General features: G+C 51.3%; 45 protein-coding genes and 2 pseudogenes. 22 read left to right on the plus strand and 25 right to left on the minus strand.

Annotated elements, in window-relative coordinates:
- Nucleotides 1-286: 286 nt before the first annotated feature.
- From INT19_RS09710 to INT19_RS09730, 5 genes and pseudogenes are all read right to left on the minus strand, one after another.
- A complete protein-coding gene (locus INT19_RS09710) occupies nt 287-1,279 on the minus strand; it encodes an adenosine deaminase (RefSeq protein WP_193060598.1) in 993 nt (330 codons plus the stop codon).
- Nucleotides 1,280-1,294: 15 nt separating this feature from the next.
- Entirely contained in the window at nt 1,295-3,022 is a 1,728-nt protein-coding gene (cydC, locus tag INT19_RS09715; RefSeq protein ID WP_193060599.1) for a thiol reductant ABC exporter subunit CydC, read from the minus strand.
- On the minus strand, nt 3,019-4,698 hold the full coding sequence (gene cydD / locus INT19_RS09720) for a thiol reductant ABC exporter subunit CydD (RefSeq protein WP_193060600.1): 1,680 nt from the start codon (nt 4,696-4,698) through the stop codon (nt 3,019-3,021). The genes cydC and cydD overlap by 4 nt, the downstream gene beginning before the upstream one ends.
- Nucleotides 4,699-4,747: 49 nt before the next feature.
- Nucleotides 4,748-4,951: pseudogene (locus INT19_RS09725) on the minus strand (cytochrome ubiquinol oxidase subunit I); the annotation flags it as partial.
- Nucleotides 4,952-5,166: 215 nt separating this feature from the next.
- Nucleotides 5,167-6,141 carry a calcium/sodium antiporter gene (locus tag INT19_RS09730; protein ID WP_089038219.1) on the minus strand — a complete coding sequence of 325 codons (975 nt, stop codon included), beginning with the start codon at nt 6,139-6,141 and terminating at the stop codon, nt 5,167-5,169.
- A 200-nt stretch (nt 6,142-6,341) separates the two neighbouring features.
- Here INT19_RS09730 and INT19_RS09735 point away from each other — a divergent pair, with 200 nt between their 5' ends.
- From INT19_RS09735 to INT19_RS09770, 8 genes are all read left to right on the plus strand, one after another.
- Nucleotides 6,342-7,688, plus strand: coding sequence for a PqiA/YebS family transporter subunit (locus INT19_RS09735; RefSeq protein ID WP_443602021.1), 1,347 nt, complete (start codon nt 6,342-6,344; stop codon nt 7,686-7,688).
- Entirely contained in the window at nt 7,681-9,363 is a 1,683-nt protein-coding gene (gene pqiB / locus INT19_RS09740) for an intermembrane transport protein PqiB (protein ID WP_193060602.1), read from the plus strand. The genes INT19_RS09735 and pqiB overlap by 8 nt, the downstream gene beginning before the upstream one ends.
- A 13-nt stretch (nt 9,364-9,376) precedes the next feature.
- Nucleotides 9,377-9,970 (plus strand): PqiC family protein, encoded by a 594-nt coding sequence (locus INT19_RS09745; protein WP_193060603.1) that lies wholly within the window; start codon nt 9,377-9,379, stop codon nt 9,968-9,970.
- A gap of 272 nt (nt 9,971-10,242) precedes the next feature.
- Complete coding sequence (locus tag INT19_RS09750) at nt 10,243-11,499, plus strand: DEAD/DEAH box helicase (protein WP_089038216.1); 1,257 nt, start codon at nt 10,243-10,245, stop codon at nt 11,497-11,499.
- Nucleotides 11,500-11,576: 77 nt separating this feature from the next.
- Entirely contained in the window at nt 11,577-12,080 is a 504-nt protein-coding gene (locus INT19_RS09755; protein ID WP_038483828.1) for a hypothetical protein, read from the plus strand.
- An 8-nt stretch (nt 12,081-12,088) separates the two neighbouring features.
- Complete coding sequence (locus tag INT19_RS09760) at nt 12,089-13,288, plus strand: MFS transporter (protein ID WP_193060604.1); 1,200 nt, start codon at nt 12,089-12,091, stop codon at nt 13,286-13,288.
- Between the two features lie 181 nt (nt 13,289-13,469).
- Nucleotides 13,470-14,540, plus strand: a complete 1,071-nt coding sequence (locus INT19_RS09765) for an asparaginase (protein ID WP_193060605.1) — start codon at nt 13,470-13,472, stop codon at nt 14,538-14,540.
- Between the two features lie 88 nt (nt 14,541-14,628).
- Nucleotides 14,629-14,868: a DUF2789 domain-containing protein gene (locus tag INT19_RS09770; protein WP_193060606.1), complete on the plus strand. Its 240-nt coding sequence runs from the start codon at nt 14,629-14,631 to the stop codon at nt 14,866-14,868.
- Between the two features lie 53 nt (nt 14,869-14,921).
- Here the strand turns inward: INT19_RS09770 and INT19_RS09775 are convergent, their stop codons facing one another.
- Complete coding sequence (locus INT19_RS09775) at nt 14,922-15,338, minus strand: SRPBCC family protein (protein WP_125747528.1); 417 nt, start codon at nt 15,336-15,338, stop codon at nt 14,922-14,924.
- A 203-nt stretch (nt 15,339-15,541) separates the two neighbouring features.
- On the opposite strand from INT19_RS09775, the gene queC reads away from it, so the two are divergent.
- The 4 genes and pseudogenes from queC (at nt 15,542) to INT19_RS09795 (ending at nt 18,003) form a co-directional block, all read left to right on the plus strand.
- Nucleotides 15,542-16,252: a 7-cyano-7-deazaguanine synthase QueC gene (gene queC / locus INT19_RS09780; RefSeq protein ID WP_193060607.1), complete on the plus strand. Its 711-nt coding sequence runs from the start codon at nt 15,542-15,544 to the stop codon at nt 16,250-16,252.
- Complete coding sequence (queE, locus tag INT19_RS09785; protein ID WP_193060608.1) at nt 16,252-16,896, plus strand: 7-carboxy-7-deazaguanine synthase; 645 nt, start codon at nt 16,252-16,254, stop codon at nt 16,894-16,896. Before queC ends, queE begins: the two co-directional genes overlap by 1 nt.
- Nucleotides 16,896-17,725: pseudogene (locus INT19_RS09790) on the plus strand (6-pyruvoyl trahydropterin synthase family protein). The gene queE and the pseudogene INT19_RS09790 overlap by 1 nt, the downstream one beginning before the upstream one ends.
- Complete coding sequence (locus INT19_RS09795; protein ID WP_193060609.1) at nt 17,722-18,003, plus strand: YkgJ family cysteine cluster protein; 282 nt, start codon at nt 17,722-17,724, stop codon at nt 18,001-18,003. The pseudogene INT19_RS09790 and the gene INT19_RS09795 overlap by 4 nt, the downstream one beginning before the upstream one ends.
- A gap of 8 nt (nt 18,004-18,011) precedes the next feature.
- Here INT19_RS09795 and INT19_RS09800 read toward each other — a convergent pair whose 3' ends face one another.
- Nucleotides 18,012-21,917, minus strand: coding sequence for an AAA family ATPase (locus INT19_RS09800; protein ID WP_193060610.1), 3,906 nt, complete (start codon nt 21,915-21,917; stop codon nt 18,012-18,014).
- A gap of 30 nt (nt 21,918-21,947) precedes the next feature.
- Nucleotides 21,948-22,604 (minus strand): tRNA-(ms[2]io[6]A)-hydroxylase, encoded by a 657-nt coding sequence (gene miaE / locus INT19_RS09805; RefSeq protein ID WP_038483807.1) that lies wholly within the window; start codon nt 22,602-22,604, stop codon nt 21,948-21,950.
- Between the two features lie 521 nt (nt 22,605-23,125).
- On the opposite strand from miaE, the gene acnB reads away from it, so the two are divergent.
- The 3 genes from acnB to INT19_RS09820 all read left to right on the plus strand — a co-directional run bounded on the left by acnB (nt 23,126) and on the right by INT19_RS09820 (nt 28,372).
- On the plus strand, nt 23,126-25,729 hold the full coding sequence (acnB, locus tag INT19_RS09810) for a bifunctional aconitate hydratase 2/2-methylisocitrate dehydratase (protein ID WP_193060611.1): 2,604 nt from the start codon (nt 23,126-23,128) through the stop codon (nt 25,727-25,729).
- A gap of 194 nt (nt 25,730-25,923) precedes the next feature.
- Nucleotides 25,924-26,418, plus strand: a complete 495-nt coding sequence (gene rraA, locus INT19_RS09815; RefSeq protein ID WP_038483805.1) for a ribonuclease E activity regulator RraA — start codon at nt 25,924-25,926, stop codon at nt 26,416-26,418.
- 67 nt (nt 26,419-26,485) lie between these two features.
- Complete coding sequence (locus INT19_RS09820; RefSeq protein WP_193060612.1) at nt 26,486-28,372, plus strand: glycerophosphodiester phosphodiesterase family protein; 1,887 nt, start codon at nt 26,486-26,488, stop codon at nt 28,370-28,372.
- A gap of 100 nt (nt 28,373-28,472) precedes the next feature.
- Here INT19_RS09820 and ppsA read toward each other — a convergent pair whose 3' ends face one another.
- Nucleotides 28,473-30,857: a phosphoenolpyruvate synthase gene (ppsA, locus tag INT19_RS09825; protein WP_193060613.1), complete on the minus strand. Its 2,385-nt coding sequence runs from the start codon at nt 30,855-30,857 to the stop codon at nt 28,473-28,475.
- A 455-nt stretch (nt 30,858-31,312) separates the two neighbouring features.
- Here ppsA and ppsR point away from each other — a divergent pair, with 455 nt between their 5' ends.
- Nucleotides 31,313-32,146: a posphoenolpyruvate synthetase regulatory kinase/phosphorylase PpsR gene (gene ppsR, locus INT19_RS09830; protein ID WP_193060614.1), complete on the plus strand. Its 834-nt coding sequence runs from the start codon at nt 31,313-31,315 to the stop codon at nt 32,144-32,146.
- Nucleotides 32,147-32,155: 9 nt separating this feature from the next.
- On the opposite strand, the gene INT19_RS09835 is transcribed toward ppsR, so the two are convergent.
- The 4 genes from INT19_RS09835 to INT19_RS09850 all read right to left on the minus strand — a co-directional run bounded on the left by INT19_RS09835 (nt 32,156) and on the right by INT19_RS09850 (nt 35,071).
- Nucleotides 32,156-32,734, minus strand: coding sequence for a hypoxanthine-guanine phosphoribosyltransferase (locus INT19_RS09835; RefSeq protein WP_089038203.1), 579 nt, complete (start codon nt 32,732-32,734; stop codon nt 32,156-32,158).
- Nucleotides 32,735-32,802: 68 nt separating this feature from the next.
- Nucleotides 32,803-33,813 carry a beta-N-acetylhexosaminidase gene (nagZ, locus tag INT19_RS09840; RefSeq protein ID WP_089038202.1) on the minus strand — a complete coding sequence of 337 codons (1,011 nt, stop codon included), beginning with the start codon at nt 33,811-33,813 and terminating at the stop codon, nt 32,803-32,805.
- An 81-nt stretch (nt 33,814-33,894) separates the two neighbouring features.
- Nucleotides 33,895-34,416, minus strand: a complete 522-nt coding sequence (locus INT19_RS09845) for a L,D-transpeptidase family protein (protein ID WP_193060615.1) — start codon at nt 34,414-34,416, stop codon at nt 33,895-33,897.
- Nucleotides 34,394-35,071 carry a TetR/AcrR family transcriptional regulator gene (locus INT19_RS09850; protein ID WP_038483793.1) on the minus strand — a complete coding sequence of 226 codons (678 nt, stop codon included), beginning with the start codon at nt 35,069-35,071 and terminating at the stop codon, nt 34,394-34,396. The genes INT19_RS09845 and INT19_RS09850 overlap by 23 nt, the downstream gene beginning before the upstream one ends.
- A gap of 334 nt (nt 35,072-35,405) precedes the next feature.
- Here INT19_RS09850 and lexA point away from each other — a divergent pair, with 334 nt between their 5' ends.
- Nucleotides 35,406-36,083 (plus strand): transcriptional repressor LexA, encoded by a 678-nt coding sequence (gene lexA, locus INT19_RS09855; protein ID WP_193060616.1) that lies wholly within the window; start codon nt 35,406-35,408, stop codon nt 36,081-36,083.
- A 57-nt stretch (nt 36,084-36,140) separates the two neighbouring features.
- On the opposite strand, the gene INT19_RS09860 is transcribed toward lexA, so the two are convergent.
- Both INT19_RS09860 and purU read right to left on the minus strand, forming a co-directional pair.
- A complete protein-coding gene (locus INT19_RS09860) occupies nt 36,141-36,812 on the minus strand; it encodes an energy-coupling factor ABC transporter permease (protein WP_193060617.1) in 672 nt (223 codons plus the stop codon).
- A gap of 85 nt (nt 36,813-36,897) precedes the next feature.
- On the minus strand, nt 36,898-37,752 hold the full coding sequence (gene purU, locus INT19_RS09865) for a formyltetrahydrofolate deformylase (protein ID WP_089038198.1): 855 nt from the start codon (nt 37,750-37,752) through the stop codon (nt 36,898-36,900).
- A gap of 276 nt (nt 37,753-38,028) precedes the next feature.
- Here purU and INT19_RS09870 point away from each other — a divergent pair, with 276 nt between their 5' ends.
- Nucleotides 38,029-39,627, plus strand: coding sequence for a ribonuclease J (locus tag INT19_RS09870; protein ID WP_089038197.1), 1,599 nt, complete (start codon nt 38,029-38,031; stop codon nt 39,625-39,627).
- 36 nt (nt 39,628-39,663) lie between these two features.
- On the opposite strand, the gene moaE is transcribed toward INT19_RS09870, so the two are convergent.
- The 10 genes from moaE to INT19_RS09920 form a co-directional block, all read right to left on the minus strand.
- Nucleotides 39,664-40,140 carry a molybdopterin synthase catalytic subunit MoaE gene (moaE, locus tag INT19_RS09875; protein WP_089038196.1) on the minus strand — a complete coding sequence of 159 codons (477 nt, stop codon included), beginning with the start codon at nt 40,138-40,140 and terminating at the stop codon, nt 39,664-39,666.
- Between the two features lie 4 nt (nt 40,141-40,144).
- Nucleotides 40,145-40,939, minus strand: a complete 795-nt coding sequence (gene moaC / locus INT19_RS09880) for a cyclic pyranopterin monophosphate synthase MoaC (protein WP_193060618.1) — start codon at nt 40,937-40,939, stop codon at nt 40,145-40,147.
- Between the two features lie 60 nt (nt 40,940-40,999).
- Nucleotides 41,000-41,551, minus strand: coding sequence for a molybdopterin-guanine dinucleotide biosynthesis protein B (gene mobB / locus INT19_RS09885; RefSeq protein ID WP_193060619.1), 552 nt, complete (start codon nt 41,549-41,551; stop codon nt 41,000-41,002).
- Between the two features lie 41 nt (nt 41,552-41,592).
- The gene (locus tag INT19_RS09890) at nt 41,593-42,822 is read right to left on the minus strand and encodes a uracil-xanthine permease family protein (RefSeq protein ID WP_193060620.1); all 1,230 of its coding nucleotides are present in this window, start codon (nt 42,820-42,822) and stop codon (nt 41,593-41,595) included.
- Nucleotides 42,823-42,910: 88 nt separating this feature from the next.
- The gene (upp, locus tag INT19_RS09895; protein WP_038483772.1) at nt 42,911-43,540 is read right to left on the minus strand and encodes a uracil phosphoribosyltransferase; all 630 of its coding nucleotides are present in this window, start codon (nt 43,538-43,540) and stop codon (nt 42,911-42,913) included.
- A 97-nt stretch (nt 43,541-43,637) separates the two neighbouring features.
- On the minus strand, nt 43,638-44,321 hold the full coding sequence (gene ung / locus INT19_RS09900) for a uracil-DNA glycosylase (RefSeq protein ID WP_193060621.1): 684 nt from the start codon (nt 44,319-44,321) through the stop codon (nt 43,638-43,640).
- A 1-nt stretch (nt 44,322) separates the two neighbouring features.
- Nucleotides 44,323-44,802 carry a xanthine phosphoribosyltransferase gene (gene gpt, locus INT19_RS09905; RefSeq protein WP_009723428.1) on the minus strand — a complete coding sequence of 160 codons (480 nt, stop codon included), beginning with the start codon at nt 44,800-44,802 and terminating at the stop codon, nt 44,323-44,325.
- 8 nt (nt 44,803-44,810) lie between these two features.
- A complete protein-coding gene (locus INT19_RS09910; RefSeq protein ID WP_089038192.1) occupies nt 44,811-45,356 on the minus strand; it encodes an adenine phosphoribosyltransferase in 546 nt (181 codons plus the stop codon).
- Nucleotides 45,357-45,390: 34 nt separating this feature from the next.
- Nucleotides 45,391-46,689, minus strand: coding sequence for an NCS2 family permease (locus tag INT19_RS09915; protein ID WP_089038191.1), 1,299 nt, complete (start codon nt 46,687-46,689; stop codon nt 45,391-45,393).
- Between the two features lie 199 nt (nt 46,690-46,888).
- Nucleotides 46,889-47,515 carry a riboflavin synthase subunit alpha gene (locus INT19_RS09920; protein WP_193060622.1) on the minus strand — a complete coding sequence of 209 codons (627 nt, stop codon included), beginning with the start codon at nt 47,513-47,515 and terminating at the stop codon, nt 46,889-46,891.
- A 460-nt stretch (nt 47,516-47,975) separates the two neighbouring features.
- Here INT19_RS09920 and INT19_RS09925 point away from each other — a divergent pair, with 460 nt between their 5' ends.
- The 4 genes from INT19_RS09925 (at nt 47,976) to INT19_RS09940 (ending at nt 51,112) form a co-directional block, all read left to right on the plus strand.
- Complete coding sequence (locus INT19_RS09925; RefSeq protein ID WP_089038189.1) at nt 47,976-49,019, plus strand: methionine ABC transporter ATP-binding protein; 1,044 nt, start codon at nt 47,976-47,978, stop codon at nt 49,017-49,019.
- Nucleotides 49,000-49,653, plus strand: a complete 654-nt coding sequence (locus INT19_RS09930) for a methionine ABC transporter permease (protein ID WP_089038188.1) — start codon at nt 49,000-49,002, stop codon at nt 49,651-49,653. Before INT19_RS09925 ends, INT19_RS09930 begins: the two co-directional genes overlap by 20 nt.
- A gap of 114 nt (nt 49,654-49,767) precedes the next feature.
- A complete protein-coding gene (locus INT19_RS09935; protein ID WP_193060623.1) occupies nt 49,768-50,559 on the plus strand; it encodes a MetQ/NlpA family ABC transporter substrate-binding protein in 792 nt (263 codons plus the stop codon).
- 79 nt (nt 50,560-50,638) lie between these two features.
- The gene (locus INT19_RS09940) at nt 50,639-51,112 is read left to right on the plus strand and encodes a GAF domain-containing protein (RefSeq protein WP_193060624.1); all 474 of its coding nucleotides are present in this window, start codon (nt 50,639-50,641) and stop codon (nt 51,110-51,112) included.
- Nucleotides 51,113-51,231: the final 119 nt, after the last annotated feature.

Consider the following 51,231-nt stretch of genomic DNA (forward strand, 5'->3'; position numbering starts at 1 on the left):
TCACCCTCATCGGCAAGCGCCCACATGAATTACCTGATCAAATTATTAAAGAGCTACCGAAGGGCGTTGCCGTTCGATGTGGGGCGTATTCTACCCATTTCTATTTATTCGTCAACACTTTTTTATCTTGTTTGATAGCCACCTAGAAAGAAGATAGGCGACTACTTAAGAAGATAGTTTGTCTAGTAGGAACGTCATTACGGGTAGCAACCAACCCTATGCTGGCCGACGGTGAGATGGGAAGCGATTTACATAAGCCACCATCAACACGAGGTCGGCGGTTCTTTCATACCAACTCAAGACGTTGCAAAAGCTCTTGGCGACGTGGCTCATCAACAAAAGCTTCTTCAATTGCATTACGGTTCAGCATACGGAACACCTCCGCATCCCAGCCAAATGCTTCAGCACAGGCAACATGATTTGTCAGCAACCCACCGCCAAAATAAGCCGGGTCGTCTGAGCTAATTGTCACCTTGAGGTTTTCTTTCAACAACTGGGGAAGAGGGTGATCTCGAAGATCATCAACTACTTTCAAACTGACATTAGACAGCGGGCAAACCGTTAGTACGATTTGACGCTCTCTGAGTCGCTTAACCACCGTGCCACTTTCGAGGCAGCGAACCCCATGGTCAATTCGCTGAACATCGAGGAGATCCATCGCTTCAGCAATATATTCGGCGGGTCCTTCTTCTCCTGCATGGGCAACACGCACCAAGCCAAGTTCTTTAGCTCGCGCAAACAGTGCCTGGAATTTTACCGGGGGATTATCACGCTCTGCGCTGTCTAAACCAATCGCATCTAAAAACTTCCAGTATGGAGCAGCGTTTTCGAGCACGCTGAGCGCTTCTTCAGCCGGACGATCACGCAAAAAAGCCATAATCATACCAACAGACAGATCAAGCGTAGCCTCTGCCTCTTCTTTCGCACGAAGCAATCCCGCCATCACAACCTCAAGAGGAATGCCACGCTGGAGATGGGCCTGAGGGTCAAAATGCATATCAATGTGCACCACCCCTTCACCACGAGCACGCTGAAAATAATCCATCGCCAAGTCATAAAAATCCTGCTCTGTGCGCAGCACATTCATGCCTTGGTAATAAAGATTTAGGAACCCTTGTAGGTCATCGAACTCGTAAGCCGCTTTTGCCTCTTTAGCCGTAGCGTAAGGAAGCTCAATACCATTTCGCTTGGCAAGTTCAAACATTAACTCAGGCTCTAGTGAGCCTTCGATATGCAAATGAAGCTCTACCTTAGGGAGTTGAAGAAGAAATTCATGCATACGAAACTCCTGTCATTAGGATAAATTATTTCCAACATTATCAAGAGTATCCGTATTTAACTTCCCCCCAGCAAGTCGCCAGTGGTAGTTAACGCCAGGCAGCAACGACGGGCATTCTACTTGGTGAATAAAATAGATCGCTGTTCGACCAGTGAGCCAATGGTCAAGAGATTTAGCAATATGCATAGCGGTGAAGGCATCCACACCGGCAAAGGGTTCGTCTAAAAGCACGACTGCTGGATCCCGCAAAAAAACACGAGCCAATGCCACTCTTCGCGCTTGCCCACCTGAGAGCTGCTGCCCCATTTCGCCGACTTGAGTCATAAGCTGATTGGGTTGCTGCTTTACCCAATCTTTTAGGGCGACTTGAGAGAGAGCTTCCCACAGTTGATCATCGCTTGCCTCAGGGTTCGCGATACGCAGATTCGCCGCTAACGATCCATCAAAAAGATCAACCTGCTGCGTGAGCAAAGCAAAATGCTTGGCACGGCTTTCCACAGTAACGTTAGAAGGCGCACAGCTGGCAACGTAAACCTGCCCCTCTGAAGGCGATATTCTACCCATAACAAGGTTAGCCAACGTTGACTTGCCTGCCCCAGAGATACCCGTCACCACTGTTCGCTTCCCGGCAGGCAAGGTAAATGTAGTCTCAGACAGCACCGAATAGACTGTATCGGGATAGCGAAACGAAACATTATAAAACGCCACTGAATGCCCACGAGAAGCATTAGGCAAGGCCAACGACGGCGCCTCAGTCATTATGCTGCTCAGTGCATTTAATCGTCGAGCAGCGCCATAGCTAGCACCGACTTTTAGAAAGGCGTTAGGCAGCGTAGTGAATACTTCATTTATACCCAGCACGGCGATAACCGCCATAACAATGATAGGCCCCGCCACGTGGCCGGCCTCTACAATGAAGCTGCCCAGCCATAATACGCCCACCAACAATACGCCGGTCACCGCTAATACTAGCGCGTTGCCAATGGCCGACTTATAAGCAAGCTGACGCTGATTACTTAGCGCTTGGTCTTCGTGCTGATTAATCCGCGTACGGTACCAAGGATTAGTTTGGTAACTCATTAGCTCAGCCGACGCTTGTACTTGATCAAGCACTAGACGGCGTAACTCTTCTTGGTCGCTAACTTGCTGGTGGCTATTACCAAACCCCAACCACGCATAGCCAAGCGTCACTACAAGCCATAGCACGCTCAACACAGCGGCTATCAAACCACCCAACACTGGCACCCAAATAGCGATAAAGCCAGATACCACCAGGATGCTTAACAGCCCAACTAACGGAGGGATAAGCAAGCGCAGATACAGGTTGTCAAGCGTATCAATATCCGACGTTAAGCGACTTAGCCATTCACTCGCGCGGCGGCGCTTAAGGGTTGCCTCATCCAACCTGGTTAAATCGCCAAATACGCGGTAGCGCAAATCAGCTAATAATGTCAGTACGGTATTGTGGTTATAAAGACGCTCCGCGTAACGTGCCACCGTTCGCAGCAGTGCAAAAAAACGAATACCGCCACCGGGAACATAAATATCCAAAGTAACGGGCAATCCAGCTGCCAACGCGATGCCAGCCAACGCACACGCGGCAATAAACCAACCCGAAAGCCCTAACAGTGCAAGACCTGCCAGGAGCGTCACCAACGCTAACAATGCCCCCATAAAGAAACGCTGACGACGACGCAGCATTATGAGCAGCCATGGTTTCATATCGCGATAAAACTGCTTCATACCGTCGCCTCAATAAGCTGACCGGCTTCACAGGTAAAATGACGATTAGCAACGGCTACCAGCGCAGGGTGGTGCGTTGCAATAACTAGCGTACGGCCTTCCTTTGCCCAATCTAGCAGTGCCTGAATGACAACCTTCTCAGTGATAGCGTCTAGGCTTGCCGTCGGTTCGTCTAATAAAACCAGTTGCGCCTCGCTAAGGTAGACACGCGCCAGCGTAAGACGCTGTGCTTGGCCACCAGACAGTCCGACACCACGCTCGCCTACCAGGCTTTCCAGACCATTTGGTAGCTGGGATAACAACTCACCCAGCCCTGCCCGTTGCAGTGCTCGTACCATTGACACCTGATCAGCTTCAGGGGCCGCTAAGCGCAGGTTATCGGCAAGAGTTCCCTGAATAATGCAAGGCGTTTGATCCAGCCAAGCAACCTGACCACTGTGACGATAGCGGCACTCACCGCTGCTAGGCATCATAAAACCAGCCATTAAGGCTAGGATGGATGATTTACCACTACCTGATTCACCAGTGATAGCAACCACGTCACCACGTCGGATGGTAGCGTTCAGGTTGGACAAGACCGTGGCACGCCCCTCATATCCAACACCAACCCCGCAAAACTCAATAACTGTATTCTCTGAATGAGGCACTGACGTGGCTGAAGGAACCAGATCTGGCTCATTAAGTATTGCCACGATACTTTCAGCCGCCCCTAATGCTGCTGCACGGTCATGATAGTGCTGGGATAGCGTTCGTAGAGGCTGAAAAAACTCGGGTGCCAGCAATAAAACGGCTAGCCCAGTGAAGAGGGTTAGAGCGGAGGATGGCCCATAGTCGATATAACCAAGTAGACCAAAACCGACATACATGGCCACAACCGCAATCGCCACGGATGCAAAAAACTCAAGCACCGCGGATGACAGGAACGCTAGACGCAGCGTGCGCATACTTAGTCGTCGATAGTCATCGGTGGCATACCAAACATCTTTTTGTGCTGACTTGGTATGGCCAAACAGCTGGAGCGTCGTCATCCCTCTGACTCGATCTACAAAGTGGGCCGACAAACGCGACACGGCCATAAATTGATCACGATTCAAACGCTCAGCGCCCATACCTACCAACGCCATAAAAAGCGGGATAAGTGGCGCAGAAAGCAACAAAAAGATGGCCACAAGGTAGTCCAGCCATCCAACAATGCAAAGGATAAGTAACGGTAATGCGACGACAATCCTCATCTGAGGATAAAAACGCGCGAAATAACCGTCTAACGCGTCAATATGCTCTACCGCCTGAGTCGCTATCGCCCCACTCTGTTGGCGAGTAAGCCAAACGGGGCCAAGCGTCGCCACCTTATTTAACAACTCCTCTCGCGCATGCTGGCGAATACGAAGACTTGCCTCTGCACTACTGGCTTCTTGCATTGCTTGAAGTAGTGAGCGACACAGCACCACTGCCACCAACCCCAAGAAAACAACTGTCAGTGATGCCGGTGAGCGACCATGAATGACAAGCTGATCAATGCACCATGCAAGCCCCACCACTAGTAAAACCGTAAGCCCCCCTGCAAGCACGCCACCTATTGCGGCTAGTGTGAGCTTTTTGTGTTCACGCCGAGCAAGAGATTTCAACCATGAGCGTGAAGTTAAGGGTATTACCTGACCTGATTGAGAGGTAGCCATAAGGTTAGTGGCACTCCTCATTTGATGGTCGCGCCTTGCCAGCAATGGATACATCCAAGCTAAAGACAACCGCAAACACTTTTGTCCAAAATAGCGAAAGACGGTCCCAAGCTGGGTTTTGGGTTTTAAAGAAAAGCCCATGGAGTAATGCTATATAGGAGACCAGCCCGATAGTAGAAACTGGAAAAATTGCATGGAAATACTCCACAAAGGCGAACTGAATTCGCGATAGTACGCAGAGGGCAAGCTCCATCACACTCTCCTAAGACCTGGATAAGCATCCCACTGCTGGGCCACACAAGCTTAGTTAAGCCTTACTGGTGCTGCACTTTAGCAATGAGCATGGGCTCTAGGCACGATGCAGCGACACAGCAACTAGGCCTGAGATTCGAATGTGTTGTCATTTGATGCTGTGACAAACGTTATACACTACTAGCGCTTCTTCAAAACTGTGTCGCATTGACGCAGTTAGGACATCACTACGATGCTAACCATGTAGCCAGTGTAAGCAATGAACATAGAGAACAGTACGCCACCCTCGATACGGTTTATACGCCGCGGGCGCCCCCGCCAAGAGAAAGCAAAGAACACCATCATGAGGGTCATAAAGGTCATGACGCTCCAATCACGAATTAGCACTTCGCGCCCTACTTCAATGGGTGTAATAACGCCGGCAAGACCTACCACAGCCAAACTGTTAAACAGGTTAGAACCTACGACATTACCTAGCACCATATCATGCTCTTTGCGCCGCAAAGCGCTGATAGAAGAAGCAAGCTCTGGCAAGGATGTTCCTATTGCTACAACGGTTAAGCCAATAATTAAGTCGCTAACCCCAAAAGCTACCGCTATTTCGACCGCCCCCCACACCAGTATGCGCGAACTAGCGATCAACAAGACTAGTCCAACTAGCGTCCACATAAACGCCTTGCCACGAGACATGGGCTTACTATCCAGCGCTTCTGCTACTTCACCCACTAGCGGATCATCTTGCTGTCCTCGTGAACGAACAATACTAACCCCAATAAAGAGCGCCAACGCACCTAGCAGTAAGACGGCTTCTCCGCGAGAAATCCAACCGTCATAAAGCATATAACCCGTCAAAAGCATGACACCTATCAACAGTGGCATCTCCTTACGGATCACACCAGAATGCACCGCTAAAGGAGCGATCAACGCGACAAAACCTAAAACAAGGCCAATATTAGCGATATTGGAACCATAGGCGTTACCTACCGCTAAACCAGGATTTCCTTGCATGGCCGCCAACACTGACACCATCATTTCTGGTGCAGAGGTGCCAAAACCAATAACCAGCATGCCAATTAATAGAGGCGATAGTCCTAACCACCTAGAGGTAGCTGCAGCACCATCGATAAATTTCTCAGCGCTCCATACAAGAAGCACCAAGCCCAAAACTACAGCCAAAAAAGGGAGCAACATTATTTCATTTCCTTAATAACGTAATGTTAGGCACTATCATTAGGCACCATTGCCGAGGCATCCTTGTCTAACTAGTTGGTTAGGTCAAGTGCTGTTTTACGGGGCGAAGATTAATCTCGATTTGACAGTAGTATCTGCCCACCGTACTAATTTGGATTCCTCAACGTATTGAGAATTAGCAGTTGCCTCATTTTCAGTTTATCAAACGACCTTCTTTGCGGGTGAACTCACCACAGGTCGACTGCCGCCCTCCTGAAGCACGCGCCCAGCGTAGACGCTTACGCGCCTGCCATGAGTGTGACTGGGTGTCTGCACTCCCTCCGCTCGGCTCTGGAGAGAAAGCATCTTGCCCACGCTGTTCACATGTGCTGGTAAAGCGGCATCGTTATCCTGCTCAGAGAAGCATGGCGCTTGCGCTTTCATCCTTGATAGCGCTACTTGCAGCAGTATCATTTCCGTTTGTTAGCTTTAGCATCAGTGGCATTGGTAATCGTATAGAACTTTCACAGACTGCCACTACGCTCATCGCTTTTCATCAGCCTGTTGTCGCTATCGCTGTCATTATGACCATTGTTGTGCTGCCCGCTATTTATCTAATTAGCGTGATCTGGCTTCAGTTTGGTTTACTTCGCGGCCATCCAATGCCGTTTAGTCGGGACATCGCTCGTTCACTAGCGAGGCTTACCCCATGGATGATGGCGGATGTCTTCATCGTTGGGGCGCTGGTGAGCTTGATAAAAATAGCTGGCATGGCACACATTGAAATAGGCATCTCCTTCTGGGCGTTCAGCGCGTTTGCCATCCTTTTACTGTTAACGACACAATCCATTGATTCAGATTGGATGTGGTTCTCTTTAGAGAAAGAACCCCTCGCGCCAGAAGGCACTCTCACAGGAACGACAGCGGCAAGCCAAGGGGTAACCGGCTGCCCAACTTGCGGCCTAATTAATCGGCTTAATGAGCATGCCAAGGGGCACTGTCTGCGCTGCCAAGAAAAGCTCCACCCACGATTACCACACAGCTTGCAACGCACCTGGGCACTGCTTTTTGCAGCAGCGGTGATGTATATCCCTGCTAATGTATACCCTATTATGACCACGACTAGCTTAGGGCACTCATCACCCTCAACGATCATCGGTGGGGTTGTACAGCTGATCCAAATGGGCTCCTGGCCCGTGGCCGTGGTTATCTTTGTGGCGAGTGTTATTGTTCCCGTTGGTAAGCTGGTCGCACTGGTTTGGCTCTGTATGGTCATTAAGCACAGCAACGAACTCAACGCACAAAGCCGAACTCGACTTTATCGGCTGACTGAATTTATAGGCCGATGGTCAATGGTTGACGTATTTGTGGTTTCAATATTAGTAGCTCTGATTCGCGCAGGGTCGTTAATGTCAATTACACCAGGGCCGGCGGCGCTCGCGTTTGCTGCCGTCGTTGTGCTCACAATGTTAGCAGCCATGACGTTTGACCCGCGCTTAATTTGGGACACTCCGCCCCCTCGCTCTACACGCCGTAACACGGCCACCAAGGAAACTGTTGATGGCTAATGATTCAACACCAAAGAAAGCCGATACCAACGACAACAACGATTTACATCGTGCGAAGTCATCACCGCAAACACGGCTCTCTCCGATTTGGATCGTGCCAATCGTTGCTGTTGTGATCGGACTGTGGCTTGCCTACGACAACTACGCCAGCCGAGGCACGCTCGTTACACTAACAATGGACAGCGCGGAAGGTATTGAAGCGGGCAGCACGCTTATTCGCAGCCGCAATGTTGAAATAGGCAGAGTCCAAAACGTTCGCTTATCTGATGACCTTTCCCATGCCGTTATGACCGCCCGCATCCAACCAGAAGCGGAAGCGATGCTAAGGGAAGATAGCCGATTCTGGGTGGTAAAGCCGCGCATCGGCCGCGAGGGCATTAGCGGGCTGGGCACGGTATTGTCGGGTGCCTATATTCAGCTAGAGGCAGGTCAGTCTGATGAACCTGAGCGCGAGTTTACGGTAAGTGATACACCACCAGTTGCCCCAGCTGGGCAGGCTGGTTTGCAAATCAGCTTAGTCAGTCAACTGGGTAACTCACTGCGTATAGGAGACCCTGTTTCTTACCAGGGCTATACCGTAGGACGAGTTGAAGATACTCGGTTTGACGCGGAATCTCGCACCATGCACCACCAAGTATTTATTGAAGAACCCTACGGCCAGTTAGTAACGGATAGCACTCGATTTTGGACATCAAGCGGTGTTGATTTCCAACTAGATGCCGATGGTGTACGTGTCAACGTGGAGTCTCTTGAAGCATTACTGGGAGGCGGCGTTACGTTTGGCGTGCCAGAAGACTTGCCGATGGGGCAACCCGTAGAACCCAATGCACGCTTTAATCTCTATGCGGATGAAAATACTGCCCGGGAAGGAACCTTCAATCAGTATTTAGAGTACGTGCTATTGGTTGATGATACCGTTCGCGGATTATCGAAAGGTGCGCCCGTCGAATTTCGCGGGGTAAGAATCGGTACGGTTGCGTCGGTACCCTGGAACTTTACCGCTCCACAGCCCGACTCGCGTTCTCAGTTTGCCATCCCAGTGCTGATTCGAATCGAGCCTCAGCGGTTGGGCATTGAGAATGCCGACATCGACATAGAACAGTGGGACTCACGCTTTAAGCGCCTTTTTGGCTTAGGGCTACGTGCATCACTCAAAAATGGCAGCCTATTAACGGGTGCACTTTTCGTTGATCTTAATTTTCAACGCGATTTAGCTGATGAATATGTCGCCGAAATGTTCTCCGAGCGGACAGTATTCCCTACTGTTGCTGGCGGCTTTGCACAGATCCAAGCGCAGATAACCAGCCTGCTTGAGAAATTAAACGCGCTTGAAGTTGAGCCATTACTTGCAGGTTTAGACCGAAACTTACAAGCATCTGAAAGTGTGCTCAACGAGATACGCCAAGTAAGCACCTCCATCAACCAGTTGCTGAATGATCCCGATACTCAGGCAGTGGGCGGAAACGTAAATGCGACTCTTGAGGAGCTGCGTAACACCTTGCAAGGTGTATCACCGTCATCTCCAGCCTATCAGGATTTAACAACGGCTATTCAACGGCTGGATCGCTTAATGCGCGACTTACAACCACTTACTCGCACATTAAATGAAAACCCAAGAGCGCTCTTATTCGACAACCTGGATACTCAAGATCCCGTGCCTCGCGCACCACGCTAAGAAGGAGCTTACTATGCGCTATAAGGCAATCCGCTATTTATCACTACTTGGCCTTTGCATACAGCTAAGTGCTTGCGCTAGCAGTGTCACACCACCCTCTCGCTACATGCTACCAAGCGAAAATGCAGTGAGTTCGCCAAACCAGCCGATCGGCACACTGCAAGTGCGAGCACCACGTTTAGCACATTATCTGGATGTGGACGGCATCGTCATGCAGCTTGATGACATCACCCTAATTGAAGCCCGCGAACACCAATGGGCTGAAAGTATTGGACGCCAATTAGAACGTGCATTACGTGCTCAACTATCCCAAGAACTCACGTCCATTCAGGTCGTTCATGCGGATGGCAATGCACCTGAAGCGCTCACATTACTACTTGAAGTTGATCAATTTCAGGGGCGGCACGACGGGCGAGCGGTCACCAGTGGCCAATGGCAGTTACGCGGCGCAGATAACAACCTACTTGCGCTAAAAAGTTTTTCTGCAGAGACCGAGCTCCAGCAGGACGGCTACCCTGCTCTCGTTCGCTCACTTGGCGAAAGCTGGGATAAGGTGGCCCTGCAAATCGCCAACGAGATCCGCGAAGGAAATTATTTTCAGATGTGACATCAGTAAGGCATCCAGCCTCTAGGTTAAACGCTGAAATGAAGTATCCATGATATACTAAAGGAGTCATCTTTCAGCATCACCACGTCACCCCCGATTCAAGCCAATGTCTATTTCACCGTCTTGATCGGCAAAAAAATGACCATCGCGGCAGCGTGCTTTATCTGGCAAACTTCGCTGCCGCGAAGGTGTACCATCCTCGCTTTTTGAACATTACGCTCAGTAACGACGACGCCAAGCGGCGTCACTTACTAAGCGATTGCGGAGAACGCATGAGCTTTTCTGAACTTGGTCTGCACGACGATTTACTACGGGCGGTTACCGCGCAGGGCTATACGCAGCCTACCCCTATTCAACAAAAAGCTATACCCGTTGTACTTGAAGGTCGCGACATGCTCGCCAGTGCACAAACTGGCACAGGCAAAACCGCTGGCTTTACGTTGCCCATGTTACAGCGGTTAGCGAATGGCAAGCGCCCCGGCAAACGCCAAGTACGCGCGTTAGTGCTCACGCCTACGCGCGAGCTTGCTGCCCAGGTAGGCGAAAGCGTAACCGCTTACGGCAAGCACCTCTCTTTACGCTCGCATATTATTTTCGGCGGTGTTGGCCAACAGCCACAAGTGGATGCACTCAAAGCGGGGCTTGATGTGTTGGTCGCCACGCCAGGTCGGCTACTAGACTTGCATCAGCAGGGCCACGTGGATCTATCGGCCGTAGAAATCCTGGTGCTCGACGAAGCTGATCGCATGCTCGACATGGGATTCATCCATGATATCAAGCGTCTATTGCGCTTAGTACCGAAACAGCGTCAAAACCTGCTGTTCTCTGCAACATTCTCCAACGACATACAGTTATTGGCGCAACAGCTGCTCAACAACCCAGCGTTAATAGAAGTCGCACCTCGCAACACGACCGCTGAAAAAATTGAGCAAACCATTTACCGAGTAGATCGTGATAAAAAACGCGAGCTGCTGGCCCATTTAATTCAGCAGCATGGTTGGTTTCAGGTACTCGTTTTCACACGCACCAAACATGGCGCGAACCGCTTAGCAGAGCAGCTCTCTAAGCAAGACATACCCGCCATGGCCATCCATGGCAATAAGAGCCAAGGGGCTAGAACACGTGCACTAGGTGCTTTCAAAAGCGGTGATTTGCAGGTACTTGTCGCCACTGACATTGCCGCTCGCGGGCTAGATATCAACGAACTTCCCCATGTCGTTAATTTCGACTTACCCAATGTGGCAGAGGATTATGTTCACCGTATTGGACGCACCGGCCGAGCGGGCAGCGATGGCGAAGCAGTTTCGCTCGTATGTGTCGACGAACACGGCTTGCTGAGTGGGATTGAGCGTCTTATCAAGCAAAACCTGCCTAAACGTATCGAACCCGGTTTTGAACCTGATCCAAACGCCAAGCCCGAGCCGATTGAAAATGGCCGCCGTGGTCAGAAGCAGCCCCGCGCCAAACGTAAACCGGAAGGGCAAGCAGCTAATACAGGCGGTGAACGTCGTCGTCGCGCCCGTCGCTAGCCCTTAGCTTAGGAATATGCGAAGGTTGTCGCTTCGCGTATTCCGCTGGCACAGCTTAACTTATTCATGGAGTGATTATGGCGTCGTCTCAACTTATTAACGATTACCGCCAGTGGCTTACCTTTCAACGCCAGGAGCAACTAAGCCGTGAGCACCAAGGTATTTCACAGCGGCTAGAAGATGCCCGGGCATCGGCTGGACAAGTGCTGCAGGCGTATCGCAGCATGGCTGAAAAAGCCTCTACAGAGGGCGCTTGTTATCGCACACTTTTCTTACGTGAACGTAATGATAACGAATCGCTACCCTGTGAAGGATGGTTATTTGTACGACGGGTACTTAGCGAAGAGAGCAGCACGCGAGTACGGGTAACGTTACTGGAAACCTTTACGCTGGAAGACGGCATTATTACACCTGGGGATAAACCTGCACGTAAATTAACCCTCGAAATCTACGACAAGCTGAATATTGATAAGGGGATGCGTACCGAGGTGCGCGTAGACTGCTTAGACACGCAGCAAGATTATCATTTCATTACCCTGCTTGATGCGGTACGCGGCGACTTACGCCCCCACCTCAAGTAAATGTCAGCATGGCTTCTCGTCGCACATACACCTTTATTGTTCTGATGTTCGTAGTAGGGCTTAATTTACGCCCTGCTATGTCATCAGTTGCGCCGCTGCTTTCCCGACTGCAAGAAACTGCGGGGTTAAGTCCTGCATCAGCGGGCATTTTAACCACGTTGCCCGTGCTTTTTTTAGGCTTGTCAGCCCCACTTGCTCCCCTATTGGCTAAACAGTTGGGCAGCGAACGGGCCCTGAGTAGTGCACTGCTTTTATTAACTTGCGGTTTAATCTTAAGAGGCATGCCAGTGCCTGGCGCGCTTTTTATTGGCTCAGCAATGGCAGGCAGCGCGATCGGCCTTAGCGGCACCCTTCTACCAGCGCTTGTTAAACGCGAGCTTCCCCACAGCGCCGATCTTCTGACTGGTTTATACACCATGGCGTTATGTTTCGGCGGTGCTTTAGGCGCTGGTCTTAGTGTTCCGCTGATGCAATGGCTAGGCAGCTGGCAGTTGAGTCTAATGAGCTGGTCACTGTTAGCATTAGTAGCCCTGGCACTATGGGTGATCAACATGCCAACGGCCCAACACACCCCACTCAAGCCAAGAAGCTCTTCTTCGCTCGCCCAATTAATGCGTAAGCCACTTACGTGGCATGTCATGCTGTTCATGGGCATTCAGTCTTCCATGGCTTACATTGTGTTTGGTTGGCTGCCCACCTTATTAGTCTACAGAGGCTATGATGAAGCTGCGGCCGGCTGGACAATGGCCATCTCAATCATGTGTCAGTTAGTTTCAGCACTGGGCGCACCTTGGCTAGCCCGCTTAACCCACGATCAACGCCCTGCCTTACTACTAGTTCTTTTTAGCACTGCACTAGGGCTTTGGATGTTGCTTATTGCGCCACTAGCCTGGAAGTGGCCCGGCGCGGTACTTCTTGGTATTGGTCAAGGCGGCAGCTTCAGCTTAGCACTCAGCCTGTTGGTGTTACGAACGGCTAACTCGCGTCTCGCGGGGCAGCTTTCTGGCTTAGTACAGGGTGGCGGCTATACGTTGGCAGCGCTAGGCCCTTTTGGGGTTGGTCTGATGCTGCAAGCCGGAGCAGAGTTAGCCCACATAGCATGGCTGCTTATTCTGCTAATTGTTATTTGTTGCGGATTTGCCTTATTGGCTGGGCGTAACCGCCAATTAGACGATCATAGCGGTGAGTTGTTAGTACATCGCGGTTAGCCGTCGTGCAAGGCAATACCTGCCTCAGTTTGCAGAGCCTGTTTCAATAGCATACAGAGGCACGGACACTTAGGCACAGGTACTTAGACACAAGCACTTAGACACACGTACTTAGACACACGTACTTAGACGCTACGATTGAGAAAGACCCTTTTAGATTCGCCCAATTCAGGAAACGGCTATGAGCATCACTTCTCCCCTGGCAAACGCCGCCCCCACTCAAGAACGTGTGCTGGTCATCTATACTGGCGGCACCATTGGCATGCAGCCAAATGTAAAGGGACTAGCCCCAGGGGGGAACTTTCAAGATCGCATGGCAGACGCACTAAGCCAGCTTCCTATACTGCACCAACATGCCCTTCCCGCTTATGACGTGCTTAGTTATGCGTCATTGATCGACTCAAGTGCAGCGACGCCGCTGACTTGGCAACAGATTGCCAACGATATTGCAGCCCACTTAGCCAACTACCGTGGATTTGTCGTTATCCACGGCACGGATACCCTAAGCTGGACCGCGTCGAGTCTTGCCTATCAGCTACAGGGGATTGACCGCCCGGTTGTGTTAACAGGCTCTATGCATCCTCTTGAAATGATTGATAGCGATGCAATCGGCAACCTTTACGGAGCATTAAGGTTTGCTGCAAACGTTGAGTTACAAGAGGTGGCGATCTATTTTTCAAATCGCCTTCTGAGGGGGGCACGAGCGATTAAACAACACACGGAATCCTTAGATGCATTTATCTCACCAAGCTACCCCTGTATCGGTGAACGCGTTGGCGATGACTTCATTTATTACCCAAGTAGAGGTTTAGGGTTTCAACAACGCGGCGCGCCCCGCTTTGAGCTTGCAGACTATCAAGCCGTCTCCGATGGCGCCGTTATCAGACTAGCATTGTGGCCAGGTATATCGCCTTGGCAATTGGAAGCTCTGCTCGGTGATTCGCGCGTTAAGGGGGCTCTACTGCAGCTTTGGGGAGCAGGTAATATACCCAACGACCCTGCAATCATTGATGTCATTGCTAACGCCAGTGGCGAAGGAAAACTGCTGGCCGCGGTTAGCCAGTGCCCCCAGGGCAGCATTCATATGGGCGAGTACGCAGCGGGCCACGGTCTAGCAGAAGCGGGCCTACTGTCTGGAGATAACATGACACCGGAAGCCGCTTTCACCAAACTCGTTCACCTATTGGCTCAACCCCTTTCCATGGACATTCGACGCCAGCGATTTTTAACGCCACTTGTCGGCGAGCGCTAAACACCGCACGTCGATCAATTCGCACTGGCGTAGTCACTTATACACGCTATGTTTAAACATACGCTAACAACCAAAAGGAAAGCAGCGTATGGAACGGCCTGTACACTATTTTAGCGAGCTATTTGAACAACTCGGGCTACGCTCGGATGCAGAGTCCATAGAGCACTTTATTCAGCGCCACTCCCCCCTTCCCAAAGAAATGCCGCTCGCGGAGGCACCCTGCTGGAACGAAGGCCAAGCTGATTTTCTTCGTGAGGCCGTGGAAGATGATGCCGACTGGGCCGAAGTTGTCGACCACCTTGATGCCTCGATGCACAAACGAGCTTGATTGCTGCTGAACACCTCTTTGCGCGCCGCTCACTAACGGCGCCAATATAGCCATCAACTGTTGAGGCGAGCTTCAACGCGCTCAAGAATTTGCCTGCTCACTTTTCCTACTAATGGCTTTGCAGCACGATTCACCGCTTTTTCCATCAATCGGTTACGGATCTCATAACTCAGCGTAAGCGATACCTCTGTCCCCTCCGGCACTTCACGCAATTGATAACGACCTTGGTTTTTAACGCCTTCCAATGATTCCCATGCCAGCACATAAGGTGGCTTGATCTCGGTTACTGCCACATCAAATGACCAATCCATACCCACCGCGTGGACATGCCAGCGATAACGGTTATCGCCTAAGGTATCAATTGATCTAATGAGATCAGAATAGTCAGCAAAATCTTCAACTCGGCTCAGCAGTTCAAACACTCTTTCAGGCTGAGCATTAATAATTTCGCTATGTTCTATGGTGGCCATGGATTCATCCCTTACGACTAGAAGGATTAGCTTAGCATGTTGGCCCATGCGCATACCGAACAGAAAATGGTACCAATTGCCGCTACCACTGGCCAGGCAAGCCCGCATTGCGTAAACTGCCGTCCTTCCGGACCGGACCCCGGAATCTCATTTAGCGCGACGCTAAAGCACTCAATAAATTCTCCGGCCAATGAGTAATTATTATGTCGTTACCCCCTACCTCTGGCGCAGACGCGTCATCTACCGTTGTGATTTATTCCGGCGGCATGGACTCCTATACCGTTCTTCACCGCGCAATTAAAGAAGGGCTCGAGGTTCATGCGCTCTCCTTTGATTATGGCCAACGCCACGCCAAAGAACTGGACATAGCGAAAGCCGTTTGTAAGCAGCACGATATTCCCCATCAAGTCGTTGATATACGTGCTATTCACGGTTTAATTGATAACTCAGCGCTGACCAACCCAGATATATCAATGCCTGAAGGTGACTACGCCGCTGATAACCTCCCTACCACCGTTGTCCCTAACCGCAATATGATTCTGCTTTCGTTAGCCATTGCTAAGGCAGTTAATATCGGTGCGGGGCGTGTCGATTACGGCGCCCACGGCGGTGATCATATTCTCTACCCTGACTGCCGCCCTGAATTTGTTCACGCAATGAACCAGGTCGCTGGCATCGCTAATTTTGAACCGATAACGCTGCATGCACCTTATCTAGCATCGAGCAAAGCCGATATCTTGCGCGATGGCTTAGCAATGGGCCTGAACTACCGTGATACCTGGACCTGCTATGAAGGGCGCCCACTGGCTTGCGGCAAGTGTGGCAGTTGCCGTGAACGGCTGGCGGCGTTCGCAGCCAACAATACTTCAGACCCACTGGCGTATGAATCTACCCCTGCACAGGTTACCAGCTGATGTATCACGTCAAAGAAGCCTTTTATACCTTGCAGGGCGAAGGTGCACAGGCAGGCCGTGCCAGCGTATTTTGCCGCTTTAGCGGCTGCAATTTGTGGTCTGGGCGTGAAATCGATCGCGCCAGCGCAAAATGCTCCTTTTGCGACACCGATTTTATCGGTACGGATGGCATTAACGGTGGGCGCTTTAACACTCCACGTGAACTCGCTGATCACATTAAAGCCCTTTGGCCAGTTCATGCGGGGAGAGCAACGCCCTACGTGGTATTCACTGGCGGCGAGCCATTACTCCAGCTTGATACCCCGCTGATCGCACTACTACACAGCGATGGATTTGAAGTGGCTGTTGAAACGAATGGAACGGTCATACCACCGCCAGGAATTGACTGGCTATGTGTTAGCCCGAAGGGCACAAACTCATTGGTGGTCACCCGTGGCGATGAGTTAAAGCTGGTTTTCCCACAATCTGCAGCGCCACCCACTCAATTCGCCAATTTGGACTTCAACCACTTTTTTTTGCAGCCGATGGACCACGGCATAGCGCAGAGAAATCACGCGACGGTTCAGGCAACCACCGAGTATTGCATGGCTAACCCCCAGTGGCGGCTATCGCTTCAAACGCACAAGATTGCAGGATTTGAGTAATGGCGTTATTTGTAAATCGTCTCAGCCATATTGATGTTTCACTGTGGTGCCCTACAAAAGGGTTGGTAGGCTGTAGCTGGCAAGTAGATGCTCAACTGGATGGGGAGCTAGGCGAAGATGGTATGCTTTTTGACTTCGGGGAAGTTAAGCCTTGGATCAAACGCACACTCGATAGTGGCCTAGACCATACGCTGCTCGTACCTGTCAACGCGCCCGGCATTAAGGTTACTGACTGCGCTGAAGGTATCTGCATTAGAACAGCGACTCCTTACGAAATGGAAGTTCGCGGGCCAGCCCAAGCATTTACCTTGCTCCCCTGGGATACCATCACTGTTGAGCGTGTCACCCACTATTTAAGCTCACAGCTGACGAAGCAAGAGCAACGGCCAGCTAATGTCCACAGTGTCACGCTAACGCTGAGTGACGAGCCTATAGACGGCGCTGCCTATGCGGACTGAAACGGCATCTCGGCAACTGTCAGCGGATTGCCCATGGCCACCGCTCGCGCCTGTTTATCTGGCAGCAGCAGGCACGTCAGCCAGCGCTTGAGCAGCGCTGGGCAGCATGGCTGGATAATCGATACCTGCTTGAACAGGCCGATATTGAAAGCCAGGTTGATGAAAAGCTGACTTGCCGTTATCAGTCGGCACAAGGCACATTTTCGATCACGCTGCCTCAAGAACGCTGCTGTGTACTGCCCAAGCCGACAACCGTCGAGAATATTGCGTTATGGCTTGCCAAGAGTATTGCAGATCACAGCGGCCATAAAACACTGGTTCAAGCCTTTGAGGGGATTGATAAAGGCGCGACGGCAGAAGCCTCGCCATGAGTAGTCACGTTTTCGCAACAGACACCGCCGCCTGCCGAGCTGGCTGCGGTGCTTGCTGTATTGCACCGTCGATCACCTCTTATATACCCGGCATGCCAAATGGCAAACCGGCGGGCGTTCGATGCGTACAGTTAAGTGATGACAATCTATGCAGGTTATTTGGCGATCCTAGCCGTCCCGCTGTGTGTGCGCGGTTCGACTATGATGCTGATGTGTGTGGCGAGCACCGAGAAGAGGCGCTCGCCACACTTAACTGGCTGGAAACATCAACCCGTTAGTCACCCGTTCAGGTTTCGTTTTCAACACTTACCGCGTGGGGCAACCGTCTATCAAGCAGACTAACCCAGCGAACAAGCACTGGCGCATCACTATGGCTCACTTCACTCAATAAGCGCCTAAATGCTTCTTTGGCCTGCAAGTCGTTTGGTGCAATACGCGTCAGCCAAAGCTCGAGCGCCGCAAGCTCCTGATGGCGATTGCCATGCTCACGGGCCTGATTAATGGCCATTTCAGCCAGCGCTTTCACTTCATTAGCAGGGTGCCCGAGCAAATCACGCACTTTAGCTAACTGCGTTGCCAACTCAGGTAAAAAGAGCGTTGTGCGCTCTTTGGCAATGACCAGACACTGATCCAGATAATCTTCAGCCGCTTTTAACTCGCCAAGCTCAATACATGCATCTGAGTACCATAGGACCGGACGCTGATAGCGATCACGCCCATTCAGCTCTGCCATCTGGTCCAGGCTGTCCCGCACCTGCACTAAGCCCCCCTGGTCACCCGCCAGCGCTCGCTGCCAGCCAAGAATCCCCTGGGCAGAAATCTGCCACAGTTGCAAATCGGGCGTACCCGTCATTGCAGCAGCACGCTCAGCGTGTCGTGCTGCTAGATGTACATGGCCAAGCTGCCGATAAAGCGCAGCGGAAAACATCAACGCCATGGCAAGCGTACCTGGATGGCCAATTTTTTCAGCTAATCGGATCGCGGAAGAGATATGCCGCTCTGCGCGCTGGTAGTCACCACGCAAGCAGAGCGCCCAGCCTTGGAAAGAAGCCGCGGTTACTTGCGGGTGATCAGAGAATGGCAGCCATTCAATCATCATTTGCGCATTGAGCGGGTCAATTTCGTCCAGGTGGTCATGCGCTTGCTGAATGCGTCCAGCCCAGTATTCGCAATGCGCCCGCGCATAATCTGCCAGCCTTTGGTAGCGCGGATCCTCTAAACGCCCAGCAATGTCTGCCAGCGTCGAGGCGAGTGCAAATGCATCGGCGTGGGCATAGCGCTGACTTCGACCAACCCATAAGCCCCACTTAACCAAAAATATTTGCTCAAGGTCTTCTGGATCTTCCGTGGCGGCGCCACCCGACTGGCGGAGCAACTCCCTCGCACGCACGAAGCTCTCATGCGCAGTGGGCGAACCATGCCCCTCTAAGGCGAAGGCCGCTTGGCCACGCACGGTCAGCAGGCTCACTTCGCGCTCAACTTCATGATCGACATGACGCAGGCTAGCAAGTCCGAAGTCTGCCATGCGCAGTGCCGTACGGTTAGCGCTCACCTTGAGGGCTTCCCGCGCGGCCAGTTCAAAGTAACGAGCGCCCCTGGCGTAGTGGCCGCTGCGGCGTAGGTGGGTTGCAAAATCACCAGGGTGGCGGCTAATCCATACAGGGAAGCGCTCTTCAATCAGCGTGACTACCTGCTGATGAAGCTTAACCCGCACATCCCTAGGGCACGAAAGATAAGCGGCTTCTTGCAGCAGTTGGTGGCTAAACTGATGCTCTGGCTCGCCCCCGTCTTTATCCACTGGCTCGATAATTTCCAGTTGACGCATGTGCTCAATTGCTTGGCACAGCCGCGGCTTTTCCCAACCACTGCACTCTTGCAGAAAATCAAGACGGAAACGCTTGCCTAATACCGCCGCTACGTGGGCAATTTCCCGATCACCCTCCAACTGGTCAATTCGGCTAGCCAGCAGTCCTAACAACCCTTTGGGCAGCTCATCAAACTGCACACTACGACCTTCACGGCGATCCATATCTAAACGCCGACAAATCTCTTGCATATACAGCGGCACCCCATCGCAACGCTCAATGATTTGATTGCGTAGCCGTGGGCTTAAATGAATGCGATACCGGCGGGATAACTGAGAAAGCAAGCGAGACGACTGTTGCGCATCCAGCCTTCCAAGGGTAATTTGCTGATCCCAGTGCAATTTGACCGGCAGTGGCTCTCGGCCATGGTGACTGGCGACCAGCATGAAGGCTGTATTGATCGGCAACCGAGCTTGTAGCCCTGCCAACACCTTGAATGAAGGTTCATCAAGCCATTGCAGATCATCAATCATTAGTACCAATGTCCGTGAACTGGCCAGATGATCGATTAAGCGGTGTAACAGCTTTACAACTAGCTCAATAGCCTCACCATTCTGAGTTAACTGGGCCACTTCTTGAACATCACGCACACCGAGCGCTTCTTCAAGCAGTTGCTGACGTTCATCCTCCAGAGGCTCTAAGGAGAGCGTTTCTTGCAATTGACGAACAGCTTCACAAGTTGGCGTTGCTTCAACATACCAAGCGAGCAGAGTACGTGCGACACCGTAGGGCTCTAGCACCGATAGCCGCGTCGTTGGCTGCCAACAAATGGCAGCATCACGACTCAGTTCTAACTGGCGAAAACCCACCATTAGCGCAGATTTACCCATCCCGGATGCACCACGTACTAGCACACTCTGGCGCAAACCAATGCCTGCCCTCGCCAACGCATCTCTTAACGTGCGTAGTGATGTTTCTCGACCCACTAAACTGGGAGGTAGCGCATCCCTACCGCCCTCATTCACTCCCAGCACTAACGCTCTCAAGCGGACGCGGCCATCGCTCGCCACTAAACGAGATACCAACCGCGGTTGCAAATCAAGTGCAGGCGGCATGTGCTGGCTGGCTTCTTGAGAGATCACCAACTCGCTACCCTCTGCGGCACTCATTAACTCCAGTGATACTTGGGTTACTTGGCCAAGCGGGTCAGCTAGCTGACGTTCAGGTAGATAAACCACTCTTCCGCTATTAAGACCTGCGGCGAGCTCAAATTTTGGAGGATCACCGTCACCGATCCAGTGACGCTGGGACTCTAAAGGCAACGCCAGACGGCAGTGCTCATAAAGCGCAACCAGCTCTGCCAACTGATGAGCCGGACCATGGGTACCAAAGCAGGCCAAGCCAAGCCCACCTGTTGCGCCCGGCAACCAGAAGCCACCTAAGTGATGACACTGCTGCTCTAACCAGCGCAGTAGCTCTAATTGAAGCGCCAAACAGTTCCGGGTAGCCGCGCGATCTTGCCAATCACCTTGTAACTTAAGCCGGATAGCCATCACAGATAACTGGCGCAGCTCAATTTCATCTTCGCGAAGAGGCTTACTATCCGCTGCCAACACGCGCGAAAAAGCGCCTTGCGGGCTCAGTACACGCGGATCATGGTGACCATCTGACCAATAATTAGCTAACTGTAGAAAGCTCGGTTCGGGCTGCTGTCCAGAAAGCGCCAACAACTGTAGATAGCTGTTGTACTGTTCATGGGCAGCCGCCATCTGATTTTTCTCGGCCAACTGACGTACCAGACGTTCATGAAATGGACCGTAGCCAGAAAAGCGACTGACTAAACCTTCCAATAGATTGTCAGGGACATCGGAGTGGGCATCTAACACCTGCTCAGCGAAACGGATAACACGCTGACGCCACTCGTTTCGTACTTGAACTAACCAGCGTTGAAATTCGCTGCAGTTGGCAAGCTGGAGTTCTTCTATCAAATCCCCCTGATAACACGACATCACCTCTTCGAGGTTCGCCAAATCTCGAGGGCCTTCCAACAATTGCTGTAATTCGTGCAAGTCAACCCGCCAGTGGGCAGGCAACTGAAAAGCGATGGTCTGGCGAGATACGTTCAACACTTGCTCGGCATTGTCCCCCATCGACTGACGCAGACAGTGAAGCGCATGACGTAGGTTGGTTCTGCCCGATGACAGCCCCTGGTCTGGCCAAAGCAACTCTGCGAGGGAAGCTCGGTTGACCGGCTGTCGGTGCAGCAACAAATAAACGAGCAGCGCTTTTACCTTGTCATAACTGAAGTGCGTCAGCACATCTTCTCCTTGTGCTAAAGAGAAATGGCCAAACAGGGTCAGTTGGTCTGTCTCACGAGCATCGCGCATGATACATATCCTACCTAGACTAGCGGTGGCTTAAGCAGGCACACCGCTATGAAAACGAAAAGCCGTATCTGGCGAAGTAATCAACTCCGCTTCACGCGCCACAAAAAAGGCGATTCTGTCATCTATTGATGCCGATGTTTGCTGTCTTGCAAGCAGCAAATAGTCTTCAAAGTGACGACCTTCTGACTTCACTAACGTGCGATAGAACTTGGCAAGCTCTTCATCTAAATAAGGAATTAAGCGCGCAAAGCGCTCGCAGCTACGTGCTTCAATGAGCGCACCTATAATTAACACATCAATTAAACGCTCAGGGTCATTGCTACGCACATGCTTGCGCAAGCCTTCGGCATAGCGTGACGCAGTAAGATGACGGTACGCCACGCCTCGCTTCTCCATTAAGCCAACTACCTGCTCGAAATGCAGGAGTTCTTCTCGAGCCAGTTGCGACATCTTGCTTAATAGTAACGGCTGATCAACGTAACGATAGAGCAAGCTCATTGCCGTTGAAGCGGCTTTTTTCTCACACTGAGCATGGTCAATAAGAAGTATCTCTGGGTTATCCAACGCCCATTGCAGCCATGCATCAGGCGTTGAGCACGCAAGAAACTGATGGAGACATTCTGGCAGTAAATCATCCGCTTGAAGCGCATGACCTACAGGTTGCAACATATTTAATTGTATCGACATAACACCATTACCAAGCGCTTATCTCACTATTGTACAACATATAAACGCCCTGGGCGTTTGTTCCCTGCCATTACGCTCGCTGTTGAAAGAGCCGTAACAGCACTTTTTATATAGCACATATCTAATATAAAATTACGCTTATATTGAAGCTCCACACCACAATACCCGCGATTCAGCTGTCGTAGTGATAATAATACGACGAAATAATCAAACAGTATGGTAACGCGGCATCACAATAATCACACGCGCCCTCACCCTCAATTACGCCTGTTCGGTAAAAAACTTCCACCCGCTGGATTAATTAAGAAAAAAACGCGCTATTAAGAAACCCTACACCATCTCCTCAACATAAAGTACAAGGCCCTCAGGAGCTTGCCGCCTTAACATTGTCGACAGTTTCCCGTAGAATCCACCTCATCCACCAGACGCTGTTTGTCAAGCGTATGTCACGTGTCCGGGCACATACTCAATACCGTGTGGGTATGCGCTCGTCACCATTAAGAAGATGAGAGGGCCCCAACGTGCTTGAAGCTTACCGCCAACATGTCGAGGAACGCGCTGCAGAGGGCGTACCGCCCAAGCCCCTGAACGCCGAACAAGTCGCTGCCTTAATTGAGCTACTTAAAAATCCACCGGCAGGTGAAGAAGAGTTTATTCTTGACCTAATCACCAACCGAGTCCCCCCAGGCGTTGATGAAGCTGCTTATGTAAAAGCAGGTTTCTTAACCGCGATTGCTAAAGGTGAAGCCACCTCTCCGCTGATCGATAAGATCCATGCCGTCAAACTTCTCGGCACCATGCAAGGCGGTTATAACATCGTCTCCATGGTCGAACTATTAGACAATGAAGAACTTGCTCGTGAAGCTGGCGAACAGCTCAAGCATACCCTTCTCATGTTTGATGCGTTCCATGACGTTGAAGAGCGCGCCAAAAATGGCAATGCGGTTGCTAAAGACGTTATTCAGTCTTGGGCTGCTGCAGAGTGGTTCCTCTCCAAGCCTGCACTGGAAGAGAAAATCACCTTAACCGTCTTTAAGGTTCCTGGCGAAACCAATACTGACGACCTCTCTCCTGCGCCTGACGCATGGTCGCGCCCAGACATCCCGCTGCATGCCAATGCCATGCTCAAAAACGAGCGCGAAGGTATTGAACCCGAAGTGCAAGGCACGACTGGCCCGCTGAAACAAATTGAAGAAGTTAAAGCGAAAGGCTTCCCCGTTGCCTATGTGGGCGACGTCGTTGGTACTGGCTCTTCACGCAAGTCCGCCACTAACTCTGTACTCTGGTTCTTCGGCGACGACATTCCTTACGTGCCCAACAAGCGCGCTGGCGGCTTCTGTTTTGGTGCCAAGATCGCCCCGATCTTCTTCAATACTATGGAAGATTCTGGTGCACTGCCGGTTGAAATGGATGTTGCCAAACTGGAAATGGGCGACATCATTGATGTCTATCCATACGAAGGTAAAGTGTGCAAGCACGGTACCGACGAAGTACTGACAACCTTCGAACTTAAAACCCAACTGATTCTTGACGAAGTGCGCGCAGGTGGACGCATTCCGCTGATTATCGGTCGCGGTTTAACCGGTAAAGCGCGTGAATCGCTAGGCCTTGAGCCTTCTGATGTTTTCCGCCTGCCAGACCAGCCGGTTGATACTGGCAAGGGCTTCACCCTTGCTCAAAAAATGGTTGGCAAAGCTTGCGGCATGGACGGCGTACGCCCCGGCATGTACTGCGAGCCGAAGATGACCACCGTTGGCTCTCAGGACACAACCGGGCCGATGACCCGTGACGAGCTGAAAGACTTAGCGTGTCTTGGCTTCCAGGCCGACTTGGTCATGCAGTCATTCTGTCACACTGCGGCCTATCCAAAGCCTGTCGATGTGGATACTCACCACACACTGCCTGACTTCATCATGAACCGTGGCGGCGTCTCTCTTCGCCCCGGCGACGGCATCATCCACAGCTGGCTGAACCGTATGCTGCTGCCCGACACAGTGGGTACCGGCGGTGACTCTCACACCCGTTTCCCGCTGGGCATTTCGTTCCCAGCAGGTTCTGGCCTGGTAGCGTTTGCTGCTGCGACTGGCGTTATGCCGCTGGACATGCCGGAATCCGTACTGGTGCGCTTTAAAGGTGAGCGCCAGCCGGGCGTGACACTGCGCGACCTGGTTCACGCCATTCCCCTCTACGCCATCAAGCAGGGACTGCTAACCGTTGAGAAATCCGGCAAGAAGAACGCTTTCTCTGGCCGTGTATTGGAAATTGAAGGTCTTGAAGACCTGACCGTCGAGCAAGCTTTCGAGCTTTCCGACGCTTCAGCAGAGCGCAGTGCAGCAGGTTGTACAATCACCCTGTCTGAAGAAAGCGTCACCGAGTACCTTAAATCCAACATCACACTACTGAAGTGGATGATTGCGAATGGCTACGGTGATGAACGCACTATCAGCCGTCGTATCGAAGGTATGGAAGCATGGCTTGAGAACCCAAGCTTGATGCGTGCTGACAAAGATGCTGACTACGCCGAAGTCATCGAAATTGATTTGAGCGAAATTAAAGAACCCGTTCTTTGTGCGCCTAATGATCCTGATGATGCTCGTCTGCTATCAGACGTTGCTGGCGAAAAAATTGATGAAGTATTTATCGGTTCGTGCATGACCAACATTGGTCACTTCCGTGCAGCCGGTAAACTACTTGAAAAACAGCCTGCGGGCAGCCTGAAAACGCGCCTTTGGCTGGCGCCGCCGACCAAAATGGATCAGCACCAGCTTACCGAAGAAGGCTATTACGGCATTTATGGCCGTGCTGGCGCCCGTATGGAAATGCCGGGATGTTCACTGTGTATGGGTAACCAGGCACGCGTTGCAGCGAAAAGCACTGTTGTGTCTACGTCTACACGCAACTTCCCGAACCGCTTAGGTGATGGTGCCAATGTATACCTCGCCTCAGCGGAACTCGCAGCCGTCGCTGCCGTGGAAGGCCGCCTTCCAACCGTAGAAGAGTACCAGCGCTACATGAGTGAATTTGACGCACTCGCTGGAGAAATATATCGTTACATGAACTTCCACGAAATCGAGGAGTATCAAAAAATCGCCTCGAACGTGATTCCGGTTGCCCAAGAAGCTTAATGCTCTTAGCAGTACCGAGAACTTATCGCCGATGCTCGCAACATCGCAAGAAGGATGACAATGTCTCCTTTTTGAGCCGATGACCGAACGCCCCAACCTGCTTGCAGGCTGGGGCGTTTTTTTATGGCCGCCTGACTTTCAACAATGGATCTTCATGGGCTAATTTTGAAGACAATGCTTCATAGGAGCGTGTAATGACATATGCAACCCCTGTTGTCACACCAGATTTATGTGATGCGAATCCTGACGTAATAGTACTTGAACCGATGTTTGCTAATTATGGTGGCGTCGACAGTTTTTACGGCCCTATTCGTACCGTTAAGTGTTTTGAAGACAACTCAATGGTTAAGCAAGCTGTTGCCGAACCAGGTGATGGTGCAGTGCTAGTTGTGGATGCTGGCGGGTCACACCGCTGTGCCATGCTTGGTGATATGCTCGCCGAGCAAGCCGCTAAAAATGGCTGGGCTGGAGTGGTGATGTATGGCTGTGTACGAGACGTCGATATTCTTGTCACACTGCCACTTGGCGTTCAAGCGTTAGGTAACCACCCGCGCAAGAGCGAAAAGCGCGGTGAAGGACAACGCGATATACCCATTACCTTTGCAGGTGCCACGTTACACACTGGACAATGGCTTTACGCAGATAACAACGGCATTATTATCGCCGAAAAACCGCTTGAGCTTTCCTAAGGCAGGGGCTTGCCAGGTGTGGTACTTAGTGCCACCCTGGTAATTCAACCCTGACAAAATTGTAACCATGCAGCCGCTTAACCAATTGGGCTACACCCTACTCCACACTCTGCGCGACCATCTTCGTCCCCTCATTGCCTATCACCTGCTCTTCACCCTGTTAGCCTCTGCTCTTGTAGTGCCACTGATTGCGTGGATCTCTCGGGCCTTACTAGCGCAACTCAACCGAACAGTCGTCACCAATGATGCGCTGATTACACTGCTATTTAGCCCACTGGGCTTAGTTGCGTTGCTCGTGGGTCTTGGTTTTGCATTCTTACTGATTTATTGGCAACAAGCAGGCATGCTGCTGGTGGCCGTCAGACCTAAAGACAACCACTACCGACTCGCTTTTGAAGCACTGTGGTTAAGCACACGCCGCTTACCAGCACTCGCGGGTCTGGTCATTCTTCAGGTAGGAGCCCACTTGTTGCTTCTAGCCCCTTTTATGATGGGCTTAGCGTGGCTTTATGATGTATGGTTAAGCGGTATAGATCCCTACTATTTACAACAAACCCGCCCAGCCTCGCTGTGGTATTTTATTGCTTGCGCACTGCCGTTACTGGTTATCTGGCTTGGGCTTGCTGCGTGGCTCTACCTGCGTTGGTTACTAGCACTACCGTTAGTAGCGTTAGACAACTGCTCCCCTTTCCAAGCACTTAAGCGTAGCGTGCGCTTAACTCGCGGCTGGCATCGTTCGATTGGTGTGGCGGTCTTGACACTGCTGATCGTCATTATCAGTCTGCCGATTATCTCTACATGGCTATTTGATAGTGTCGTGACGCCTCTGTTATGGGGGCTACCCGAACATAATGCCGTGCTGATTCCAGCGATGTTGGCTTATTTAACCAGCTACGTACTGGTTACGTTAACCATTACATTTTTAGGTATTGCCACCAATGCCCTCCTATCAGCGTGCTTATACTTGCAACTGGCTTTTCGAGAGACACGCCCTTCGCCTCGGTCGGAACACGCCCATCCTGGTCGCCTTGCGTGGGCGATTGAACTAAGCGTACTGCTACTGGCGGGGCTACAAGCATGGTGGATACTCAATAGCTTTGAAATACGCGATAACGTAGCGGTCATCGCCCACCGAGGAAGCTCGATGGTAGCGCCGGAGAATACCTTATCCGCGATAAGACAAGCGCTTGAAGACGGTGCCGATGCTGTAGAACTGGATGTTCGCCTGAGTGCTGACAACCAGGTGCTTCTTTACCATGATCGCAGCTTGGCCCGGCTAACAGGCGATCGGCGAGAATTTGACTCACTCACTAGAGCAGAGTTGAGCAAAGTTGATGTCGGCAGCTGGTTTGGCGATGCCTTTCAAGACGAAAGGATTGCTGGTTTGGATGATGCTTTGGCGCTAGTGCGAGGACGCGCCAGCTTAATGATTGACATGAAGCCCTCGCCTGGCGACGAAGAGAGGCTTGCTCGCGCCGTATTAGCAACCCTTGAGGCAGAAAGTGACATTCGTTATCGCTGCTGGGCAACCCAGGATAACGCGCTCAATGCGAACGCGAACTGCGGGTTTCCAAATGTATTCCTAGAAATGCGCATGGCGACAATGTCACCCAGTATGGTGACTTATTTAAAACAGCAAGCCCCCCAATTGCGCATTACCTTACTCGCCCAACTGATCTTGGCTGGCACGCTGGATCGACGCCAATTCGATGCTTTAGGCCTGCGTCATAACCGTATCACACCACAAGAGATTCGATTGGCGGCGCTTTATAACTACGAAATACATGCCTGGACAGTGAATGACCGAACGCGCATGTCGGCACTGATTGATCTTGGGGTTGATGCGATAATCACTGACTATCCAGACCGTTTGAGCGAGCTAATAGAAGACCGCCGTGCGCTGAGCGACGGCGGCCTAATGCTGGTAAAACTGCGTAACTGGCTACGCCAATAGCAAAAGCCTCTCTATGATTCCCAGTCGCCCGGCCAATGGCCGGGCGAAGATGAGCAACTCAACCCACTATGTCACTCACTGGTGTTGCGAGCCAGCAGTATTATTCGATGGTTTCACCCGCCAGCATAAACCAGGTTTCAAGCACCGCATCTGGGTTTAAGGAGACAGAATCAATTCCCTGTTCCATTAACCACTTGGCCAAATCCGGATGATCAGAAGGGCCCTGACCACAAATGCCAACATATTTGCCTTGTGCTTTACAGGCTTTGATAGCCATTGCTAGCAGCTTTTTCACCGCTGGGTTTCGTTCATCAAACAGATGCGCAACGATACCCGAGTCCCGATCAAGACCTAGCGTCAGCTGGGTCAAATCGTTGGAACCAATCGAGAAACCATCAAAGTACTCGAGGAACTCATCAGCCAGTAGTGCGTTAGCCGGTAACTCACACATCATGATAACTTTTAAGCCATCAGGATTAGCCTCACCGCCCCGCGGTAAGCCATTAGCCGCTAACAACTCTACGACCTCGCGCGCTTCATCGGTTGTGCGAACAAAGGGCACCATGATTTCAACATTATCAAAGCCCATTTCTTCACGAACCCGCTTCAGCGCTCGGCACTCAAGCTCAAAACAGGGCCTAAAGGCATCCGAGATATAACGCGAGGCCCCTCTGAAGCCAAGCATTGGGTTCTCTTCACCGGGCTCATAAAGCTTGCCACCAATGAGGTTTTCGTACTCATTTGATTTAAAATCAGAGAGCCTTACGATCACTCGCTGAGGATGGAAAGCAGCGGCCAGGGTTGAGATGCCTTCGACCAGCTTATCAACATAGAAACTAACAGGATCATCGTAACCGGCAGTACGCAAATCGATGACCTGCTGAAGATCAGCAGGCAGCGTGTCGTAATCCAACAGCGCTTTGGGGTGAACACCGATCATACGGTTAATGATGAATTCCAGCCTAGCAAGACCAACCCCAGCGTGGGGTAAGCCAGCAAAGCCAAATGCACGGTCCGGGTTACCCACATTCATCATAATCTTGAAGGGAATCTCAGGCATCGCATCGACACTTGAAACCTTACAGTCAAATGCCAGAAGCCCTTCATATACGTGGCCCGTGTCACCTTCGGCACAGGACACCGTGACATCAATGCCCTCTTTAAGCTGAGTGGTTGCATCTCCGCAACCGACCACCGCTGGTATACCCAGTTCCCGGGCAATGATGGCCGCGTGACAGGTTCGTCCACCGCGATTAGTAACAATCGCTGATGCACGCTTCATGATCGGCTCCCAATCCGGGTCGGTCATGTCTGTCACCAGGATATCACCCTCTTGGACCTTGTCCATTTCTTCTGGGCTAAGCACTGTTTTTACCGTGCCACGCCCAATCCGCTGACCAATCGCCCGCCCGGTAATCAGCGTGCGTCCTTTTTCACGCAGGTGGAAGCGTTCTAACTTTCCTCCTTCCTGTTGTGAAACAACAGTTTCAGGACGCGCTTGAACGATGTAAAGCTGACCATCATCACCATCCAGTGCCCACTCGATATCCATCGGACGCTGGTAATGTTTTTCAATGGTCATGGCTTGCCGTGCAAGATCCATGATCTGTTCATCGTTAATACAGAACCGACCACGATCGTTCAGAGGCACATCAACAGTTTCAACCGATTTACCAGCACTGGCATCTTGCCCATAGATCATTTTGATCAGTTTAGAGCCTAGCGTCCGGCGTAGCACTGCGGGACGGCCAGCCTCAAGCGTGGGCTTGTGCACATAAAATTCATCAGGATTGACAGCCCCCTGGACGACGGTTTCACCAAGCCCCCAGGAAGCAGTGACAAACACTGCGTCGCGGTAACCAGACTCGGTATCCAGCGTAAACATAACCCCGGAAGCACCTGTCTCAGAACGCACCATCTTCTGCACACCCGCAGACAGCGCAACATTCTCATGGGCGTAGCCGCGGTGTACGCGGTAAGAGATCGCGCGGTCATTAAATAGCGATGCAAACACTTCGTGCACCGCCTGTTTAATATTGTCAAAACCTTCAATATTAAGGAACGTTTCCTGCTGACCAGCAAAAGACGCATCAGGCAGATCTTCTGCTGTTGCTGAGCTGCGAACGGCAACTTTTAAGCTGGGATGCTTAGCCTGAAGCTGCTCATAGGCACCGCGTAAAGCATGTTCAAATGCAGGGGGAAGTGGCGTATCAATAATCCACTGGCGGATAGTCTTGCCAGCCTCTGCCAATGCCTTAACGTCATCGACATCCAGGCGAGCAAGGGTGGCGTTGATGCGGTCATTTAGTCCTTCGTGAGAGAGAAACTCACGATAGGCATGGGCCGTCGTGGCAAATCCACCCGGCACTGTCACGCCCACACCTGATAAGTTCGAGATCATTTCGCCAAGCGAAGCGTTTTTACCACCCACACGTTCGACGTCTGCCATACCTAGCTGATCAAACCATAGAATGTACTCTTCCACGCAACCCCCTCGCTTTTAGACTGCTTTGCGACCTGACAGGCCGACTCTAATTGACCATGTCACACTAGCATCGCCCCGCCGCATTCGCCATTGGTCTAATAGCGAACGGAGTGGAGGATTTTTACAACAAAGTGCAATAAAGGGCTTTTTATGTAGTCTTAATGAGGTAATTTTTATTAAGGAGCCTCTGATTAACGTTATGAGCGCAGGCCAGACAAGGAAAAAATCAACGAAAAAAGGACCGGGCTCGCGTTCGAGTTTACGGGTTGTAAATGAGCATTTTGATCGGACTCGCGCACGAGGCGATTTTTAACGCAGTATGGACAAGCGCAATAGTTAATCAGAGGTTTCTTAAATAAGCGTTAAAACGAACTGCAAAATGAATGGCTTGGCAACGATTGTGCTAACCCACGCCCCACCCCACAATACAACTTTATTTATTGACGGATTTAGTGATGAAGCGAACAGCCTTTTTTATTTCTGATGGTACTGGCATTACGGCAGAAAGCCTTGGGCGTAGCCTGTTAGCTCAATTTAGTGATGTTGAAATTAACATGCTGACAAAGCCCTACATTGATACGCTGGAAAAGGCTCGAGCTTTAGCGGAGATAATCGACTCTACCGCCGTCCGTGACGGCCATCGGCCGATTATCATTGATACCATTGTGGATCAGGATATCCGTAACGTCATTCGACAGGCCTCAGGCTTCAAGGTGGATATCTTCTCTACCTTTTTAGAACCCCTAGAGCAAGAGTTAGAAACGCACTCCTCTTACAGCGTCGGCAGAACGCACTCGATTGGTAGCGATGATGTCTACATGGATCGCATCCATTCCGTCCATTTTGCGCTAGATAATGATGATGGCGCACGAACGCACCAATACGATAAAGCCGACATTATTCTGGTTGGCGTTTCACGTTGCGGCAAAACACCCACCTCACTTTATCTAGCGCTTCAATTTGGTATTCGAGCAGCTAACTACCCATTAACCGAAGATGACTTGGATGAAGATGGCAGTTTAAAACTACCCAAGGCACTCGCCCCCCATAGACACAAGCTGTTTGGTCTGACAATTGATGCTCGCAGGCTAGCAGCAATACGCAACGAGCGCCGTCCCAACAGTCGCTACAGTTCAATGGATCAGTGCTTGCAAGAAGTTGAACAGGCTGAGTCGTTATATCGCTCGATGCACATCCCGTTTATCGATACGACACGCTTTTCAGTAGAAGAGATATCAACCCGAATGATTGCAGAGACAGGCCTAGCTAGGCGCTTCTCGCCCCGCTAGGCCAGAGCATTACATGCCCTTGGGAGCAAATATTCCAGGGGCATTACGCCAGTAGCCTTTGTAATCCATGCCAAAACCGAACACGTAACGATCTGCAACCTCTAGGCTACAGTAATCGGCTTTTAAGCCAGGTACCGCTTTACGGTCATGCTGCTTATCCACCAGCACGGCCGTTGTAACGCTCGCCGCTTGGGCTTCCTCGCAGTAGGCAAGAATAGCGGCTAACGTAGAGCCTTCATCAAGAATGTCATCGACGATGACGACGTGGCGCCCTGCCATGGGAATTTCTGGAGAAACGCGCCAAAAAAGTTCGCCACCACGCAACTCATTGCGATAGCGGGTGGCGTGCAAATAATCAACCTCAAGAGGGAAACCTAATCGGGTTAGCAGGTGCCCTGTTGTGATCAAGCCGCCATTCATAACGCAGTAAAAAACCGGTAACTTATCCCCTAGATCTTTACTAATTTCCTCAGCCATTCGATCCAGTGCACGCTCAACTTGTTGTTGAGAAATCAAGCAGTCAGCGTTATCCATCAGCTCACGCATTGAGTCAAGCGACTCAAGCGCCTCTTTATCCAGTTTGGACATCGGGTTACTCCAAGAAGGGGTTAACTAGTCAGTGACTTAAAAACGAAATAATTTAAGAAAAGATGGGGTTAGTTCGCCAACGCTTCTAATTTGGCATGGGTACGACGCCAGCGGCCAAGCGCCGTTAGCGCATCCACATCTGGACGGGCTCGCCCATAGCGTAGCTTGATTGGTCGTTTACTGTGTAATCCTTGGCATGCTTCAACAACGTCTAACGCTGCTGAGCGGTCATTACAGACCAATAGCATATCGCATCCTGCGGCAAGGGCAGCCCTGGCGCGCTCCTTCGGGTCACCCGCTTCATGAGCACCCGCCATGCTTAAATCATCTGAAAAGATACAGCCTTTAAACCCCAGGGACTCTCTTAACATTCCCAACCAACTAGGAGAGAAGCCAGCAGGACGTGAGTCAAACGCACTATAAATAACATGGGCAGGCATAACACCATCAAGCTGAGTAGCAAGCTGGCTAAACGGAACAAGATCGCGCTGTTTAATAAGCGCCAGCGGACGGTCATCCACAGGTAACGCCACATGGGAGTCAGCGGCAACGCCACCATGGCCAGGAAAATGCTTACCTACCGCCGCCATACCCGCTTCATGCAAACCGTTGATAAAACACTGACCCAGCGCAGCGACGTGTGCAGGGTCGGTGCTGAAGCTACGATCACCGATAACGCTAGAGATACCACTTTCGACATCTAAAACAGGCGCAAAGCTGATATCCAGACCGCAAGCAGCCATTTCCATCCCCAGCAACCAACCCGCATCTTTTGCTAGTGCAAGACCGGATGCCGAATCCTCAGCGAATTGATCACCAATGCGTGCCATGGCTGGCATGCGAGTAACGCCTTCTTTAATTCGCTGAACGCGACCGCCTTCTTGATCAATACCAAGTAACAGCTCGCCGCGAACCCGACGAATATCACTGCAAAGCTTTCTAACCTGGTAAGCATTCTCGACATTTCTAGCGAATAAAATGACACCGCCCACAGCAGGGTCCATCAAAAGATGTTTTTCAGCTTTGGTTAATCGCGGCCCTTCAAGGTCAAGCATGACCGGGCCTAAAGATTGAGTCATTGTGATGGATCCAACAAAAGGGCCGTCAATTTTAGTTGATCAATCTCTCGTGTCAAAAAATCAATAATAAGCTGCCTACGCTTAGCCATTATGAAGCCAAACAGGTGTGCCCGGCGGCGCATGCTCAAAAAGATAAAGCAGATCGTCATTGCGCAACCGAATACACCCATGTGAAGCAGCCACACCCATCGGTTGATCAGGTGGCGTGCCATGAAGGTAGATAAAGCGACGCTGAGTGTCGACATCCCCGCCGCGATTCACTCCTCTCTCTAAACCACAGAGCCACAAAATGCGCGTTAATATCCAATCACGATGAGGGAATTCCGCCGCAAGCGCCGACGTAAACACCTCCCCAGTCCACCGTCGCCCCCGAAAAACAGCATTATCAGCTAAACCGCCACCTATCGATGCGCGGATATAATGCCATCCCAGAGGGGTTTGACCACTGCCTTCCTGCTGCCCTACGCCTTTCTCACCGGTGGACACAGCGCACGTGTACTGCAGCGTAAGCCCTTGCCACCAGCATAGCTGCTGGTGTTTGATATTGATTTCTATCCAACCACCATTCTGCGGGGGTAGTTCAGCTAGCGTGGGCGTTCGCATAATGTCCTTCATCAGCAGCAGGCGGTAGCGGAGCATTCATGGCAGCAACCACGACAGGGCGTAAACGTCTTACCAAATCCCTGACGGTTACTTGCTCATTATAGTCTTTCGCGGCAATGTCACGCAGCGCATCTAAACCCGACAGCGTAAAAATCACGGTGCCCAGCATGAAATGCAGTCGCCAAAAACGCTCAGCATCAGGTAAATCTGGCGTTGCCTGGCGCACCAGCTCAGTAAAGCGGGTAAACACGTCTCCGTACTGCTGTTGGATATAACGGCGTAAATGCCCTTGTGCCTGACTATACGCCAACCCTAGCAGACGCATAAACACCTTCAGGCTATTGCGCTCAGCTGGCACTGCCAACACCGTGCTTGCCATTGTTTCCAACAGCACTTCAAGCGGAATCACATCACCGTTGTACTGCGCTTCCAGCTCATCAAGCGCCGTATGAAAACGTTGCGAGAAGGGGTCTAAATAGCGCGCAAACACCGCTTGGATAAGCGCCTTTTTAGAACCAAAGTGGTAATTGACAGCCGCCAAATTAACCCGCGCTTTACTGGTGATATTGCGTAGCGATGTTTCGGCAAAACCACGCTCGGCAAACAGCACCTCAGCGGTATCGAGGATACGTGTTACCGTATCAGATTGCGCCATAGCGCCCTCCAGAAAACGAGTGTTTAAAACATCGTTAAATACTATGCCATAACGCTATTTGGCTCAATCACTTATCTTTAGCTTTTTGCCCAACGCAAAAAAGCGCCTTGGACACATATTCAAACACCTACCGAATGACGCTATCGAGTTTGCCGTTGAGATTGCAGCATTTCCAAATTCATCACTCTCCCTCTAATTCTGATGTACTTACCACAGCGACTGCCATTGCAAGCGCTCTTGCATGTACTGGACAGAGCAACATACTGTATACTTAACCACATACTGTTTAAGCCGACATGTAGCCACTGTCTTGTTCAATTTTTTGGAGTTTGTTATGTCGCGTCCACTTACTGCCCGTCAACAGCATGTTTTTGATTTTATTGTTAAAACGATGTCTGAATTTGGCTATCCACCGACCCGCGCAGAAATTGCCAAAGCGCTAGGCTTTCGTTCTCCTAACGCTGCTGAAGAGCATTTACGAGCGCTTGAGCGTAAAGGTGCCATCCGCATCATTCGCAATACCTCGCGGGGGATTCGACTGCCTAATCAGGAACCGCAGGATATCAGTGATGTATCAGCAACAGCGCCTGCCGCCAACGTAGAACCGCTACCGAATGGCTTACCAGTCATCGGAGAGGTGGCCGCAGGAAGCCCGATTCTAGCAGCGGAACACATTGATCGTTATTGCCCACTCCCCGCTGAATATTTTACCCCCAAAGCGGATTACCTTCTTCGGGTGCGAGGCTTGTCAATGAAGGATGTTGGCATACTGGAAGGCGACCTTCTTGCCGTGCATCGCACCGACCGGGTTCGTGATGGCCAGATTGTGGTGGCAAGGCTAGAAGATGAAGTCACTGTAAAACGCTTTAAACGACAGGGCCATACGGTGACACTGATTGCTGAAAACAGCGACTTTGCGCCCATAGAAATTGACCTACGTACGCAGCAGTTGGATATTGAAGGGGTGGGAGTTGGTGTCATACGTGGCGGTAACGGCCAAGCACTGGGATAAGCGAGCCACTATGAATACCGGTGAGGCAATCGTTAGATGCCTTACCGGCTTTCACGCTTACTGAGAGTCTATATAGCGACGGTCATTAAACGTAGCTACCCAACTCGGGTGATACACCAATAAAATACTGAGTAACATCCCTGTGATAAAAGCCTCGGAGGGCATTAACAGGGGTAAGAAGCGCGCATACTCTTGGGCTAAGTACACAGCTTCAGAGTCGGTACCCGCCACCATGATTAGCAAGACCGCCGACAACCCTCCTGCCAGTGTTGCCAGCGCTGCGCCAAAAAAGCCGCATACGAATAAAAAGATCATCAAGTTATCCGGCAGGCGCCGGTCTACCCATCGCCATACCAGACCGGTAATGACCGCAGGTACAATGCCGGTTACCAACACATTAGCGCCTAGTAACGCCCATTCGTTACGGCCAATGGCTGACATCGCAACATTAATCAGCACATTGCTGATTAATGCGAGAGGCATTTTGAATACCAACGTCATTAAGACGGTGAAGACTAAGTGCAGGGTTAACCAATCGACTGCCTGAGCACGCAGTTGCCACATCAACACCACAGCGAGCGTCGCGGCTAACCACCGATGCTGAAGAGCCACATCGCCTATCAGCACTCGCCAAGGGCGCAGCCATATCATCCACGCAAGTACGCTCAACGATACCAACCACGTCAGCAACAATGCCCAGGGAGCTAAAACACTTTGCGCGAAAGACATGGATGCCCCTATCTACCCGTCAGCTAACGACAAGCCAGCTGTAAACTCGAATTGACTAAAAACGCTGCGTATCTAAACAACATGATCAGCTGAACACCACGGTCTTATTGCCATGGATTAATACCCGGTCTTCTAAATGCCATCGTAAACCACGCGCCAATACCGCTTTTTCGACATCGCGCCCAAAGCGCACGAGATCCGTTGGCGTATGGCAATGACTTACCCGATGAATATCTTGTTCAATAATCGGCCCAGCATCCAGTTCTTCAGTGACATAGTGACAGGTAGCTCCGATTAGCTTAACGCCACGCTGGTAAGCTTGATGGTAGGGCTTAGCACCGGCAAAAGAGGGTAAGAAACTGTGGTGGATGTTAATCACCCGTCCCGCGTAACGCGAGCAGAGCGAAGGTGGCAAAATTTGCATGTAACGTGCCAGCACAACGCAGTCAGCCCTTGCGCTATCAATCTGCGCTTGCACCTGCTCGAAAGCAGCCTGCTTGTTATCAGGATCTACGGGCACATGATGGTAAGGAATGCCATACCACTCAGTGAGTGATCGCATATCCTCATGATTTGAAATAACCCCGACAATATCGCAATCAAGCTCCCCAGCCTGCCAACGATAAAGCAGATCAACCAGGCAGTGAGACTCCCGCGACACCATCAACACCACACGCCTACGCTTTTGAGTATCGACGAGCGACCACTGCATATTGAAGGCTTTAGCCACCGGCTCAAACGCACTACGTAACGCCTCCGCCGACATACCCAACGAATCTGCCAAAATTTCGTATCGCATGAAGAATCGGCCGGTCTCAAGATCAGAGTGCTGACTTGCTTCAGTGATAGAACCACCTTGTTGAGCAATAAAGCTTGAGACACGCGCCACAATGCCCACTTGATCAGGGCAAGAAACCACCAAACGGTAATAATGAGACATAAATAAACACTCTTGACATATTTTAACGGCACGTTCGACAAGCACCTACCAGCGGTAGGGAAGCGGTATATAGGCGAAATAGTGTACCTTATGCTTATCAAGGAAGCACCGCAGCCAAATGCCACGATGATTGTTACCCGCCCCTGCCTTCCCGTATAGTTAAGGTCTTACTTTTTAGGCTTTTCATTACTGATGCACCCACCACGCGTTCAACTTCGTCCCCGCCGTCGCCCTCCCCTGCGCCTACTGCCGCTAGGTGGGTGTGGTGAAATTGGAATGAACCTTACGTTGTATGGATACGATGATGAGTGGATCGCCGTCGACTGCGGCATGATGATTCGCCAAGATCTACCCAATTCCCCGCTGCAGGTGCCCAATACAGATACATTAGCAGCACTCAACATTACCCCAAAGGCACTCTACATTACCCATGGCCATGAAGATCATATTGGCGCCGTGGCGTGGCTCTGGCCCAGGTGGAATTGCCCTATTTTTGCAACGCCGTTAGCGGCGGGATTGCTGCGCCATAAGTTTGCAGAACATCAGCTTAGTAGCGCCGCTATAAACGTTGTGGAACCAGGTGATGCAATGGAGCTCGGCCCCTTCACGCTGCGTTACCTTCACGTTACCCATTCGATTCCAGAAAGCTGCTCAATCCTAATGCAGGCAGGCGACTATCGCGTGCTACACACCGGGGACTGGAAACTAGACCCTACCCCATTAATTGGTTCGCCCATTAACGCTGCTCAATTTCGTGCGCTCGCGCCTATCGATCTCGTCGTAGGCGACTCCACTAACGCCCCGATGCCCGGCCATTCGGGCAGTGAAGGAGATGTTGCTAAAGCACTCGCTCACACCTTAAAACAGTGCACAGGACGCGTGGTGGTATCTTGCTTTGCCAGCAACCTTGCCCGCGTATTAGCGATTGGAATTGCCGCCCAACAGTGCGGCCGACGCGTCAGCTTGATGGGCCGTTCAATGGAACGCATGGTGAGTGTCGCGAAGGGCCTAGGGTATCTAGACGACTTTCCACCGCTAGTACCACCCCATGATTTAGGCTACCTGCCGCCAGAAGAGGTGGTGATTATTGCGACGGGCAGCCAAGGTGAACCACGTGCAGCACTGCAACGCTTAGCACAGCGGAGGCACCCGTTTGTGGATCTTGAGCCAGGCGATAGCATCATTTTTTCTGCCAAAGCCATACCAGGCAACGAGCGCCCTATTGAACAACTGAAAAAACGCCTAGCGCAGCTTGGGGTGTCAATTTTCGATGAGATGAACCACCCAGAATTACACGCGACTGGGCATCCTGCCGAAGATGAGCTGAGAAAACTGTATCAATGGGTTCGGCCAAAAACATTGCTGCCGGTGCATGGGGAGGCGCGCCATCAGGCTGCCCATCAAGAAATTGCCACCAGCCTCGGCATTAATGCCCCGCTCGCACCGGTAAACGGCGACATGTTGATGTTCGACAATCTAGGCTTACGCTGCGAAGCACGCTATCCCCAGCCGCCCTGCATCGTTAATCAGAACAGCGTCGTGCCTCATCCAGGGCTCGATACCGGCTCTCACTCATCGCGGCGCGGCAGTTTGTTCTTAGCGCTTCCCGTTACGGCTACCGACACTGGCTGGTGCCGCATTGGTCGTTTGATGCTGGATGCCAGCGGTACCAGCCCACTCGATGAAGATAGTTTCAGCGAATGGCTAGATGATCAGTTATTAGAAATAGCAGCAGAGACATTGGCCGATTTGCGTCAAGCACTGCAACCGAGGCTAATTCATTGGCTCGCTAATCACCTTCAGCATATGCCAGACGTACATTTACAAATAATGGCAACCGAAACGCCCTCTTCAGAAGCCATTAGCGATAGTTAAAGCCATTGGCGATATTGATGCTGTTGGCAATATCGTCTACCAGCGTTCTGCAGCTTGCTGATCAGTATGCCGCTCTTTTACCCAGTAAGCCCCCTGGCGGGAGTGCTCTTTCTTCCAAAACGGCGCCTGGGTTTTTAAAAAGTCCATAATAAAGTCGCAGGCTTGGAAAGCATCGCGGCGATGAGCACTGGCCACCAGAACGCGCACAATAGGGTCTCCCGGCGTCAAATCACCAATGCGGTGAATAATCCGTACGGCCTGTAACGCCCAGCGTTGACCTGCCTGCTCACCAATCTGCGTTAATGTGCGCTCGGTCATCCCTGGGTAGTGCTCAAGAGTCAGCCCAATAACATCAGGGGATTCATTAAAGTCGCGCACAAATCCCGTGAAGGTGACAATAGCGCCGATATCGGTGCGCTTGCGCAGCGCACTTTCATAGCCATCATCCATTTTAAACGCTGCTTCTTGAACCCTTACAGCAATATCTAATTCAGTCTCTGTAATATCAGCCATCTGATTACCCACCCGTCACTGGAGGAAAGAAGGCCACTTCATCCTCATCAGTAAGGCGCGCACTATCGTTGGCCATCACTTGATTGATAGCACACAACGTGCGCTGCTCTGACAACACATTAAAGCGTGCATCCATAGCGCTTAACGCCGCTTTCAACCCCGCCACATCTCGACTTGGCAGTTGATCAAGCCCAATGGCAAGGTCACTCTCTTCTACCCGCTCACGCAGCTCAGCAAGAAACTTAACCCGCACGCAAGGGGATGCACATCGCTCGCCTAAGCGAACCTCTCCTGCAACGCCACCGCCAGTCACAATTGGTTCTGGCACACCTCGTTGATAATCGCCACGAACACCGCCCCGCTTACTTTCCAATTGAATGGCGTCAATGCGCATCTCTTTATCCACCGCTTTACACATATCGTAAAGCGTCAGACAAGCCACCGACACGGCCGTCAGAGCTTCCATTTCCACCCCGGTCTGTCCGTTAAGGCGGCAAAGTGCGGAGACTTCAACACAGCCGTTAGCGTGATCAATAGCGAAATCTACAGAGACTTTTGAAAGCGCTAATGAATGGCACAACGGGATCAACTCATGCGTGCGCTTTGCTGCCTGAATACCCGCAATGCGCGCGGTCGCCAGTACATCGCCTTTAGGCAACTCGCCATCACTCAACAGCTGCAACGTTTTAGGCTGCATAACGATACGCCCAGACGCTACCGCCTCGCGGCGAGTCTCTCGCTTATCTCCGACATCGACCATGTTGGCTTCGCCGTGTTTATTGAGGTGAGTTAGCTGCATATCGTTACCTTTTTAATCAAGCCACGGTGTTATAAAAATACTGTTTTGGAAGCTGCTAATTTAGTTAGCCACAGCATTGGGTTGAGCATCCATCCACTCGATTACCCACTCAGTGATCGCTTCAATATTATTCAGGTCCAGCCACTTAACTGTTGGGATAATTGATGGAGGCAGCGAGCCACTTGACGCTACCGCCTGTACCCAGTCGCCACTGACAATAGAAACATCGCCAATCCCTGCACGGTACAGGACTAGCTTAGGAATTGGCCACGCCTTAAAGCCCTCCACAATGACCAAATCTGGCGCCTGGGTAATCATCAGTGACAAGAGGTAGCCAAGATCCGGTTCTTCTTGGCCAGGTGTCTCTTGCATCATGGCAAAACGCTCTCGGGATGCAATCAACATAGGCGCAGCGCCAGCCTGACGAAGTTTATAGCTATCTTTTCCTGGCTGATCGACATCAAAGCTATGGTGGGCATGCTTTATCACCCCCACCCTGAGCCCCTTTTCGCGCAGGCGAGGCAAAAGCTGCGCTAACAGAGTCGTCTTACCAGTCCCACTCCACGCGGCAATGCCGAGTACAGGAAATGGACTATCAATTGCCTCTTCCATTAACAACTCCCAATGACCAACCGGTGGGTATGATTGAGTGGCTATTCGCCCTCTTTTTCAGCGGGTAACAGCCAGTTTAGCGCAATGCCAACTAACGCGGCTAAGCTCACGCCCTGGAGAGTGAACTGACCACCTCCAAACTGCATTCCACCTATCCCAAATACTAAAATTAACGAAACCACCACGAGATTACGCGCCGCAGTTAATGACTGGCCTGCACGCACCAGGGTATTCATACCAACCACTGCGATCGAACCAAACAGCAGCGTCATAATACCGCCCATTACAGGGCCCGGAATAGTTTGCAGTAACGCGCCCAGCTTGCCTACAAAGGCCAGTACAATCGCAATCACCGCGGCGATGATCATGTACATGGGGTTGAATGCCTTAGTCAGCGTCACTGCCCCCGTTACTTCTGAGTAGGTTGTATTGGGAGGACCACCAAACAGCGCAGCCGCCATTGTCGCCAGCCCATCGCCTAACAAGGTGCGATGAAGACCAGGCTTCTCTAAATAGTTTTTGCGTGTCACTGAGCCTATCGCCACCATATCGCCGATATGTTCCACCGCAGGAGCAATCGCGACAGGAATCATGAACAAAATAGCCGCCCAGTGAAAACTCGGCGCGGTAAAGCTGGGCAATGATAGCCAAGCAGCATCACGCACCGCAGTGAAATCGACAACGCCCATAACAAGCGCCAAACCATACCCCACTGCAATACCACCCATTATCGGCACCAAGCGAAGAATTCCACGCCCGAAAACAGCTAATATCAGCGTTACCAGCAAACTGGCCATGGAAAGGAAAATCGCTTGACCATAACCAATGTTATCGCTTGTCTCTCCTGTAGCCATACTGACAGCGACTGGCGCCAATGCTAAACCAATCACCATAATAACTGGTCCGACCACGACAGGCGGTAACAGCCTGTGCAGCCAAGCAGTGCCTTTAACACGTACTACTTGAGAAATGGCAACGTACACCACCCCTGCTGCCATTAAGCCACCCAGCGTGGCTGACACGCCAAAGCTTGCTATCGAGCCTTGAATGGGAGCAATGAACGCAAATGATGACGCCAAGAATACCGGCACCGTCTGCTTGGTAATTCCGTGAAACACCAGCGTACCAATACCCGCGGTAAATAGTGCGACACTGGGATCTAGACCAGTCAACAGCGGAACCAATACCAGTGCACCAAAGGCTACGAATAGCATTTGCGCACCTGTCAGCAGCATTTTGGGCCAAGACTCATGACTTGCTGAATGTTTCATCTAAATGTTTCCAATGTTTTCATTGTCGGTGGTTAGCCAAAAAAATGCCCCCAACGCGAAGCGTAAGGGGCATTGTTAGTCGGGGTGCTTAGCGCGTTCCGAAGATCTTATCGCCTGCATCTCCCAAACCAGGCACGATGTAGCCGTGCTCATCTAGCCGGTCATCAACGGATGCGGTGTAGATCTCAACATCTGGGTACGCATCCTGAACACGCTTAATGCCCTCAGGGGCAGCTACTAGCACGATAACTTTCATATGCTCACAACCACGCTCACGCAACATATCTAACGTCGCCACCATTGAGCCACCGGTCGCAAGCATCGGGTCGATGACAAGTGCCATGCGCTCTTCAATATCATTGGCGAACTTGGCGAAATAAGGCACCGGTTGAAGAGTTTCTTCATCCCGATAAAGACCCACCACGCTGACGCGTGCGCTAGGAATCAGGTCAGTAACGCCCTCCAGCATGCCTAAGCCGGCGCGCAGAATTGGCACAACCGTTACTTTTTTGCCTTTCAAACGACGCGTCGCAATAGGCTCGTTGTTCCAGCCTTGAATCTCATGATCCTCGAGCTCTAGCCCCTTTGTTGCTTCATAGGTCAGCAGCTTAGCCACTTCGCCTGCTAGCTCTCGGAAGCTTTTGGTGCTCAAATCGGCTTCGCGCAGCAGTCCCAGCTTATGTTGAACAAGCGGATGATTAATGGCGTAGACACTCATGGGACTTCCTCGCTGCATGGGATTCAGGATGGCGACCTAAGTCGCATCGACAAGCTTACAAAATTGCGCGCCATTCTACCCGCAACTGACCAGCAGGTTAAGGGGTTTCCGGCAATTGCCACTCAATCGGCGAACGCCCATGCTCTGCTAAAAACTGATTGGCACGGGAAAAGTGGTGATTGCCAAAAAAACCTCGATGCGCTGAGAGTGGCGAAGGATGCGGGGATTCCAGCACCAAGTGGCGCGACTGATCAATCAGGACTTTCTTCTGGCGCGCATGACTGCCCCACAACAAGAAAACGCACGGTTCAGCATACCGACTGACGGTTTCAATCGCGCAGTCGGTGAAGTGTTCCCACCCCTTGCCACGATGAGAAGCGGCATTACCCTGCTCAACCGTTAATGCGGTGTTAAGCAGCAGCACACCCTGGGTTGCCCAAGACTCCAAAAAGCCGTGCCGCACGGGCGTAAACCCCACATCAGCAGCTAATTCTTTATAAATATTGACTAAAGAGGGAGGCACTTGGATACCCGGCTGCACCGAAAAGCACAACCCATGAGCTTGATTTGGGCCGTGATAAGGGTCTTGCCCTAAAATAACCACTTTCACAGCGGCTAAAGGTGTCAGCTCAAAAGCGCGAAACCAATGCGATGAGTGCGGGTAGATAACTTTTTTGGCTGATTTTTCTTGGGCCAAAAATGCTTTCAGGGCTGACATATAGTCAGCCTGAAATTCTTGCCCAAGCCATTGATTCCAATCGTCGGGTAGCGGGTTAGCCATATTACTTCTTCAGTTGATCCGCCAGCGGCTCAACATAAGCAATGCCCATATCCCAAGGGAACTGGATCCAACACTGCTGAGCCACTTCGGTAAGGTATTGGTCAACCAGAGGACGCCCTTCTGGTTTGGCATACATTGTCACGAAATGCGCCTTAGGCAGCATTTCACGAACAGCACGGGCAGTTTTACCGGTATCTACTAGATCATCAACCAACAGCCAACCATCACCATCATGGTCAACGCCCTTCATGATGTCTAAACCGCCTTGATCCATATGATCATAGCTTTTGATACAAACGGTATCGATCAAGCGAATATTAAGTTCACGGGCGATAAGCGCCGCAGGTATTAATCCACCACGGGTAATCGCGACGATACCTTTGAAATCTCGTTCAATTAGCTGATGACAAAGTTGACGCACGTCGCGGTGCAGTTGATCCCAGGAAATGGTGAAGTGCTGATGATAGCGTTCGCTGCTCATAAGAGGCGTTACTCGTCTTCGGTGAATGAACATACCGCGAATACGCTATAGCCAGCGTCGCGAATTTTCTGGGAACCGCCCAGCTCAGGCAGATCAATAATAGTTGCGGTTTCCACCACGTGCCCACCAGAGCGTTGAATTAGATTCGCTGCTGCAAGCATAGTACCGCCAGTGGCAATCAAATCATCCATCAGCAGGATACGGTCATTTTTCTGGAAAGCATCGGCATGAAGCTCAACTTCAGAGTGGCCGTACTCAAGCGTGTAAGTCTCACTGATCGTCTTGAAAGGCAGCTTGCCCTTCTTGCGAACGGGCACAAAGCTGCAGCCTAACTCGTAGGCTAAGGGCGCACCAATGATGAAGCCACGGGCATCAATCGCCGCGATGGCATCTAAGTTCATTTCCTGGTAGCGATGCACAAAGCTATCAATCAGCTTACGAAAGGCAGCACTATTTTGCAGGAGCGGTGTGATATCACGAAAATTTACGCCCTGCTCTGGCCAGTCAGGAACCGTGCGAATAACGGACTTAATGTAGTCGCCGTAGATGCTCATCGCGTCTCTCATTGATTAAAGATAAAGCGGGTAATTAACCCAGGAAAAGAAATTTTGCTGCAAACAGTAGCGCCAGCGTTATGACGGCGGGGTTCAAATCGCTGAACCGTCCCGAAAGCGCTTTAATCGCAACATAGCTAATAAAGCCAAGCGCAATTCCCTCAGCAATTGAGAACGTCAGCGGCATAGCCAGGGCAGCGATCAGTACCGGCGCAGCGTCGGTTGGGTCTTCCCAGTTTGCATGGGCTAAACTACCCGCCATCAAAACGGCCACGTAAAGCAGCGCCCCTGCTGTCGCATAGGCCGGAATAGAACCTGCTAACGGCGCAAAGAAAAGGCTAATTAAAAACAGCACACCAACCACAACCGCCGTTAACCCCGTACGACCACCGGAAGCGATACCCGCAGTTGATTCAATATAGCTAGTCGTTGTCGAAGTACCCAATGCAGCACCCGCCATAGACGCGGTACTGTCGGCCATCATAGCGCGACCAATGCGCGGCAGCTTGCCATTTTCATCCAGCAGTTTGCCGCGGTGAGCCACCCCTACCAACGTGCCTGACGTATCAAACAGGTCCACAAACAAGAAGGCAAAAATGACGCTTAGCATCGCCACATCCAGTGCGCCCATTAGATCCATTGCCATAAAGGTAGGTGCAATCGAAGGCGGCATCGACATGATACCGCCATACTGGTTATGGCCGAACAGCGTCGCAAGGATCGTGATGCCCAAAATACCAATCATTACCGCACCGGTCACGCGCAGGTAGGAAAGCGCCGTAATAACGAAAAAGCCCAACAAGGCATAAAGTGCGGGTGGCTGGGACAAATCACCCAGTGCCACATAGGTGGCTGGATTAGCGACCACAATACCGGCATTTTTGAGTGCGATCATCGCAAGGAATAAGCCAATACCCGCGGCAATCCCCAAACGCAATGAGAGTGGAATAGAATTAATGATCCACTCGCGGATTTTAAAAATACTTAGCAGGAAGAACGTCAGGCCGGAGAAGAAGACAGCCCCTAATGCCGCCTCCCAGGTATAGCCCATTCCCAGCACCACACCGTAGGTAAAAAAGGCATTCAGCCCCATACCTGGTGCTTGCGCGATCGGATAGTTTGCCCAAAGCCCCATGACAAAACAGCCGATGGCAGCGGCGACACAGGTAGCCACAAATACCGCGCCGTAATCCATCCCCGCTTCCGAGAGAATGCTCGGGTTGACGAAAATGATATAAGCCATCGTGAGGAACGTGGTAAACCCTGCGATCAACTCGGTCTTTACATTGGTCTTCTGCTCGGTGAGCTTGAAGTAATTGTCCAGAAGTTTCATGTCGTTTTTATCCTTCGCGCTTACGCAAAATGCGTCCCTTGATGCGAGAAAAGCCGCACATACTACCTAAAGGCTCTACGCGTTGCGAGCGCCTCGTGTGCCGCTAGTGTTGGTGGGAACTCCCCCACCTATCTATTATGAATAGCAAACTTCAGGCCATGAGCTAACCGATTGGTCAACGGTAAGACAAAAAACACAACTAAAGACGACTCGCCAACACCCTTTCGACTGTTTCAACAATCACCTGGGTTTGCGGATCAATCTCGATATTGACCTTGTCGCCTAGCAAGCGATCTTTTAAAACTGTACGCGCCAGCGTCTCCGGTATCAGGTTGACACTGAACTCAACCCCAGCACCATCGGCTGCGGGGCGCACGTCACCAACCGTCAAGCTGATACCATCAACACCAATGTATCCCTTCTCGAATACAAATTTAGCGACTCTCTCAGGCAGTGAAAACCAAAGCCGACGATTGTTGGGCGCCTCTTCTATTGCCACCACATTGGCCATACAAATAATGTGGCCTGACATGGAGTGGCCACCAATTTCATCACCAAAACGCGCCGCGCGCTCTATGTTGACGCACTGACCTGGTGCAATTGCACCAAGATTTGTCAAACGCAACGTTTCACGCATCAGATCAAAACTGACATTCCCATCTTCTATCGCGGTTACCGTCAGGCAAACACCATTATGGGCTACCGACGCACCAAGAGTGAGCCCTCCACGCAACGCCTCCGGCAATGCGACTACGTGGGTGCGAAACTCTTCCAGCTCTTTAACAGCGACGACCTCAGCCACGCCTTGCACAATGCCAGTAAACATATTGCTACGCCCTCTTTCTCAACGTATTAAAGTCAAAACAGGTACTAAAATTCTGTGCAAGCTTACTACTAATACCCAACCCGTGTGCAGCCAGAAGCCTTGATACAAACGTTGAAACGGCTTTTTTTCTGATAACAAGCGCCGCATTAGCACTCATCAGAATCAATCACTAACAAAAATCATTGACTCAGAAAATAAACCTGAATTATTGCATTAAAACATGAAATAGAACGGCACTAATTGACAAGACACCCACCACTCTTTAGACTTTCGCCGCAAATGTAATGACGCCGATTTGTACCCAGATTGCGGGCGTCCACCAAGCTAATGGCTTGGTGAAGTGCAGCTAAAAGGGTGTGTCCAGCGTTGATGGCCACCCGCAAGGGTGGCCTTTTTTTATTTCCCGCCCTACGCTTGCTCCCTCGCACTCCGTCTTCGGCCTACCGTTAAGGCAGACGCTATGATTGAAATTAGCAACGTTAGTAAAACCTATGGCACTGGCAATAGTGCCGTTCATGCCCTAAAAGATGTCAATTTAACGATTCCCAAAGGCACCATTCACGGCGTTATTGGCCTTTCGGGCGCAGGTAAGTCGACCCTTATTCGCTGTGTCAACCTACTTGAACGCCCAAGCACTGGCAGCGTATCAGTCGATGGCCAGGAAATGACCCGCCTTAGTCGCGGCGAGTTAAACCGTGCCCGACACCGTATTGGAATGATTTTCCAGCATTTCAATCTGCTAACAACGCGTACGGTATTTGATAATGTGGCACTTCCCCTTGAGTTAATGGGCGAAAGCCGCAGTGCTATAAAAGAGCGCGTATTGCCGCTGCTGGAGCTGGTGGGCCTGGCTGATAAAGCCAAACAATACCCAGCCCAGCTGTCTGGTGGTCAAAAGCAGCGTGTTGCCATCGCCCGCGCACTGGCCAGCAAACCCAACGTCTTACTGTGCGATGAAGCCACTTCCGCACTAGACCCCCAGACCACCAGCTCTATTCTTGAGCTGTTGAGAGAAATTAATCAGCAGCTCGGCATCACCATTTTGTTGATCACTCACGAAATGGAAGTTGTGAAATCTATTTGCCACCGAGTAAGCCTCATTTCCGACGGTGAGCTAGTGGAAGACGCCGAGGTCGGTGATTTCTTTACTGCGCCTATCACACAGTTGGGTAGGGAATTCCTGAACGACTTTTTGCAGCTAAGCCCACCTAAAGAACTGATCGAGCGTTTAAGCGATACACCGAGCGAACATACTCATCCCGTCGTGCGGCTAACGTTTTCGGGTGATGCTGTTTCGACGCCGCTTATTTCACGCTTAGCGCGGGAGTGCAGCGTTGATGTCAGCATCCTCCAGGCAAAGGTCGAGTCCATTCAAGACCGCACCTTAGGGCTGATGATTGCAGAGCTGCTCGGCAGCCCCGCTCAAACTCAGGAAGCAATGGCTTATTTAGAAGCACATCAACTACAGGTAGAGGTACTTGGTCATGTCCAGCGCAATGTTTGATCTTATTTTACAAGCCACGCTGGATACGCTCTACATGGTGGCTATTTCAGGCGTGATCGCCACCCTGCTCGGCTTGCCGCTTGGCGTCATGCTCTACGTGACTCGCCCTCGCCAGATATTAGCGATGCCAGCACTCAATCAAGTGCTAGGCATTGTTACCAATGTTGGCCGCTCAATTCCGTTCATCATTTTGATGGTGGCGATCATCCCGTTCACCCGCATGCTGGTCGGCACCTCTATTGGTATTAATGCCGCCTCAGTGCCGTTAACTATTGCGGCTATTCCATTTGTAGCTCGGCTAATCGAAGGGGCGCTTAACGAGATATCGCCGGGGCTTATTGAATCTGCTCAATCAATGGGCGCAACGCCTTGGCAGATCATTACCAAGGTACTGATCCCTGAGGCAAGGGGCGGCATTATCACGGGGCTAACGATTACGTTAGTGACACTGGTCAGTTACTCTGCCATGGCGGGCGCCGTAGGTGGCGGTGGCCTGGGCGATTTAGGCATTCGCTATGGCTACAACCGCTTCAACCCCACCATTATGTTAATTACCGTCGTTATACTGGTGGTGATGGTTCAAGGCTTCCAAAGCCTGGGCGACTATTTGGTGCGCAAAAGCGATCGCAAGTGACGATAGTCTGCATCTTTTATCGGCATAGTCGAATATAACCAAAACGCATTAGAATTTTATTTCTTATTGCCGCATAATCACATCCAACCTTTACTGAGCCACAGGAGTGACACCATGCAAAAACTACTTATCGGCAGCCTGACCGCCATAGCCCTTGCAGTTAACGTTGCCAACGCAGAAACACGCACCATCAAAATGGGCACTGTGGCAGGCCCAGAAACCGAAGTCATGGAAGTGGCGGCTCGAATTGCCAAAGAAGAGTATGACCTAAACGTCGAGATCATTGAATTCACCGACTACGTCACGCCGAATGCCGCCCTCGCCGATGGCAGTTTAGACGCGAACGCTTATCAGCACGAACCGTACCTACAGGCGATGGTCAATGACCGTGGATATGATCTTGCCATTGCGGGCTACACTTTTGTTTACCCGATCGGCGCATACTCTGAGAAATACGACAGCATCGAAGCGCTGCCCGATGGCGCTCAAATCGCGCTGCCCAACGACCCATCTAATGAAGGGCGTGCACTCATTCTGATGCACAACCAGGGCCTGATCACACTTAATGATCCGAGCAACCTGGAAGCTACCCCCATCGACATCGCTGAAAATCCACGCAACTTCCGTTTCCGCGAAATTGAAGCGGCACAACTACCCCGTGTACTACCAGACGTCGACATGGCGTTCATTAACAATACGTTCGCCCAACCGGCTGGCTTGAGCCTGAGTGACGCGATAATCAAGGAAGGTCCTGAATCTCCCTACGTTAACTTGATTGCGGTACGGGGCGGAGACGAAGATCGTGAAGAAATCCGTCAACTTGTTGACGCTTATCAGCGCGACGAGGTCATCGAAAAAGCAGAAGAACTGTTTAAGGGCGCAGCTGTACCCGGCTGGATCGAATAAACAGCACGGTTTTCTCTATCGATGTAATCAGGCCAGCCTTAGGGCTGGCCTGATGTGTTTAATCCTATAAGGAATTCGTATGCATAGTGTTGATTATGCGTTGCTTAATCGGCAGCTTGAAGCTCTGCTAGACACACGCGACTGGCTAACCAACAGCGCACAAACCTGTGCCTTTATTCAACATGCCCTGAGCGACATCAACTGGGTGGGGTTCTATTTGCAGCGCCAGCCCAACCAACTCAGCCTTGGCCCATTTCAGGGCAAACCTGCCTGCCATCCAATCCCCTTCAGCAAAGGCGTTTGCGGGGCTGCCGCCCGCCAACAAGCTACCCAACGGGTTGATGACGTTCACTCTATCGCCGATCACATCGCCTGCGATGCTGACTCTCGCTCAGAGCTCGTTGTTCCCATCGTGATCGACAGCTATCTCTGGGGAGTGCTCGACCTAGACAGCCCCCAGCACGCACGCTTTAGTCAAGAAGACCAGGCGGGTATTGAGGCACTGGTGGCTACGTTTATTCGCCAGACTGACCTCCCCCTCTTTATCGACTAGCTTTTTTATCGACTAGCTTTATCGATTAGCCATAAAAAAAGCCCCATGCTAAGAAGCATGGGGCTTTTAAGTATTTGGTAGGACCAGGCGGATTTGAACCGCCGACCTCCACGATGTCA

The organism is Halomonas sp. 3A7M, assembly GCF_014897875.1.
GTDB lineage: Bacteria > Pseudomonadota > Gammaproteobacteria > Pseudomonadales > Halomonadaceae > Vreelandella.

Coding starts and splice junctions, on each gene's coding strand:
- moaC (WP_193060618.1), bottom strand. CDS start 40,939: ATGCAGCTAACTCACCTCAATAAACACGGCGAAGCCAACATGGTCGAT.
- nagZ (WP_089038202.1), bottom strand. CDS start 33,813: ATGACTCAATCTTTAGGCCCGGTCATGCTTGACCTTGAAGGGCCGCGA.
- cydD (WP_193060600.1), bottom strand. CDS start 4,698: ATGGCTACCTCTCAATCAGGTCAGGTAATACCCTTAACTTCACGCTCA.
- INT19_RS09760 (WP_193060604.1), top strand. CDS start 12,089: ATGGCTTCTCGTCGCACATACACCTTTATTGTTCTGATGTTCGTAGTA.
- INT19_RS09915 (WP_089038191.1), bottom strand. CDS start 46,689: ATGAAACTTCTGGACAATTACTTCAAGCTCACCGAGCAGAAGACCAAT.
- INT19_RS09835 (WP_089038203.1), bottom strand. CDS start 32,734: ATGTCCAAACTGGATAAAGAGGCGCTTGAGTCGCTTGACTCAATGCGT.
- INT19_RS09770 (WP_193060606.1), top strand. CDS start 14,629: ATGGAACGGCCTGTACACTATTTTAGCGAGCTATTTGAACAACTCGGG.
- INT19_RS09795 (WP_193060609.1), top strand. CDS start 17,722: ATGAGTAGTCACGTTTTCGCAACAGACACCGCCGCCTGCCGAGCTGGC.
- INT19_RS09750 (WP_089038216.1), top strand. CDS start 10,243: ATGAGCTTTTCTGAACTTGGTCTGCACGACGATTTACTACGGGCGGTT.
- INT19_RS09765 (WP_193060605.1), top strand. CDS start 13,470: ATGAGCATCACTTCTCCCCTGGCAAACGCCGCCCCCACTCAAGAACGT.
- INT19_RS09755 (WP_038483828.1), top strand. CDS start 11,577: ATGGCGTCGTCTCAACTTATTAACGATTACCGCCAGTGGCTTACCTTT.
- INT19_RS09910 (WP_089038192.1), bottom strand. CDS start 45,356: ATGAGCATCTACGGCGACTACATTAAGTCCGTTATTCGCACGGTTCCT.
- INT19_RS09890 (WP_193060620.1), bottom strand. CDS start 42,822: ATGAAACATTCAGCAAGTCATGAGTCTTGGCCCAAAATGCTGCTGACA.
- INT19_RS09920 (WP_193060622.1), bottom strand. CDS start 47,515: ATGTTTACTGGCATTGTGCAAGGCGTGGCTGAGGTCGTCGCTGTTAAA.
- moaE (WP_089038196.1), bottom strand. CDS start 40,140: ATGGCTGATATTACAGAGACTGAATTAGATATTGCTGTAAGGGTTCAA.
- mobB (WP_193060619.1), bottom strand. CDS start 41,551: ATGGAAGAGGCAATTGATAGTCCATTTCCTGTACTCGGCATTGCCGCG.
- INT19_RS09870 (WP_089038197.1), top strand. CDS start 38,029: ATGAACCTTACGTTGTATGGATACGATGATGAGTGGATCGCCGTCGAC.
- INT19_RS09745 (WP_193060603.1), top strand. CDS start 9,377: ATGCGCTATAAGGCAATCCGCTATTTATCACTACTTGGCCTTTGCATA.
- pqiB (WP_193060602.1), top strand. CDS start 7,681: ATGGCTAATGATTCAACACCAAAGAAAGCCGATACCAACGACAACAAC.
- purU (WP_089038198.1), bottom strand. CDS start 37,752: ATGTCTCATTATTACCGTTTGGTGGTTTCTTGCCCTGATCAAGTGGGC.
- INT19_RS09710 (WP_193060598.1), bottom strand. CDS start 1,279: ATGCATGAATTTCTTCTTCAACTCCCTAAGGTAGAGCTTCATTTGCAT.
- INT19_RS09850 (WP_038483793.1), bottom strand. CDS start 35,071: ATGGCGCAATCTGATACGGTAACACGTATCCTCGATACCGCTGAGGTG.
- INT19_RS09730 (WP_089038219.1), bottom strand. CDS start 6,141: ATGTTGCTCCCTTTTTTGGCTGTAGTTTTGGGCTTGGTGCTTCTTGTA.
- INT19_RS09925 (WP_089038189.1), top strand. CDS start 47,976: ATGATTGAAATTAGCAACGTTAGTAAAACCTATGGCACTGGCAATAGT.
- INT19_RS09775 (WP_125747528.1), bottom strand. CDS start 15,338: ATGGCCACCATAGAACATAGCGAAATTATTAATGCTCAGCCTGAAAGA.
- INT19_RS09930 (WP_089038188.1), top strand. CDS start 49,000: ATGTCCAGCGCAATGTTTGATCTTATTTTACAAGCCACGCTGGATACG.
- upp (WP_038483772.1), bottom strand. CDS start 43,540: ATGAGTGTCTACGCCATTAATCATCCGCTTGTTCAACATAAGCTGGGA.
- INT19_RS09935 (WP_193060623.1), top strand. CDS start 49,768: ATGCAAAAACTACTTATCGGCAGCCTGACCGCCATAGCCCTTGCAGTT.
- queE (WP_193060608.1), top strand. CDS start 16,252: ATGTATCACGTCAAAGAAGCCTTTTATACCTTGCAGGGCGAAGGTGCA.
- lexA (WP_193060616.1), top strand. CDS start 35,406: ATGTCGCGTCCACTTACTGCCCGTCAACAGCATGTTTTTGATTTTATT.
- miaE (WP_038483807.1), bottom strand. CDS start 22,604: ATGTCGATACAATTAAATATGTTGCAACCTGTAGGTCATGCGCTTCAA.
- gpt (WP_009723428.1), bottom strand. CDS start 44,802: ATGAGCAGCGAACGCTATCATCAGCACTTCACCATTTCCTGGGATCAA.
- ppsR (WP_193060614.1), top strand. CDS start 31,313: ATGAAGCGAACAGCCTTTTTTATTTCTGATGGTACTGGCATTACGGCA.
- ung (WP_193060621.1), bottom strand. CDS start 44,321: ATGGCTAACCCGCTACCCGACGATTGGAATCAATGGCTTGGGCAAGAA.
- INT19_RS09845 (WP_193060615.1), bottom strand. CDS start 34,416: ATGCGAACGCCCACGCTAGCTGAACTACCCCCGCAGAATGGTGGTTGG.
- cydC (WP_193060599.1), bottom strand. CDS start 3,022: ATGAAGCAGTTTTATCGCGATATGAAACCATGGCTGCTCATAATGCTG.
- rraA (WP_038483805.1), top strand. CDS start 25,924: ATGACATATGCAACCCCTGTTGTCACACCAGATTTATGTGATGCGAAT.
- INT19_RS09940 (WP_193060624.1), top strand. CDS start 50,639: ATGCATAGTGTTGATTATGCGTTGCTTAATCGGCAGCTTGAAGCTCTG.
- INT19_RS09820 (WP_193060612.1), top strand. CDS start 26,486: ATGCAGCCGCTTAACCAATTGGGCTACACCCTACTCCACACTCTGCGC.
- INT19_RS09800 (WP_193060610.1), bottom strand. CDS start 21,917: ATGCGCGATGCTCGTGAGACAGACCAACTGACCCTGTTTGGCCATTTC.
- INT19_RS09860 (WP_193060617.1), bottom strand. CDS start 36,812: ATGTCTTTCGCGCAAAGTGTTTTAGCTCCCTGGGCATTGTTGCTGACG.
- queC (WP_193060607.1), top strand. CDS start 15,542: ATGTCGTTACCCCCTACCTCTGGCGCAGACGCGTCATCTACCGTTGTG.